The organism is Dactylosporangium sp. NPDC000244 (assembly GCF_040300725.1).
GTDB lineage: Bacteria > Actinomycetota > Actinomycetes > Mycobacteriales > Micromonosporaceae > Dactylosporangium.
The window spans coordinates 219653-275054 of sequence record NZ_JBEPEH010000004.1 but is presented as its reverse complement, the minus strand read 5'-3'; the positions used below and the strand labels follow the sequence as shown (position 1 = coordinate 275054).

General features: G+C 75.3%; 53 protein-coding genes and 1 pseudogene (1 of these 54 only partly in view). 26 read left to right on the top strand and 28 right to left on the bottom strand.

Going from position 1 to position 55402, the window contains the following annotated elements; all coding sequences use genetic code 11:
• The 4 genes from ABT369_RS07850 to ABT369_RS07835 all read right to left on the bottom strand — a co-directional run.
• Positions 1-345, bottom strand: partial view of a potassium transporter Kup gene (locus ABT369_RS07850; RefSeq protein WP_350610938.1) — the 5' portion only. Its footprint begins 1557 nt before the window's first position; 345 of the gene's 1902 nt are visible here — the first part of the coding sequence; it begins with the start codon at positions 343-345; the stop codon falls past the left edge of the window.
• A gap of 54 nt (positions 346-399) precedes the next feature.
• Positions 400-1068, bottom strand: a complete 669-nt coding sequence (locus tag ABT369_RS07845) for an esterase/lipase family protein (protein ID WP_350610937.1) — start codon at positions 1066-1068, stop codon at positions 400-402.
• Positions 1069-1157: 89 nt separating this feature from the next.
• On the bottom strand, positions 1158-4157 hold the full coding sequence (locus tag ABT369_RS07840) for a helix-turn-helix transcriptional regulator (RefSeq protein ID WP_350610936.1): 3000 nt from the start codon (positions 4155-4157) through the stop codon (positions 1158-1160).
• A gap of 60 nt (positions 4158-4217) precedes the next feature.
• Positions 4218-4523 (bottom strand): STAS domain-containing protein, encoded by a 306-nt coding sequence (locus tag ABT369_RS07835; protein WP_350610935.1) that lies wholly within the window; start codon positions 4521-4523, stop codon positions 4218-4220.
• A 161-nt stretch (positions 4524-4684) separates the two neighbouring features.
• Here ABT369_RS07835 and ABT369_RS07830 point away from each other — a divergent pair, with 161 nt between their 5' ends.
• The 3 genes from ABT369_RS07830 to ABT369_RS07820 are packed head-to-tail and all read left to right on the top strand — an operon-like array spanning position 4685 to position 7274.
• The gene (locus tag ABT369_RS07830; protein ID WP_350610934.1) at positions 4685-5356 is read left to right on the top strand and encodes a response regulator transcription factor; all 672 of its coding nucleotides are present in this window, start codon (positions 4685-4687) and stop codon (positions 5354-5356) included.
• The gene (locus tag ABT369_RS07825; RefSeq protein ID WP_350610933.1) at positions 5353-6717 is read left to right on the top strand and encodes a sensor histidine kinase; all 1365 of its coding nucleotides are present in this window, start codon (positions 5353-5355) and stop codon (positions 6715-6717) included. The genes ABT369_RS07830 and ABT369_RS07825 overlap by 4 nt, the downstream gene beginning before the upstream one ends.
• Positions 6714-7274 carry a GerMN domain-containing protein gene (locus ABT369_RS07820; protein ID WP_350610932.1) on the top strand — a complete coding sequence of 187 codons (561 nt, stop codon included), beginning with the start codon at positions 6714-6716 and terminating at the stop codon, positions 7272-7274. Before ABT369_RS07825 ends, ABT369_RS07820 begins: the two co-directional genes overlap by 4 nt.
• Here the strand turns inward: ABT369_RS07820 and ABT369_RS07815 are convergent.
• Complete coding sequence (locus ABT369_RS07815) at positions 7258-7689, bottom strand: response regulator (protein ID WP_350610931.1); 432 nt, start codon at positions 7687-7689, stop codon at positions 7258-7260. The genes ABT369_RS07820 and ABT369_RS07815 overlap by 17 nt on opposite strands.
• Positions 7690-7806: 117 nt before the next feature.
• Here ABT369_RS07815 and ABT369_RS07810 point away from each other — a divergent pair, with 117 nt between their 5' ends.
• Entirely contained in the window at positions 7807-8334 is a 528-nt protein-coding gene (locus ABT369_RS07810) for a MarR family winged helix-turn-helix transcriptional regulator (RefSeq protein WP_350610930.1), read from the top strand.
• Here ABT369_RS07810 and ABT369_RS07805 read toward each other — a convergent pair.
• The gene (locus ABT369_RS07805; protein ID WP_350610929.1) at positions 8331-8672 is read right to left on the bottom strand and encodes a S24/S26 family peptidase; all 342 of its coding nucleotides are present in this window, start codon (positions 8670-8672) and stop codon (positions 8331-8333) included. The genes ABT369_RS07810 and ABT369_RS07805 overlap by 4 nt on opposite strands.
• 160 nt (positions 8673-8832) lie before the next feature.
• Positions 8833-10317, bottom strand: a complete 1485-nt coding sequence (locus ABT369_RS07800) for a benzoate/H(+) symporter BenE family transporter (protein ID WP_350610928.1) — start codon at positions 10315-10317, stop codon at positions 8833-8835.
• Between the two features lie 51 nt (positions 10318-10368).
• Here ABT369_RS07800 and ABT369_RS07795 point away from each other — a divergent pair, with 51 nt between their 5' ends.
• Positions 10369-10926 carry a helix-turn-helix domain-containing protein gene (locus tag ABT369_RS07795; protein ID WP_350610927.1) on the top strand — a complete coding sequence of 186 codons (558 nt, stop codon included), beginning with the start codon at positions 10369-10371 and terminating at the stop codon, positions 10924-10926.
• 237 nt (positions 10927-11163) lie between these two features.
• On the opposite strand, the gene ABT369_RS07790 is transcribed toward ABT369_RS07795, so the two are convergent.
• Positions 11164-11652, bottom strand: coding sequence for an NUDIX hydrolase (locus tag ABT369_RS07790; RefSeq protein WP_350610926.1), 489 nt, complete (start codon positions 11650-11652; stop codon positions 11164-11166).
• A gap of 49 nt (positions 11653-11701) precedes the next feature.
• Here ABT369_RS07790 and ABT369_RS07785 point away from each other — a divergent pair, with 49 nt between their 5' ends.
• From ABT369_RS07785 to ABT369_RS07750, 8 genes are read left to right on the top strand one after another with little or no spacing between them, the layout of a single operon-like run.
• Complete coding sequence (locus tag ABT369_RS07785) at positions 11702-11965, top strand: hypothetical protein (RefSeq protein ID WP_350610925.1); 264 nt, start codon at positions 11702-11704, stop codon at positions 11963-11965.
• Positions 11966-11982: 17 nt separating this feature from the next.
• Positions 11983-12573, top strand: coding sequence for a chemotaxis protein CheW (locus ABT369_RS07780; RefSeq protein WP_350610924.1), 591 nt, complete (start codon positions 11983-11985; stop codon positions 12571-12573).
• Positions 12560-13909, top strand: coding sequence for a CheR family methyltransferase (locus ABT369_RS07775; RefSeq protein ID WP_350610923.1), 1350 nt, complete (start codon positions 12560-12562; stop codon positions 13907-13909). The genes ABT369_RS07780 and ABT369_RS07775 overlap by 14 nt, the downstream gene beginning before the upstream one ends.
• The gene (locus ABT369_RS07770) at positions 13906-14538 is read left to right on the top strand and encodes a chemotaxis protein CheW (RefSeq protein ID WP_350610922.1); all 633 of its coding nucleotides are present in this window, start codon (positions 13906-13908) and stop codon (positions 14536-14538) included. Before ABT369_RS07775 ends, ABT369_RS07770 begins: the two co-directional genes overlap by 4 nt.
• 8 nt (positions 14539-14546) lie before the next feature.
• On the top strand, positions 14547-16022 hold the full coding sequence (locus ABT369_RS07765; protein WP_350610921.1) for a HAMP domain-containing methyl-accepting chemotaxis protein: 1476 nt from the start codon (positions 14547-14549) through the stop codon (positions 16020-16022).
• Positions 16019-18040 (top strand): hybrid sensor histidine kinase/response regulator, encoded by a 2022-nt coding sequence (locus ABT369_RS07760; RefSeq protein WP_350610920.1) that lies wholly within the window; start codon positions 16019-16021, stop codon positions 18038-18040. Before ABT369_RS07765 ends, ABT369_RS07760 begins: the two co-directional genes overlap by 4 nt.
• The gene (gene cheB, locus ABT369_RS07755; protein ID WP_350610919.1) at positions 18037-19101 is read left to right on the top strand and encodes a chemotaxis-specific protein-glutamate methyltransferase CheB; all 1065 of its coding nucleotides are present in this window, start codon (positions 18037-18039) and stop codon (positions 19099-19101) included. The genes ABT369_RS07760 and cheB overlap by 4 nt, the downstream gene beginning before the upstream one ends.
• On the top strand, positions 19083-21002 hold the full coding sequence (locus ABT369_RS07750) for a response regulator (RefSeq protein WP_350610918.1): 1920 nt from the start codon (positions 19083-19085) through the stop codon (positions 21000-21002). Before cheB ends, ABT369_RS07750 begins: the two co-directional genes overlap by 19 nt.
• A gap of 14 nt (positions 21003-21016) precedes the next feature.
• On the opposite strand, the gene ABT369_RS07745 is transcribed toward ABT369_RS07750, so the two are convergent.
• Complete coding sequence (locus ABT369_RS07745; RefSeq protein ID WP_350610917.1) at positions 21017-22501, bottom strand: hypothetical protein; 1485 nt, start codon at positions 22499-22501, stop codon at positions 21017-21019.
• A 22-nt stretch (positions 22502-22523) separates the two neighbouring features.
• Positions 22524-23249, bottom strand: coding sequence for a TetR/AcrR family transcriptional regulator (locus ABT369_RS07740; protein ID WP_350610916.1), 726 nt, complete (start codon positions 23247-23249; stop codon positions 22524-22526).
• Positions 23250-23273: 24 nt separating this feature from the next.
• On the opposite strand from ABT369_RS07740, the gene ABT369_RS07735 reads away from it, so the two are divergent.
• Entirely contained in the window at positions 23274-24401 is a 1128-nt protein-coding gene (locus ABT369_RS07735; RefSeq protein WP_350610915.1) for an FAD-dependent oxidoreductase, read from the top strand.
• 6 nt (positions 24402-24407) lie between these two features.
• Here the strand turns inward: ABT369_RS07735 and ABT369_RS07730 are convergent, their stop codons facing one another.
• Entirely contained in the window at positions 24408-26942 is a 2535-nt protein-coding gene (locus ABT369_RS07730; protein WP_350610914.1) for a helix-turn-helix transcriptional regulator, read from the bottom strand.
• Between the two features lie 79 nt (positions 26943-27021).
• On the opposite strand from ABT369_RS07730, the gene ABT369_RS07725 reads away from it, so the two are divergent.
• The gene (locus tag ABT369_RS07725; protein ID WP_350610913.1) at positions 27022-28383 is read left to right on the top strand and encodes an MFS transporter; all 1362 of its coding nucleotides are present in this window, start codon (positions 27022-27024) and stop codon (positions 28381-28383) included.
• A gap of 55 nt (positions 28384-28438) precedes the next feature.
• Here ABT369_RS07725 and ABT369_RS07720 read toward each other — a convergent pair whose 3' ends face one another.
• The 3 genes from ABT369_RS07720 to ABT369_RS07710 are packed head-to-tail and all read right to left on the bottom strand — an operon-like array spanning position 28439 to position 29887.
• Positions 28439-28627, bottom strand: coding sequence for an antitoxin (locus ABT369_RS07720; RefSeq protein ID WP_350610912.1), 189 nt, complete (start codon positions 28625-28627; stop codon positions 28439-28441).
• The gene (locus ABT369_RS07715) at positions 28624-29253 is read right to left on the bottom strand and encodes a pyridoxamine 5'-phosphate oxidase family protein (protein WP_350610911.1); all 630 of its coding nucleotides are present in this window, start codon (positions 29251-29253) and stop codon (positions 28624-28626) included. The genes ABT369_RS07720 and ABT369_RS07715 overlap by 4 nt, the downstream gene beginning before the upstream one ends.
• A 10-nt stretch (positions 29254-29263) precedes the next feature.
• Positions 29264-29887 carry a TetR/AcrR family transcriptional regulator gene (locus tag ABT369_RS07710; RefSeq protein ID WP_350610910.1) on the bottom strand — a complete coding sequence of 208 codons (624 nt, stop codon included), beginning with the start codon at positions 29885-29887 and terminating at the stop codon, positions 29264-29266.
• Between the two features lie 76 nt (positions 29888-29963).
• On the opposite strand from ABT369_RS07710, the gene ABT369_RS07705 reads away from it, so the two are divergent.
• Together ABT369_RS07705 and ABT369_RS07700 are read left to right on the top strand one after the other, a co-directional pair.
• Complete coding sequence (locus tag ABT369_RS07705; protein WP_350610909.1) at positions 29964-31088, top strand: FAD-dependent oxidoreductase; 1125 nt, start codon at positions 29964-29966, stop codon at positions 31086-31088.
• A 65-nt stretch (positions 31089-31153) separates the two neighbouring features.
• Positions 31154-31906 (top strand): hypothetical protein, encoded by a 753-nt coding sequence (locus ABT369_RS07700; RefSeq protein WP_350610908.1) that lies wholly within the window; start codon positions 31154-31156, stop codon positions 31904-31906.
• Between the two features lie 16 nt (positions 31907-31922).
• Here ABT369_RS07700 and ABT369_RS07695 read toward each other — a convergent pair whose 3' ends face one another.
• From ABT369_RS07695 to ABT369_RS07675, 5 genes are all read right to left on the bottom strand, one after another.
• Positions 31923-33125 (bottom strand): FAD-dependent monooxygenase, encoded by a 1203-nt coding sequence (locus ABT369_RS07695; protein WP_350610907.1) that lies wholly within the window; start codon positions 33123-33125, stop codon positions 31923-31925.
• A gap of 56 nt (positions 33126-33181) precedes the next feature.
• Positions 33182-34627 (bottom strand): MATE family efflux transporter, encoded by a 1446-nt coding sequence (locus tag ABT369_RS07690; RefSeq protein ID WP_350610906.1) that lies wholly within the window; start codon positions 34625-34627, stop codon positions 33182-33184.
• Positions 34628-34699: 72 nt separating this feature from the next.
• Positions 34700-35140, bottom strand: a complete 441-nt coding sequence (locus tag ABT369_RS07685) for a MarR family winged helix-turn-helix transcriptional regulator (RefSeq protein WP_350610905.1) — start codon at positions 35138-35140, stop codon at positions 34700-34702.
• Between the two features lie 73 nt (positions 35141-35213).
• Positions 35214-37043, bottom strand: coding sequence for a hypothetical protein (locus tag ABT369_RS07680; protein WP_350610904.1), 1830 nt, complete (start codon positions 37041-37043; stop codon positions 35214-35216).
• A gap of 217 nt (positions 37044-37260) precedes the next feature.
• Positions 37261-38175 carry an aminoglycoside phosphotransferase family protein gene (locus ABT369_RS07675; protein ID WP_350610903.1) on the bottom strand — a complete coding sequence of 305 codons (915 nt, stop codon included), beginning with the start codon at positions 38173-38175 and terminating at the stop codon, positions 37261-37263.
• 117 nt (positions 38176-38292) lie between these two features.
• On the opposite strand from ABT369_RS07675, the gene ABT369_RS07670 reads away from it, so the two are divergent.
• The 4 genes from ABT369_RS07670 to ABT369_RS07655 all read left to right on the top strand — a co-directional run bounded on the left by ABT369_RS07670 (position 38293) and on the right by ABT369_RS07655 (position 41791).
• On the top strand, positions 38293-38961 hold the full coding sequence (locus tag ABT369_RS07670) for a DUF1775 domain-containing protein (protein ID WP_350610902.1): 669 nt from the start codon (positions 38293-38295) through the stop codon (positions 38959-38961).
• Between the two features lie 69 nt (positions 38962-39030).
• Positions 39031-39924 (top strand): ABC transporter ATP-binding protein, encoded by an 894-nt coding sequence (locus ABT369_RS07665; protein ID WP_350610901.1) that lies wholly within the window; start codon positions 39031-39033, stop codon positions 39922-39924.
• On the top strand, positions 39921-40643 hold the full coding sequence (locus tag ABT369_RS07660) for an ABC transporter permease (RefSeq protein WP_350610900.1): 723 nt from the start codon (positions 39921-39923) through the stop codon (positions 40641-40643). The genes ABT369_RS07665 and ABT369_RS07660 overlap by 4 nt, the downstream gene beginning before the upstream one ends.
• Before the next feature lie 20 nt (positions 40644-40663).
• Positions 40664-41791, top strand: a complete 1128-nt coding sequence (locus ABT369_RS07655) for a sensor histidine kinase (protein WP_350610899.1) — start codon at positions 40664-40666, stop codon at positions 41789-41791.
• Between the two features lie 125 nt (positions 41792-41916).
• On the opposite strand, the gene ABT369_RS07650 is transcribed toward ABT369_RS07655, so the two are convergent.
• Positions 41917-43278: an MFS transporter gene (locus ABT369_RS07650; RefSeq protein WP_350610898.1), complete on the bottom strand. Its 1362-nt coding sequence runs from the start codon at positions 43276-43278 to the stop codon at positions 41917-41919.
• Between the two features lie 24 nt (positions 43279-43302).
• On the opposite strand from ABT369_RS07650, the gene ABT369_RS07645 reads away from it, so the two are divergent.
• Positions 43303-43800: an ArsR/SmtB family transcription factor gene (locus ABT369_RS07645; protein WP_350610897.1), complete on the top strand. Its 498-nt coding sequence runs from the start codon at positions 43303-43305 to the stop codon at positions 43798-43800.
• Positions 43801-43923: 123 nt separating this feature from the next.
• Here ABT369_RS07645 and ABT369_RS07640 read toward each other — a convergent pair whose 3' ends face one another.
• The 4 genes from ABT369_RS07640 to ABT369_RS07625 are packed head-to-tail and all read right to left on the bottom strand — an operon-like array spanning position 43924 to position 45858.
• On the bottom strand, positions 43924-44568 hold the full coding sequence (locus tag ABT369_RS07640) for a DUF998 domain-containing protein (RefSeq protein WP_350610896.1): 645 nt from the start codon (positions 44566-44568) through the stop codon (positions 43924-43926).
• Between the two features lie 40 nt (positions 44569-44608).
• On the bottom strand, positions 44609-45130 hold the full coding sequence (locus tag ABT369_RS07635) for a GNAT family N-acetyltransferase (protein WP_350610895.1): 522 nt from the start codon (positions 45128-45130) through the stop codon (positions 44609-44611).
• Positions 45131-45170: 40 nt separating this feature from the next.
• Positions 45171-45581 carry a VOC family protein gene (locus ABT369_RS07630; protein WP_350610894.1) on the bottom strand — a complete coding sequence of 137 codons (411 nt, stop codon included), beginning with the start codon at positions 45579-45581 and terminating at the stop codon, positions 45171-45173.
• Between the two features lie 10 nt (positions 45582-45591).
• On the bottom strand, positions 45592-45858 hold the full coding sequence (locus ABT369_RS07625; protein WP_350610893.1) for a helix-turn-helix transcriptional regulator: 267 nt from the start codon (positions 45856-45858) through the stop codon (positions 45592-45594).
• Between the two features lie 213 nt (positions 45859-46071).
• On the opposite strand from ABT369_RS07625, the gene ABT369_RS07620 reads away from it, so the two are divergent.
• Positions 46072-46971 (top strand): polysaccharide deacetylase family protein, encoded by a 900-nt coding sequence (locus tag ABT369_RS07620; protein WP_350610892.1) that lies wholly within the window; start codon positions 46072-46074, stop codon positions 46969-46971.
• Positions 46972-47331: 360 nt separating this feature from the next.
• Here the strand turns inward: ABT369_RS07620 and ABT369_RS07615 are convergent, their stop codons facing one another.
• Both ABT369_RS07615 and ABT369_RS07610 read right to left on the bottom strand, forming a co-directional pair.
• Positions 47332-47691, bottom strand: a complete 360-nt coding sequence (locus tag ABT369_RS07615) for a DUF4180 domain-containing protein (protein WP_350610891.1) — start codon at positions 47689-47691, stop codon at positions 47332-47334.
• Positions 47692-47702: 11 nt separating this feature from the next.
• Positions 47703-48200, bottom strand: coding sequence for a metallophosphoesterase family protein (locus ABT369_RS07610; protein ID WP_350610890.1), 498 nt, complete (start codon positions 48198-48200; stop codon positions 47703-47705).
• Positions 48201-48422: 222 nt separating this feature from the next.
• Here ABT369_RS07610 and fdh point away from each other — a divergent pair.
• From fdh to nrfD, 3 genes and pseudogenes are all read left to right on the top strand, one after another.
• Positions 48423-51605, top strand: a pseudogene (fdh, locus tag ABT369_RS07605) (formate dehydrogenase); the annotation flags it as partial.
• 26 nt (positions 51606-51631) lie between these two features.
• Entirely contained in the window at positions 51632-52396 is a 765-nt protein-coding gene (locus tag ABT369_RS07600) for a 4Fe-4S dicluster domain-containing protein (RefSeq protein ID WP_350611063.1), read from the top strand.
• A 452-nt stretch (positions 52397-52848) separates the two neighbouring features.
• The gene (gene nrfD / locus ABT369_RS07595; protein WP_350610888.1) at positions 52849-53751 is read left to right on the top strand and encodes an NrfD/PsrC family molybdoenzyme membrane anchor subunit; all 903 of its coding nucleotides are present in this window, start codon (positions 52849-52851) and stop codon (positions 53749-53751) included.
• A gap of 375 nt (positions 53752-54126) precedes the next feature.
• Here the strand turns inward: nrfD and ABT369_RS07590 are convergent, their stop codons facing one another.
• Positions 54127-54531 (bottom strand): RDD family protein, encoded by a 405-nt coding sequence (locus ABT369_RS07590; RefSeq protein WP_350610887.1) that lies wholly within the window; start codon positions 54529-54531, stop codon positions 54127-54129.
• A gap of 13 nt (positions 54532-54544) precedes the next feature.
• Complete coding sequence (locus ABT369_RS07585) at positions 54545-54952, bottom strand: DUF2752 domain-containing protein (RefSeq protein WP_350610886.1); 408 nt, start codon at positions 54950-54952, stop codon at positions 54545-54547.
• Positions 54953-55402 lie beyond the last annotated feature (450 nt).

Genomic DNA, 55402 nt, shown 5'->3' with positions numbered 1-55402 from the left:
GGCGCCGAAGATGCCCAGGCCGGCCAGCGTCATCGCGGCCCTGCGGCTCTGGCCGGTGACCCGGCGGCGCAGGAGGGTGATGAGGGCCATGATGCCGCCCTCGCCGTCGTTGTCGATGCGCATGGCCAGCAGCACGTAGGTGACCGTGACGATGATCATGACCGACCAGAAGAGCGTCGAGACCACGCCGTACACGTTGGTGTCGCTGACCGGGACCGGGTGCGGGTCGCCCGGGTTGAACACCGTCTGCAGGGTGTAGATCGGGCTCGTGCCGATGTCGCCGAAGACGACGCCGAGAGCGCCGATGACGAGGGCGACACTGAACTTCTGCGGCTGTGCGCTCACGCCGTGATACCCCCTCGGGACCAGTATCGGCCCCGAGGAGGCGGTTCGCGGCGGTTAGCTGGATACGAAGGCGCGGACCTGGGTGAGCACGACGGTGTCGGTGAGGTACGTGAGGTGGTTCTCGCAGGGGACGTACGTGTTCGTCGCCCCGCTGAGCGCGGTGCTCGTGTACGGGACGATGACGCCGTCGCAGGGCGAGTACCAGGTCCGGTAGACGGTGCTGCCGGGCGTCTCGTCGCCGGCGCTGAGCGTCAGGATGAACGCCGAGCCCGGGTACATCTGCTGGCAGGTCACGAACACCAGGCACGCGCCCGCGGACGTGGTGCCGTGGTTCGCGCCGGCCAGCGACGCCAGGTGTGCCACGCTGGACGCGCCGCCGAGCTGCTTGAGGTACCAGAGGCTGACGAGGCCGCCCATCGAGTGGTTGACGATGTCGACCTTCGACCAGCCGGTGCGCGACTTGACCTGGTCGACGAAGGCCGCCAGGCCCTGCGCGTTGGTGATGTTGCTGCCGTAGGAGTTGTACTCGTAGGCGAACAGCTCGCCGCTGCTGTAGCCGGCGCCGCGGAACAGGGCCTCGGCGGTGACCCAGTTCGAGGCGCTGCCCGTGTAGCCGTGCACGAAGACGACCGGCCGGTGCGCGGTGGCGGCGTGCGCCCCGGTCGCGGGCAGGGCGAGCAGCGCCGTGGCGCACGCCAGCAGGAGCGCGAGGATTCGGCGCATCGATGACCTCCTGGGGTTCGGGGGTGTGACGTGCATCGAAGCCTGCCGATCACCGGCCGGGTCGCGCATCGGTGAAATCGCCGGTGTCCTCAGGGCAGGACGCGGGCGAGCTCGGTGCGCGAGCGCACCCCCAGGCGGACGAAGATGTTGCGCAGGTGGTGCTCGACGGTCCGGGGGCTCACGAACAGCGCCGCGGCGATCTCGCGGTTGGTCGCGCCGCCGGCCACGAGCCGGGCGATGCGGGCCTGCTGGGCGGTGAGCGCCGGTGCTTCGGCGGGGGCGGGTTCGACGTGGTCGCCGGCGGCGCGCAGCTCGGCGGCGGCCCGGCGGGTCCAGGGCCCGGCCTCGTACCGCTCGAACGTGGCCAGGGCGCTGCGCAGGTGCTCCCGGGCCGCGGCAGGCCTGCGGCGGCGGCGCAGCTCCTCGCCGTAGAGCAGCTCCGTGCGCGCGCCCGGGAACGCCGAGTCGCCCGCCAGGTGCAGCCGCAGCGCCTCGCGGAAGCGCTCGTCGGCCTCGTCGTCGCCGGCCGCGAGCAGGCCGTGGCAGCGCGCCGACAGCGCCAGCCAGGTCGGGTTCGCGGTCGCCGCGGCCCACACGTCGTAGGCGGCGAGGACCTCCCGGGCCGGGCCGGGGTCGCCGCCCCGCACGACCGCCTCCACCAGCGTCGGGATGGCCGGCACCTGGACGCCCAGGTGCCCCCGTCCCACCGCGGTCCGCATGACGCCCCAGAGCCGCCCGGCCGCGTCGGCGTGGCGGCCCTCGGCGACGTCGACGAGGCTCGCGGCCCACACGCACATGGCCCGGGCCTGGCTGTCGATGTCGCCGCCGGCTCGGGCCCGGCAGCGGCGCACCCAGCGCCGGCAGCCGTCCGCGTCGCCGAGCATCCCCGCGATCACCGCCAGCAGGCCGCAGCAGTTGTCGGCGACCGCGTCCTGCCCGGTGGCCGCGGCCAGGCGCAGCCCCTCGGCGGCCGTGGCGGCGGCGAGGTCGAGGTCGCCGAGGGCGAGCGCGGCGGTCGCGGCGGCCTCCTGGGCCAGCGGCTCGGTGGCCCGGTCGCCGACGCCCCGGGCCAGGCGCGCGGCCCGCACGGCCAGCCGGTGCGCGTCCTCGTCCCGCCCGGCGACGATCCCGGCCCAGGCGGCCCGCACGAGGACCGGCGGGTCGGCGCAGGCGGCGGCGAGCGCGACGGCCCGCCGCAGCGGGGCGGCGGCGCGGGCGGGGTCTCCGGCGTATCCGGCGGCCATGCCCGCGACGTGCTCGAACAGCACCGCTTCGTCCGGAGTCTCGTCCGGGGCTTCGTCCGGGGCGGGGCCCGGACCGGGGCGCAGGGCGAGGGCGCGCCGCGCCACCGCGGCGAACTCGTCGTGGCGGCCGGACGCGCCGAGCGCCTCCCCAGCGAGGGCGAGGGCGCGCAGGGCCCGCCTTCCGGGCAGCCGGGCGGCCGCGGCGAGCAGGGTGTGCCGGGCGTCCCCGTGCGCGCCGGTGCGCAGCTCGACCTCGCCGAGCAGCAGTTCCCGTTCCGCGTGCAGCGCCTGCGGTACCACGGGCGGGAACACGGCCCGCAGCAGCAGCCGCGCCCGGTGCGGCTCGCCGCCGCGCCACGCCAGCCGGGCCGCGCCGAGGGTCCAGGCCGCCGCCCGGGCCGGGTCCGCGGTGAGCTCGGCCGCCCGCTGCAGCGCGGCGACGGCGGCGGTGTCGGCCCCGTCGGCCGCCAGGGTGCCATCGGCCCCGTCCGAGGCCCGGGTGCCATCGGCCCCGCCCGCCGTCAGGGCGGCACCGGCTCCGTCCGCCGTCAGGGCGGTGTCGGCTCCGTCCGCCGTCAGGGCGGTGTCGGCTCCGTCCGCGGCCAGGGCGGCCGCGGCGAGCTCGGCGGCCAGGGCGTCGTCGGGGCCGGTGGCGGTCGCGGCGCGGTGCAGCGCGGCCTCGCGGCGGTCGGCGACCAGGCTCGCCAGGCGGCGGTGGGCGGTGAGGCGGTCGGCCAGGCCGGCCTCGGCGTACACGACCTCGGCGAGCAGCGGCGGCACGAACCGGGCGCGGCCGTCCTCGACGTGGACGAGCTCGGCGTGCTCGGCCGGGGCCAGGTCGGCCGCCGGGAGCAGGGCCGCGGGGCAGCTCGTGCCGGCGGCGCTCGTCCGGGCCGCGGCGGCCGCGAGCACCAGGACGCGGCGGGTGTCCGGGGGCAGGGTGCGCAGGACGGCGCGGTACTCCCGGCTGAGCGGCCCGTCCCGCGGCGGCGTCGTGGGCGGGGCGGCCTCGCCGCGGCGCTGCTCGGCGGAGAGAGCCGCGGCCAGCTCGGTCAGGGCGCGCGGGTTGCCCGCGGCCCGCCCGGCGAGGACCCCGGCCACGTCGCCGGCGAGGCCCGGCACGGCCCCGGCGAGCAGCGACCGGCTGTCGCGGGGGTCGAGGAGGCCGAGCCGGCGGCGGGGCAGCCCGGCGAGCGCGGCCTCGACGGCGGCCGCCCCGGGCGTGTCCCGCAGCGCGAACACGAGCGCGATCCGCTCGCCCCCGGCGCGCCGCGCGGCGACGGCGAGCGCGTCGAGCGAGGCCCGGTCGAGCGCGTGGGCGTCGTCGACGAGCACGAGGACCGGGCCGGCCCGTGCGGCGTCCCGCAGCGCGGCGAGCACCGCCAGCCCCGCCGCGAGCCGGTCGAGCGGCGGCTCGCCGTGTGCCGGACCGTGCGCCCCGGCCGGGTAGGGCAGGCCCGCGAGGAGGCGGTGCAGGCCGGCGAGCGGGAGCGCGGACTCGGCGTGGCACCCGGTCACGGACAGCACCGTCACGGAGCCGCCGGTTGCGGTGCCGGCTGGGCCGCTCGCGGACGCCGTCACGGTCTGGGTGGCGGCTGGGCCGCTCGCGGACGCCGTCACGGTCTGGGTGCCGGCTGGGCCGCTCGCGGACACCGTCGAGAGGGGGTTGACGGCGGTGTCCGCGAGGGCGTTCAGGAGGGCCGTCCGGCCGATGCCGGGCGGGCCGGTCAGGACCAGGGCGCCGCCCCGGCCGTCGGTGGCGGCGCCGAGCAGGGCCGTGGCGGCGGCCAGGTCGTCGTCGCGGCCCCGGAGCCGAACTTTCTGCACGGTCGATGCAACAACCATGCCGATCAGTGTTACGCGCGGGTAACGCGCAGGGGAAGTGCGCGCGGGTTATTGCACTGGCTACTGCACGTGCAGGACGTTGCTCACGCGGGCCAGGCGCAGGGTGCGGGTGACCCGCGGGCCGGGCGAGCGCAGGGTGAGCCGCCCGCCCGCGACGAACATGCGGCGGTGCACGTCCAGGAGCATGCCGATCGCGGCCGCGTCGACGAACGGGCACTCCGTGAGGTCCACGACCAGGTGGTCCGGCCCGAGATCCGCCGCCTCGTGGAGGAGGGCGGCGAAGCGCGGTACCGATGCCGCGTCCAGTTCCTCGCGGATCACGATCTCGATCGTGGGGGTGGCCGCGTCGGCCGTGCCGCTGTGCATGTGCGTCTCCCGTCGTCGCCGGTGCCCACCTCTTCAGCGTTCGGCTCCGATGTGGCGAACCCTGCCCGGAACCGTGACGGTTGTGTGACTTCGGCGGCGCAAGCCCCGGTCAGGGCCGGGGGAAGTGGTCGCCGGGCGGTCGCGCCCGGCATGATGCCCCTATGGCAGGCGTGCTGGTGATCGAGGACGACGACCGGATCCGGCTCTCGCTGGCGCTCGCGCTGGAGGACGAGGGCTACGCGGTCCGCGGCGCGGCGAGCGCGGAGGAGGGCCTGGTCGCGCAGCGCGAGGAGCCCGCCGACACCGTGCTCGTCGACCTGATGCTGCCCGGCGTCGACGGGTTCGAGTGCATCCGGCAGCTGCGCCGCGGCGACGACGTGCCGATCGTGGTCATCAGCGCGCGCGACGACACCCACGACATCGTCGCCGCGCTCGAGGCCGGGGCCGACGACTACCTGGTCAAGCCGGTCGCGGTGAAGGAGCTCTCGGCCCGGCTGCGGGCGCTGCGCCGGCGCGGGCGCACCGTGCAGGCGATGGCCAGCATGGCCTTCGGCGAGATGGAGATCCTCCCGGATGCGGGCGAGGTGCGCATCGGCGGCGAGCCGGTCGCCGTGACGCGCACCGAGTTCCGGCTGCTGTGCGAGCTGGCCGAGCACCCGGGGCAGGTGCTGAGCCGCCAGCAGCTGCTGCAGCGGGTGTGGGAGTACGAGATCGGCGACGAGCGGCTCGTGGACGTGCACGTCGGGCGGCTGCGGCAGAAGATCGAGCGGGACTCCAAGTCGCCGCGGTACCTCGTGACCGTGCGCGGCATGGGGTACAAGCTGCAGCGATGACCCGCCTGCGGCTGGGGCTGCGGACCCGGGTCGTCGCCGGGTTCGCGGCCGGCGCGCTGACCCTCTCCGCCTGCATGGCGCTGGTCTCGTACGGGCTCACCCGCAACGAGCTCATCGGCGGCCGGGAGCGTTCGGCGGTCCGCTCGGCGACCTTCGACGCGCGGGTCGTGGCCGCCGGGCTGAACGCCGACAAGCCCGACATCGGCGGAATGCTGCGCACCCTGGACACCGGGGGCAACCGCCGGGTGCTCGTGTTCCACCTGGGCAAGTGGTACTCGCGCCACGCCGAGACCGCGTCCACCTCCGCCGTGCCGCAGAGCCTGCAGCGACTCGTCGGCGAGTCGGGCCAGGGCATCCAGCGGGCGAGGCTGGACGGCTCGCCGGTGGTGATCGTGGGCATCCTGCTGTCGCCGGCCACGGCGCTGTACGAGATCGACTCCATGCGCGAGCTGGACCAGAACCTGCGCACCATCGGCTGGGTGCTCGCGCTGGTCGCCTCGGCCGTCGCGCTGGCCGGGGCGGGGCTGGGCTGGTACGCCACCCGCTACGTCCTGCGCCCCCTGCGCTCGGTCGCCACCGCGGCCCAGGGCATCAGCGCCGGCGACCTCGGTGCGCGGCTCGACCCCGCCACCGACCCCGATCTGGAGCCGCTGTCGACCTCGTTCAACGAGATGGTCGACCAGCTGGCCCGGCGCATCGAGCGGGACCGCCGCTTCGCCGCCGACGTCTCCCACGAGCTGCGCTCCCCGCTGCAGACCCTGGCCGCCTCGGCGAGCGTGCTGGAGCGCCGCCGCGACCGGCTCGACGAGCGCACCGCGACCGCGGCCGGCCTGGTCGTCGACGAGGTGGCCCGGTTCCAGCAGCTCGTCGACGACCTGCTGGAGCTGGCCCGCGGCGACCTGCCGGCCCAGCTGGAGCCGGCCGACGTCGCCGAGCTGGCCCGGCGCGCCGCGCAGCGCCGCGGCCTCGACCCGGCGATCGTGGACGCCGCCCAGCCGGGGGCGGGCGGCCTGCGGTGGAACGTCGACCGGCGCCGGCTCGAGCAGGTGCTCGTGAACCTGCTCGACAACGCGGTGACCCACGGCGGGGGACCGGTCGCGGTGCGGATCGAGACCGACGGCCCCGACGGGGCGATCGAGGTCGACGACGACGGCCCCGGCGTCAACCCCGCCGACCGCGAGGTGATCTTCGACCGGTTCGAGCGGGGCCGCTCGGCCGGGGCCCGCGGCAGCTACACGGGCACCGGGCTTGGCCTGTCGCTGGTGGCGCAGCACGTGGCCGCCCACGGGGGCCGGGTGCTCGTGCTGGACCGGCCCGGGGGCGGCGCGCGGTTCCGGATCGAGCTGCCGGGGGTGCGGTGAAGCGCTGCGGACTCGCGCTGTTCGCCCTGCTCGCGCTGGTCGCGCTGGGCGGGTGCGGGGTGCCGACCGAGGACTCCCCGCGGCCGATCGAGCCCTCGGTGGTCATCGGCTCCTACGAGGGCCCGATGGCGGTGACGTCGCCCGGCGCGGTCGTGGAGCGGCTCTTCTTCACGCGCGACAGCCAGCTCGTGCCCGTCGACCGGCGGGTGGCGACGGTCCCGGCGCCCGAGCGGCACCTCGACGACCTCGCCGCCGGCCCGACGGCGCAGGAGCGCGACGCGGGCGTCGACAGCGCGCTCGGTGGCACCTCGTACATCACGGGCGTCGAGCTGCACAACGGCACCGCCGTCGTCGGGCTCTCGGTCGACAACCCGATCCGCAACGACGAGACGCTCGCCTACGGGCAGATCGTGTGCACGCTCACCGCCCGCGCCGACATCGTGGCCGTGCAGTTCACGCAGGACGGGCGGACGCTGGAGGTACCGCGGGGCGACGGCGCCCTCACCAGCGCGCCGCTCACCGAGGACGACTACGTGAGCCTCATCGCCGAGCGGTAGCCGCGGTCACCACGATGCTGAACCGGTCGATGCCGCGGATCAGCCGGGCCAGCTGCGCGAAGTCGACGGGCTTGCGGAAGTAGTGCTCGGCCGGCACCCCGAAGTCGCGCAGCATCCGCTCCTCCAGCGGCGAGCTGGTGAGCACGACGACGATCAGCCCGGCCAGCTCCGGCCGGCCCTGTATCCGGTCGAGCACGACGCGGCCGTCGACGCCGGGCAGGTTGAGGTCGAGCAGCAGGATGTCCGGGCGCGGGGCGTCCGCGTAGCGGCCGCGGCGCTCCAGGTAGTCGAGCGCCTCGAGGCCGTCGCCGAGCACGGTGAGCGGGTTGCGCAGGCGATGCTCGCGGAACTCGTCGATCGTGTACGCCACGTCACCGGCGTCGTCCTCGACCAGCAGAATGTGCGCGAGGTCCATGGGCTCCCCCGGATGTTGCAGCAGTGCAAAATTTCCGCCCTACCGTAAGGTATTCGGCCCTGGTAAATCCACCCGCCGCGCCCCCCGCTGTGCCGTCACCCGTGCAACGATGGCGCGGTGACGACCGAGCCGCTCGTCGAGGCGCTGCTGGCGGTGAACCGCAGCATGGTCGCGCTCGCCGCGCGCAACCTCACGGCGCTCGGGGCGGACGTGACGCTGCCGCAGTACCGCACGCTGGTTCTGCTGGCCGGCGGCGGCCCGCAGCGCAGCGCGGTGCTGGCCCGCGAGCTCGGCGTGGCCCCGTCGACGCTGACCCGCATGTGCGACCGGCTCGTGCGCAAGTCGCTGATCCACCGCTTCCACCGGCACAACGACCGGCGGTCGATCTGGCTGGGCCTGACCCCGGCGGGCCGCGACCTCGTGGGCCACGTGATGCGGGCCCGGCGCCATGAGCTGGAGGCGATCGTACGGTCGGCGGGCCTGACGGCGGCCCCGCGCGACCTGACGCTGCTGCACGCGTTCGTGCGGGCCGCGGGCGAGCTGCCCGACGACGAGTGGTGGGGCCGCTGGGAGGCCTCGGCCGACCCGGTGGAGGGCGCGCAGGCGATGCGCACGAGCCGGCTCGCCCCGAAGCCGCTCGGCTAGCGGGTCTTGCCCTCCGTCCGCGGCCGCCGGACGCCGTCGACCTCGGTGCAGAGGCCGTAGACGCGCGCGTGGCTCGTCCAGCCGTTGACGTGGCCGTGGTTGTTGCTGATCTGCACGCGGCCTCCGGCGTGGTCGACGGCGGAGACCAGGTGCACGTACACCGTGCCCGACACCTTCGCCAGGACGACGTCGCCGCGCTCGACGGCCGCCGGGTCGACCGGGGCGACGGTGACCAGCGCGCGGCTGCGGATCAGCGGCGTCATCGAGTTGCCGGTCGGGCGGAATCGCACCGTCGCGCCGGCGGCCACGCGGGTGGCCATGAGATCGAGCATGCCCATCGTGGTCACCACTGTCCCGGGCCGGGCGGCTCAGGGCGACGGATTTTCGTCCCGGCGGTGCGGAGCTGGCCTTCAGGCCGTCGGTTTGTTCGCTCGGCGGTGCAGGAGCAGGGCCGTCACGGCGACGGTTTCTCGGCTCGGCGGTGCAGGAGCAGGGCCGTCACGGCGACGGTTTCTCGGCCCGGCGGTGCAGGAGCAGGGCCGTCAGGCCGCCGGCGAGCAGGCCCCAGAAGGCGGAGCCGATGCCGAGGATCGTCATGCCGGACGCGGTCACCACGAACGTGACCACGGCCGCCTCGCGCCCGTCCGCCTCGGTGACCGCCGAGGCCAGGGACGAGCCCAGCGCCGGCAGCAGCGCCAGCCCCGCGACCGCCACGACCAGGATCGGCGGGGAGAGCAGGACGAGGGCCATGGCCAGCGACGCGCCTAGGCCGAGGGCGAGCTGGCCGCCGCCGAGGGCCACGGTGGCGATCCAGCGGCGGCGCGGGTCCGGGTGGGTGTCGGGGCCGGCGGTGAGGGCGGCGGTGATCGCGGCCAGGTTGACCGCGTGCCCGCCGAACGGGGCCGCGAGCGCGCTGGCCGCCCCGGTGGCGACGAGGAGCGGGCGGAGGGGCGGGGTGTAGCCGTACGTCGCGAGGACCGCCATCCCGGGCACGTTCTGGGCGGCCATGGTCACCAGGAACAGCGGGATCGCCAGGCTCACCACGACCGAGGGGTTCAGCGTGGGCGCGGTCAGGATCGGGGCGGGCCGCAGCTCGGCGCCGCCCAGCGAGCCGCCGGGGCCGTGCACGGCGATCGCGGCGACGGCCGCGAGCAGGGCGCCCGGCACGGCCCACTGCCGCGCGAAGCGGAACAGCACCGCCCAGGTGAGCACGACCGGGGTGGCCAGCAGCGGCAGGTCGACCATCGCCCGCACCGGGGCCAGGCACAGGCTGAGGATCACCCCGGCGAGCATCGCGCCGGCGATCGGGCGCGGGATGGCGGCGATCGCCCGGGTCAGCCACGGGACCAGGCCCGCGAGGACCATGAGCGCGCCGCTGAGCAGGAACGCGCCCACGGCCGCCGGGAAGCCGCCCGGGACCGGGCCGGTCGCGGCGAGCAGGGCCGCGCCCGGGGTCGACCAGGCGATGGCGATCGGCATCCGGTACCGCCATCCGAGCCCGATCGCCGTGACCCCGATCGCCACGCAGACGGCGAGCAGCCCGGAGGCGGCCTGGGCCGGGGTGGCACCGACCGCGCGGAGCCCGGCGAGCACGACGGTGAACGAGCTCGCGTACCCGACGAGCGCGCTCACCAGCCCCGCGAGCACGGCCGGCAGCTCCCGCCGCAGCCGGTTGCCCGGCGCCGCCTGTTCCGCGCCCGCCGACTGCTGCACGCCCGCCGCCTGTTCCGCGCCCGCCGACGGCTTCACGCCCGCCGCCTGTTCCGCGACCGACGGCTGTCGGCCCGCCGACTGTTCCGTGCCCGCCAGGCGTTCCGCGCCCGGCGGCTGTTCCCTGTCCGCCGGTTGCTCCCTGTCCGCCGGTTGTTCCGTGCCCGGCCGCGGCTCCGCGGCGTCCGGCGGCTGCTCGCCGGTGGTCTCCGGCGACCGTGGCTGGGTGGCCGGATGCCCTTCGCCGGTCGAGTCCGGGGGTGCCTGCCGCATGCGTGGGACCCTTCGCCGATCGTTCCGTAAACGGAACGCAACAATAGCCACATGAGCGCGAGCGGAACAAGCCGCCCCGGCGCCGAGTCCGCCGTGGGTGAGCGGCTGCGGCGGATGCGGGAGGCGCGCGGGCTCTCCCTGTCGGCCCTCGCGCGGGCGGCCGGCATCGGCAAGGCCACGCTGTCCGGCCTGGAGCACGGCACGCGCAACCCGACCCTGGAGACGTTGTACGCGGTGGCGGGAGCGCTGGGGGTACCGCTGACGGCTCTTGTCCTGAAGCCCGGTGATCCCCCGGCCGCCGCCGCCGACGTGCGAGGCGCGGCGGTCACCGCGACGCTGCTCGAGGTGTTCGAGGAGCCCGGGGCGACGTTCGAGCTGTTCTGGATGCGCGTGCGGCCCGGGGTGGCGCAGCGCTCTCCGGCGCACGCGCGCGGCGTGACCGAGCACATCACGGTCTACGGCGGGACGCTGCGGGCGGGACCCGAGGACGCGCCCCGCACCGCCGGGGCGGGCGAGCACGTGACCTTCCGCGCCGACGTACCGCACGTCTACGAGGCGACGGGCCCCGACGAGGTGGTGGCGAACCTGCTGATCCGCTCGCCCCGCTGACGGCGCGCGGACGTGCCGAACGTCTACGAGGTGGTGGCGCATTTGCTGGTCCGCTCGCCCCGCTGACGCAGGCGGGACGGGCGAGCGCGCGCCATGAGGTGGTGGCGCGTTTGCTGACGCAGGCGGGACGGGCGAGCGCGCGCCATGAGGTGGTGGCGCGTTTGCTGACGCAGGCGGGACGGGTTCCGCGCGTTTATGAGGTGGTGGCGGACCTGCTGATCCGCTTGCCCCGCTGGCTCAGGCGGGACGCGCCCAGGGGCCGGGGCCGTCGGGCTCGGTCAGCGCGGCGATCACCGTGAGCAGCTCCGGCGGCTCGAGGCGTCCGTCCAGCCCGGCGAGCTCGGCCGGCTCGAGCCAGGCGTGCCCGCGCAGGCTCAGCACCTCGTCCGGCAGCAGCCCGGTGCGCACCAGCGGCGGCGCCTCGGCGTCGAAGCGGGCGAGGAAGAACTGCTCGGGCCCGACGGTGCGGCGCCCGTTCCACCACATGTCGCGCTCGACGTCCACGAACCGGTCCAGCACCGCCGCGGCGTCGAGCCCGGTCTCCTCGCCGAGCTCCCGGCGCGCCGTGTCGAACGGCGACTCGCCCGGATCGATGCCTCCGCCGGGCGGCTCCCACAGCAGCGAGCCGTCCGCGGGGTCCTGCCAATGCAGCAGCAACACTCGCTGGGCCGCGTCCAGACACACCACGCGCGCGGCCGGCCGGCGGCGAGGCTCCCCGTTGTCCACGCGAAAACCCTATCGGCCCGGCGCGCGCCCCGCTGCCCCGCCGAAGCCAGTGACGGAGCGCACCGCGGCCGGGCTGTTCGCGTCGTTCCCGATGGCGACCAGCGCGCGACGCGACGGCGGCGAGTTGGGCATGTTGCGCGGCGTGGGCCTCGTCGGCTTCACCGTGTTTCGGGACGTCCGCGCTCGCCTCGTCGCGGCGCTCGCGGTGCGGGTGAGGACCCTGTTCGCGATGGCGCGGCGGCGGCCGGCAGTCGTTGCCGCAAAGCGAACATTTGCCGCGTTTGCCGTCATATCCTGTGCCCAGCGCGGGTGATCAAGGGCGGTGACCGGATGCAGGATCAGCTCATCTTCGGCGTGGGCCGGCTGCTGTGTGCGCTGCCGCTGGCCGCCGTCGTCGAAACCGTCCGGCCGCTGCCGGTGCAGCCTGTCGGCGGTGCGGGCGGGGCGCTGCTCGGGGTGGCCGTGATCCGGGGCGCGGCGGTGCCCGTCGTCGACACCGCGGCGCTGCTCGGCGATCCGGGGGTGCCGCCCAGCCGGTTCGTCACCGTGGACACCCCGGGCGGGACCGTCGCGTTCGCGACCGGGCCGGTCGCCGGGGTGCGGTCCGTGGCCCGCTCGGCCGCGCAGCCCTCGCCGGTGGCCGGTGAGCTGGTGGAGGCGGTCGGGGTGCTCGACGGACGGCCGCTGTTGTTCCTGAATCCCGAGTCGGCGCCGGTGCGCGGGGCTCGGGCCGAGGCGCGTGGGAACGGCAGTCCCGAGTCGGTGCCGGTGCGGGGAGCCCGGGCCGAGGCGCGTGGGAACGGCAGTCCCGAGTCGGTGCCGGTGCGGGGAGCCCGGGGCGAAGCGCGTGGGGACGGCTGTCCCGAGCCGGGGCGCGGGGCCAAGGCTGAGGCGTGCGGGGGCGACCGTGCCGCCGCGTGAGCAGGACGGCGTCGCGCGGCTGCGGCGGCTGCTCGCCGAGCGGCTCGGGATGGCGTTCGACGACAAGAAGGACGGGCTGCTCGCCGAGATCCTCCAGCAGCGGGCCACCCAGCACGGGCTGACCGATCGCGGCTACCTGGACCGGCTCACCACCGCGTGGACCGCCGAGCTCTCCGCGCTCGCCGAGGCGCTCACGGTCAACGAGACGTACTTCTTCCGCAACGTCGAGCAGTTCCGGGCGCTCGCCGACGTCGCCCTCCCGGCGCGGATGCGCGCCGACGACGGGCGGCGGCGGCTCGATCTGCTGTCCGTGGGGTGCTCGACCGGCGAGGAGGCGTACAGCCTCGCGATGGTCGCCGCCGGCCGCGTGCCGCAGGCGTGGGAGACCTCGATCATCGGGCTGGACGTGAACCGGGGGGCGCTGCGCAAGGCGATGGCCGGGCGCTACTCGCTGTGGTCCCTGCGCGAGACGCCCGAGAGCGTGCGGCAGCAGTGGTTCCGCCCGGCCGGCGACGGGGTCGAGATCGACGCGCGGCTGCGCAACCGGGTCCGGTTCGTCGAGCACAACGTCGCGCGGGAGGAACCGGTGCTGTTCGCGCCGGGGATGTACGACATCGTGTTCTGCCGCAATCTGCTCATGTATCTCACGCCGGACACGGCGCGCACGGTGGTGGAGCGCATCACGCGGAGCCTGCTGCCCGGCGGCTTCCTGTTCCTGGGGCACACCGACACGCTCGGGCTGCGCCCCGAGGGGCTGGAAGTGCACCACTCGCACGGGACGTTCTACTACGAGCGCGTGGCGGTGGCGCCCAGGGCCCCCGAGCCGGTGCGGGCCGCCGGGCCGCCGCCGCGGGAGCGGGCCCTCGCACTGCTACGGCAGGAGCGGTTCGCCGACGCGCTCGACCTGCTCGACGCCGTCGCGGGGGCCGAGGCCGACCGGCCCGAGACGTGGCTCGTGCGCGGGTGTGCGCTGGCCGGGCTCGGGGACACCGGGCGGGCCGCGGACCTGTGCCGGCGGCTGCTGGACCGCGACGCGCTCTTCGCCGACGCGCACCAGCTGCTCGGCGACTGTCACGAGGGCGACGAGCAGCACGACGCGGCCCAGCGCCACCATCGCATCGCCGCGCAGCTCGATCCCGGGTTCGCGATCCCGCGGCTGCGCCTGGGGCTGCTGGCCCGGCGCGTCGGGGACCGGCGTACGGCGGAGGAGGAGCTCGATCAGGCGGTACACCTGCTGCGGGCGGAGTCCGAGGAGCGCATCGCGCTGTTCGGGGGCGGATTCGGCCGCGGCGCCCTGATCGCGCTGTGCCGGGCCGAGCTGGCGGCGGTCTCGTGAGCGCCGTCGCGCCGCCGCGCACGGACGACCCGGCCGGGGCGCAGCCGGTGCCGGTGCAGGACCGGGGCACGCTCGAGCACCGGCTCGCCGAGCTGCGGGAGGAGTTCGACCGCTCGTTCGCCGACCCGCCCCGCTCGTCCGTCGCCGGGCACGACGACCTGCTGGCGATCCGGGCGGGCGGCGTGCGGTACGCGCTGCGCCTGACCCAGGCCGCCGGGCTGTTCCCCGACCGTCCCGTGACGCGGCTGCCGGGCCCGCTCGGCGCGCTGCTCGGGGTGGCGGGCTTCCGCGGCGCGATCGTGCCCGTGTACGACCTGGCGGCCGTGCTGGGCACGGGCGGTACCGCGGCCGGATCGGCGGACGGCGGCACCGGCCCGCGCTGGCTCGTGCTCGCGGCCGGGCAGCCCGCCGTCGCGCTCGCCTTCGCCGAGCTCGACGGCCACCTGCGCATTCCCAGCGACCGGCTGGTCGAGGAGGCGGACGGCCACGGGCCGCACGGATGCCTGCGCGGGATCGTGCCGCTGCCCGACGGGGCCCGCCCCATCGTCGACGTGCCGGCGGTGCGCGCCGCGGTCCGGGCCGCCGTCGACGCCGTCACCGGGCCGGTGCGGCACACCGAGGAGCGATAGGGCGGGACATGGCACGACAATGGACGTACGGGCAGCGGCTCGGCCTGGGCTTCGTCGTCAATGCGGGGCTGACGCTGATCACCGGCCTGGTGACCGTCTGGGCGCTGAGCACCGTGGTGGCGGGCAAGGACGAGGTCATCAACGTCGGCGTGAAGGGCCTCGCCGCGGCGCAGGAGCTGCGGACCGCCGTCGAGGCCAAGAGCAGCGCCGGGCGGGCGTACCTGCTCACCGGCGACCAGCGCTACGCCCAGCAGGTCAGCACCGCGCGGGCCCGGTTCTCCGCCGCGGCCGGGCGGGTCCGCGACGTGCTGGCCGGCGCCGAGGAGCGGAACCTGCTCGACCAGGCGGTGGAGGGCGAGCAGCGCCACCAGGACGCGCTGCAGGGCGTGATCACCCGCCGGGACCAGCCCGGCGCCAACCTGGAGGAGATCAGCGCCGCGTTCGAGAACAGCGTCGTGCCGCAGCGCGACACCCTCGACCGCGAGATCACCTCGCTCGTCACGCTGCTCAACCAGGACCTGCGCACCCGCCAGGACGCGGCCTCGACCCGCGCCGCCGTCGCCATGGGGGTCGTGATCGCCCTCGCCGCGCTCTCCGTCGGCTTCGGCCTCGTCAGCGGGCTGCTGCTCGCCCGCGCGCTCAAGCGCCAGGTGGCCGGGACCGTCGGGCACATCCGCAGCTCCTCGGCCCAGCTGGAGGCGTCGGCCGGGGCCCAGGCGACCGGCGCCCGCGAGCAGGCGACCGCGATGAGCGAGATCACCACGACGATCGAGGAGCTGCTCATCACCTCCCGGCAGATCGCCGAGGGCGCGCAGCGGGTGGCGAAGATCGCCGAGGAGACCGCGACCGCGGCCGGCTCCGGCGACTCCACGATCGAGGACGCCCGGGCCTCGATCGCCGCGATCCGCCGCCAGGTCGACCTCATCGTGCAGCACATGCTCGAGCTCGGGCAGCGCTCGCAGCAGATCGGCGGCGTGGTCGACCTCGTCTCCGAGCTCGCCGAGCAGACCAACATCCTGGCCATCAACGCGACCATCGAGGCGTCCGGGGCGGGGGAGTGGGGGCGGCGGTTCGCGGTCGTGGCCGACGAGATCCGCAAGCTGGCCGACCGTACGGCCGGCTCCGCCAAGGAGATCCGCGCGCTCATCGACGACGTCCGGGGCGCGGTCAACACCACCGTGATGGCGACCGAGACCGGGGCCAAGGCGGTCGACGCCGGCGCCCGGCAGTTCGACGCCGTCACCGCGTCGTTCCAGCAGATCGCCGACCTGGTGGCCTCGACCACGGAGTCGGCGCGCGAGATCGAGCTGTCCACCAAGCAGCAGGCGACCGCGGTCGAGCAGGTCAACGTGGCGGTCAACGACACCGCCCGGGTGACGCAGGAGAGCGAGACGAGCGCGGTGCAGACCCGCCAGACCGCGTCGCACCTGACCGGCCTGTCCACGACCCTGCTGCGGCTCGTGACGGCGGACAACCGCACATGACGGACAAGGATCCGCTGCGGTACTTCCGGATCGAGGCCCGCGAGCTCGTCGATCAGCTCGCGCAGGGCGTGCTCGACCTGCAGGGCGGCGCCGGGGACCCGGAACCGGTGGCCGTGCTGCTGCGCCACGCGCACACGCTCAAGGGCGCGGCCCGGGTGGTGCGCCAGACCGTGCTGGCCGATCTCGCGCACGCGTTCGAAGAGCTGCTCATGCCCTTCCGCGAGGGCGGCTCGCCGGACGTTCCCGCCCTGCTGCGGCTGACCGATGCGATGACGTCGGCCGTGGCGGACCTCGAGCAGCCCGACGCTCCGGAAGTATCCGAGATATCCGAACCTTCCCCTGAGCCCGATCGCGATGCCACCGCGGACGTGGACGACCTGCTCGAGGCGGTCGACGAGGCCCACGCCCGCTTCGCCCCGCTGCGCACCCACACCGCCGCCCTCGAACGCGTCCGGCGGACCGCCGAGGGCCTCGCCGAGCAGCTGCGCGGCGAGCGGGGCGGCCCCGCCGCCGGCTCGATCGCCGCCGGGCTCACGACGCTCGGCCGCCGCCTCACCGCGACCGTCGAGCAGGTCGCCCGCGAGCTCGACGACATCCGCGGCCGGGCCGAGCGCCTGCGCCTGGTCCCCGCCGCGACCGTCCTGACGACCCTGCACCGGGCCGTGTACGACGTCGCGAACACCGAGGGCAAGACGGTGCTGTTCGACAGCCACGGCGGCGACCTGCGCCTCGACCCGCACGTGCTCTCCCAGGCCGGCAACGCCCTGCTGCACGTGGTCCGCAACGCGGTCAGCCACGGCGTGGAGCCCGAGGCCGAGCGCGTCGCGGCCGGCAAGGCGCCCCAGGGCCGGGTCAGCGTCGAGGTCCGCCGCCGCGGCCGGTTCGCCGCGTTCCGGTGCCGCGACGACGGCCGCGGCTTCGACCTCGAGGCGGTGCGCCGCCAGGCCGAGCGCCGCGGGCTGGTCCGGGCCGGCGCCGACGTGCGCGAGCTCATGCGCCTGCTCATGCAGGGCGGCATCTCCACCTCCGAGCGGGTCACCGGCGTCTCCGGGCGCGGCATCGGGCTCGACGCGGTCCGCGACGTCGCCGAGCGCCTCGGCGGCGAGGTGTCGGTGAGCACCGAGCCCGGCCAGGGCACGACCGTCGAGCTCACGGTGCCGCTCGCGCTCGTCTCGCTCTCCGGGCTCGTGCTGCGGGCCGGCGGGGTCTTCGCCGCGCTGCCGCTGGACGCGGTGCGCACCTGCGTGCTGCTGCCCGAGGTGGAGGCGTCCGCGGCCGCCGCGGCCGGGGCCCTCGCCCACGACGGGCGCGTGCTGCCGTTCCTGCCGCTGGCCCGGGTGCTCGCGCCCGGGGCGCCGCCCGCGGCCGGGAGCGGGGCCGTCGCGGTCGTGCTCGCCGCCGCCGAGGACGTCTTCGCGGTCGGCGCGGACCGGCTGCTGGGCACCTCGACGCTGGTCGTGCGGCCGCTGCCGGAGCTGGCCCCGGCGGCCGCGGTCGTCGGCGGGGTGTCGATCGACGCCGAGGGCAACCCGCGCATCGTGCTCGACCCGGCCGGCCTGGCCGCCTCGGCCGGGGCCGCCGGCAGCGTCGCGCCCCCGCCCGCCGCGAACGGCGCCGAGGGGGCCGGCGAGGCGCCGCGGGAGCTCGCGCCGATCCTCGTCGTCGACGACTCGCTCACCACCCGGATGCTCGAGCGCAGCATCCTGGAGTCCGCGGGGTACCGCGTGGAGCTGGCCGCGTCCGCCGAGGAGGCCCTGGAACGGGCCCGGCAGCGGCGGTACGCGCTGTTCCTCGTCGACATCGACATGCCCGGCCTCGACGGCTTCGCGTTCGTCGAGCTCACCCGGGCCGACCCGGAGCTGCGCGAGGTGCCCGCGATCCTGGTCAGCTCGCGATCCTCGGCCGAGGACCGCCGGCGGGGGCTGGCCGCCGGGGCCGCCGCCTACGTGGTCAAGAGCGAGTTCGACCAGGAGGAGCTCCTCGGCCACATCCGCGATCTCGCGGGGGCGCCGGCATGATCAGGGTGCTCGTCGTCGAGGATTCCGCCACGGTACGGCACTGCCTGCGCGAGGCCCTCACGCGCGCCGCCGGCTTCGAGATCGTGGGCGAGGCCACCGACGGCGCCCAGGCGGTCGAGCTCTGCCGTCGGCTGCGGCCGGACGTGATCACCATGGACGTGATGCTGCCGGTGATGACCGGGCTGGCCGCCACCGAGCAGATCATGGCGCTCGCCCCGACGCCGATCCTCGTGGTGTGCTCCGCCGACCGCCGCGAGCTGTTCACCACCTACGACGCGCTCGCCGCCGGGGCCGTCGACGTGCTGGAGAAGCCGCGCGGCGACGCCACCGACGACACCTGGCCGCAGCGGCTGCGCACCGCGGTCAAGGTCGTCTCCCGCATCCGCGTGGTCACCAAGCGGCTGGGCGGGGCCACGCCCGACCCGCCGGTGGCCGTCCGGCCCGAGCCGGCCGCGGTGCGCGCGGTGCTCATCGGCGCGTCGACCGGCGGCCCCGGGGCGATCGTGCGGCTGCTGCGGGCGTTGCCGGCCGGGTTCGCGGTGCCGGTGCTGTACGTCCAGCACCTGTCGGCCAACGAGTCCTTCGCGCAGGCGTTCACCGGCTGGCTGGCCGAGCAGACCGGGCACGTCGTCGGCTACGCCCGCGGCGGCGAGGCGCTCGGCTCGCTGGGCGGGCGGGTCACGATGGCCCCGCCCGACCTGCACCTGCTCGTGCGCGGCGGGCACCTGCACCTCAGCGCGGCGCCGCCCCGGCACTCCTGCCGCCCCTGCGTCGACACGCTCTTCGAGTCCGCGGCCGCGGACCTCGGGCGCGCCGCGGCCGGGTGCCTGCTCACCGGGATGGGCCGCGACGGCGCCGGCGGCCTGCTCGCGCTGCGCCGGGCCGGGGCGATGACGTTCGCGCAGGACGCGGCGAGCTGTGTGGTGTACGGGATGCCGCGCGAGGCCGCCGCGCTTGGCGCCGCCGCGGAGAGCCTGCCGCCGGAGCAGATCGGGGCCCGCCTCGCCGCGCTGGGCGAGCGGTCGACGGACAGGAGGCTCGCGTGGCGAACACGGTCCTGATCGTCGACGACAGCCTCACCGTGCGCATGGACCTGCACGAGGCCTTCGAGGACGACGGCTTCCACACCGTGCTGTGCGCCCGGCTCGGCGAGGCCGTCGACGCCCTGGAGTCCGAGCAGTTCGACGTCGCCGTGCTCGACGTGCGCCTGCCCGACGGCGACGGCGTCGACCTGCTGCGCCGGCTGCGCGCCCACCCCCGCCACGGCGACGCGGTCGTGCTGCTGCTGTCCACCGAGGCCGAGGTGCACGAGCGCCTGCGCGGCCTGCGCACCGGCGCCGACGACTACGTCGGCAAGCCCTACGACGCGGCCGTGGTCGTCGCCCGCGCCCGCGACCTGCTGCGCCACGGGCCTGTGTCCGGCAACCGCCGGCTCGTGCTCGTCATCGACGACAGCCGCACCTTCCGCGAGCTGCTGCGCCGGCATCTCGCCGACAGCGGCTACGAGGTGGCGACGGCGGCCAGCGGCGAGGAGGGGCTGCGCGTGGCCGGGGTCCGCCGGCCCGACGCGATCATCGTCGACGGGGTGCTGCCCGGCATCGACGGCGCCACCGTCATCCGCCGCGTGCGCCTCGACGCGACCCTGCGCAACGTGCCGTGCCTGCTGCTGACCGCCTCCGACGACTACACCACCGAGCTGCAGATCCTCGAGGCCGGCGCCGACGCGTTCGTGCGCAAGCAGGAGGACCTCGCGGTCGTGCTGGCCAAGCTCGCCGCGGTGCTGCGCAAGAGTGCCGCCCCCGTGCCGCTGCCCGACGCCGGCGCCGTGCGCCCGGCCCGGGTCCTGCTCGTCGACGCCGACAGCCACTACCTGGAGATGATGACGACCCTGCTGCACGAGGACGGCTTCGAGGCCGTGCTGGCCCGCTGCGCCGACGACGCCCTCGCGATGCTGGCCGTGCAGCCGGCCGACTGTACCGTCATCGACCTGCACCTGCCCGAGATCGACGGCCGCGAGCTGTGCGACCGCATCCGGGCCGTGCCGGGCCTGCGCGACATGCCGGTCATCATCGTCGGCCACGACGACGTGCTCCTGGAGTGCCTCGCGGCGGGGGCCGACGACTACGTGCGCCGGGCCGACGGCACCGGCAGCCTGCGCGCCCACGTCCGGGCCCACCTGCGCCGCCAGCACCTGCACGAGCAGAACCGCCGCATCCGCGACGAGCTCGTGCGCCGCGAGATGGAGGCGGCCGAGGAGCGCGCGGCCCGCCGCTTCGCCGAGGCCCGCGCGGAGCTGGTCGAGGAGCTCGAGTGGCGCAACCGCGAGCTGGAGGCGTTCAGCGGCTCGGTCTCGCACGACCTGCGCTCGCCCCTGCAGACGATCCTGAGCTACAGCGAGCTGCTGGCCGAGGAGGCCGACGAGCAGACGGCGTCGCTGCTGATGCGCATCCACGGCGCCGCCACCCGGATGAACGCGCTGATCGAGTCGCTGCTGCAGCTCGCGCGCGCGAACCGGGGCCAGATCCAGCACGGCACCGTCGACCTGGCGGCCCTCGCCCTGGACGTGGTCGACGAGCTGCGCCAGCGCGACCCCGCCCGCACCGTGCGCGTCACGGTGGCCTCGCCGATGACGGCCGCCTGCGACGGCGACCTCGTGCGCGCGGTCTACGCGAACCTGGTGGGCAACGCCTGGAAGTTCACCTCGCGCACCCTGGAAGCGGCGATCTCGATCGGCTGCGACGGCGGGGTCTTCTACGTGCGCGACAACGGGGCGGGGTTTCCGGCGGACCGCGCGGAGGAGCTGTTCCGGCCCTTCGGCCGCCTGCACGACGCCGCGGAGTTCCCGGGCACGGGCATCGGCCTGACGACGGTGCAGCGCATCATCGACCGCCACGGCGGACGGATCTGGGCCGAGAGCGAGCCCGGCCGCGGCGCGACCTTCTCCTTCACCCTCGCCGCCTGACGGGCGGTATCGGGTCAGTTGCCCGCTTGCAGGATGCGCCACACCGCGTCCGGCGGCAGGCTCGGATTGCCGCACAGCTCCAGCACCACCGCAGGGTCGGGGTGGGTGGCCAGCCCGGCCAGGACGTCCGGCGGCGTCGCCGGGTTCGACGCCAGCGCCACGGCGCTCGCCGGGATCCGGGAGCAGATCCGCAGCGCCGCGGCCGGGGCCGCCTCGTGCCAGCCGACCTCCGCCACGGCCTCCGGCGAGCTGCGCGGGTCCTCGGCGATGGCGAGCAGGACGTCGGGCGGGCAGCACGGGTGAGCGGCCACCGCCGTGTTCACCCGTGGCCCGTGCCCGGCGGCGAAGGCCCGCACCTGCTCGGCCGTGACGCTGCTGCTCGCCAGTGCGAGCAGCGCGACCTCGAGGTCCGGGTCGCTCAGCAGCGTGGCCCGGATGTCCAGCGGCAGCTGGTGGCACCCGGCGGCGGCCCGCCGCAGCGCCGGGTCCGGGTCGGCGGCCAGGGTCAGCAGCTCGTCGCGGTCCCGCCGGTAGATGATCCGCTGCGTCGTCCCGGTGGCGCGGTTGTGCTCCAGCACCAGGTCCATCGGGACCACCGGGTTGTGCAGCACGTTCTGCCGCCAGCGGCCGGCGTCCTGGTCGTGGAGCCGGCGGAGCAGTTCGGCCGGCGTCGCCGGGTTGACCGAGACCGCGCCGGTGATCCGGGGATCGTCCAGCGCCACGAGGGCGGCGTAGGTGGCCGCGGGCAGATCACGCCGGGCCGCCAGCACCCGGCCCATCGCCGGGCCGGGCTCGGCGATGAGCGGCAGGATCGCCTCGACGGGGGTCGCGTGGTTGCCCGCGGCGGCCAGGCGCAGGTCGCGCAGGGCTTCGGCCGGGTCGGGGCGGTGCGGGCAGGGCTCCAGGGCGGGCCGCCCGCCGGTGGACATCAGCTCGGCGAGGAGCCCGGCGGGCACGCGGGGCCGGGCGGCGAGGGCGATGCGGACGCAGGCCTCGGCCCGCCGGTACAGGCGCCGGGCCAGCGCCTCCGGAAGGTCGTACAGCCCGGCCGCTCGGGCCGCGACCGAGCAGTCGTCGTCGCCGGCCAGCGTATCCGCGATGTCGGCCCGGTCCCGCCGCATGATGGACGCCGCGAGGGCATGGCGGACGTGCGGGTCGGGCCACGACGCGAGCAGCGGCAGCCAGCCGGCGGGCGCGTCGGCCCGGTCGATCCCGGCGACCATCGCCCAGGGGTCGTCGCGGGGGACCCGCTCGGCCGGAAGGTTGCCCGACCTGATCAGCGCCAGGTGTACCGCCCGGTGCCCGCACGCTTCGAGCGCCGCGACGTGTGCGGGTGCCAGGCGCTGCTCGAGGGCGAGGGCTTCGAGTACCCCCGGATCCGCCGTCGCGATGAGGACGTCGACGTGCTCGGGGCGCAGCGCGGGGTTGGCCGCGAGCGCGAGCAGGGCATGCCGCCGCTGCGCTGGGTCGTCGCACGCTCCGGCCGCCGGGGTCTGCACATCAACGAGTATGCGGGTCCGGTCACGTGCGGGGATGGCCGGTGATGCCGTCCAGCACGGTGGTCAGGTTGTGGTGGAAGGTCTCCTCGGCGTTGAGGTGGGCGCCGTCGACGACGAGCCGGGCGACGGTCGGGTAGCGGCCGGTCTCGAGCATGCGGGTCAGGTAGGGACCGAGGGCGGCCTGCCAGGCGGCCACGTCGGTGCCGGTCGCGCGGGCGGTGCGCCGCTCGGTGATCTCCCGGCGGAGCGCTCCGACGATGAACGCGTTGAGGGCGCCCAGGGCCCGCTGGAGATCGTCGATGTCGTGCACGGCGGGGGCCTGGGCGAGCGCCGCCGCGGTCGACTCGCCCACGGCGAGCGCGTGCGGTCCCAGGTGCGGCCGGGCGCCGAGCAGGTCGGCGAACCACTCGTGCTCGAGCGCGGCGTCGCGCGTGCGGTGCACGACGGCCAGCACCGCGGCGCGCCACCCGGGCGGCGGGCCGGCCTCGGCGATCTGGGCGTACACGGCGTCGACCATCAGGTCGAGCAGCTCGGACCGGTTGGTCACGTAGTCGTACAGCCGCATCGGGCCGACGCCGAGTTCCTTGGCGAGCTTGCGCACCGACAGCCCGTCGAGGCCGTGCTCGTCGGCGAGCCGGATCGCCGCGGCGGCGATCTTCGCGCGGCTCAGCGGCACCGGCGCCGCCCGCGGCTGGGGCTCGGGGCGTTCCCAGACGGGCAGCGATGCGCTACCGTACGGTGTATCCATACGGTACATCGTACGGCAAGGGGGATGACGATGCGAATCGCGATCGCCGGCGGGGGCCTCGGCGGCCTGACGCTGGCCCGAATCCTGCACCGGCACGGCATCGGCGCGGTGGTGTACGAACGCGAGGAAAGCCGATCCGCGCGACCCCAGGGCGGCCTGCTCGACCTGCACCCGGAGTCCGGGCAGCGGGCCCTGGACGAGGCGGGCCTCACCGGCGAGTTCCGGTCCGAGGCGCGCCCGGAGGGCGAGGAGCATCGCATCCTCGACCCGGCCGGGCGCACCCTCGTGCACCACAGGCCCGAACCCGGCTCGTTCGCCGGGCGCCCCGAGATCGACCGCCGCGTGCTGCGCGACCTGCTGCTCGATGCCCTCCCCGCCGGCACGGTCCGGTGGGGGCACCGGCTGGTCGCGGCGACCCCCCGAGCCGGCGGCGGCTTCGGGCTGACGTTCGAGGACGGCGACGGTGCCGGTCGAGATGCCGGCTGCGATGTCCTCGTCGGCGCGGACGGCGCGCGCTCGGTCGTCCGGTCGCTGCTGACCGACGCGCCGCTGTCCCACGTGGCCACCCTGGCCGAGCTCAGCATCGCCGACGCCGACCGCCGCCACCCGGACCTCGCCGACCTGGTCGGCCCCGGAAACCTCTGGTGCATCGGGGTGAGCCGGATCCTGGCCGCGCAGCGCCTCGGCGACGGCGGCATCCGCGTCGGGATCTCCCTGCCGGCCGGCGACCGCCCCATCGACGCCTACCGCGACAAGCGCGCCCTGCTGGAGCTGTTCGACGGCTGGAACCCCCGCCTCACCGCGCTCATCGAGGCCGGCGACGGCCCGCCGACCCTGCGCGGGATCGAGGTGATGCCGACCGGGACCCGCTGGGCCCACCGGCCGGGCCTCACCCTCATCGGCGACGCCGCGCACCTCATGCCGCCGGTCGGCGAGGGCGCCAACCAGGCCATGCTCGACGCCGCCGAGCTCGGCGCCGCCCTGGCCGCGGACCCCGCCGACCCCGGCGCGGCGATCCGGGCGTTCGAGGCGGCGATGTTCGACCGCATCGAGCCGATCGCCGAGATGTCCGCCCGGGTCCAGGCCATGATGCTGTCCCCGACCGCGGCCGAGGACATCGTCCGCTTCTTCACGCCGGAGCCGTCGCAGTGAGGAGTGCTACAGGGACAGGGCCGCCAGGTCGGTGCGGGCCGTCACGCCGAGCTTCGGGTACGCCTTGTAGAGGTGGTAGGCGACGGTCTTCGGGCTCAGGAAGAGCTGCGCGGCGATGTCCCGGTTCGACAGGCCCCGCGCGGCCAGCCGGGCGATCTGCAGCTCCTGCGGCGTGAGCCGCGCCGCCGCCGGCTCCGGGCGCTCGGGCGAGGCCGGCAGGCCCGTGGCCGTGAGCTCGCCGCGGGCCCGCGCGGACCAGGGGCGGGCGCCGAGCCGGTCGAAGGTCTCCAGCGCCTGGTGCAGCACCCGGCGGGCGTCGGCCTTGCGGCGGGCCCGGCGCAGCCACTCGCCGTAGGCCAGCGCGGTGCGCGCGCGGTCGAAGCCGGGCAGCGGGAACTTCAGCGCCAGCCGGTACTCGTGCTCGTCCCCGGACACCAGCGCCCGGCAGCGCGCCAGGGCCGCCTGCCCCCACACGGAACCGGTGCGGTCGGCGAACGCGGCCAGGCGCGGCAGGAACGGCTCCACTGTGGACGGTGTCCCGGCCCGCACCGCGGCCTCCGCGAGATCCGGGATCGAGCGGACCGCGACCACGTGGTGCGGCGGCAGCGACAGCAGGCGCGCGGCCGCCTCCTCGGCCCGGCCCTCGCCCAGGTCCAGCAGCGCGAGCGCCCACCGGGCCCACCCGTGCCCGGCCGCCTCCGAGCCCGGCGCGGCCGCGGCCAGGGCGTCGGCGGCCGCGGCCCGGCACCCCGGGGCGTCGCCGGACAGGGCCGCGAGCACGGCGCGCACCGCAGACAGCTGACTGACCCACACCGTCTCGCGGGCCAGGTCCAGGCCCTCGGCCACGCTGACCGCGGCGTCGCGGTGCCGCCCCGCGAACAGCTCGCCCTCGGCCTGGAAGAACAGCAGCGCCGGCAGCAGCCCCGCCAGGCCCTCGGCGCGGCACCGGCCGGCCAGGGCCGCGGCGAGCTCGCAGGCGTCGGCGTCCTGGCCGGCGACGTACCCGAACCCGCACAGCTCGACGAGGTCCCGGACCGCCACGGCGGGGTCGAGCGCGGTCCGGCGGCCGGCGACCTCGGCCAGGGGGCGGGGCCGCCCGCGTGCGGCGGCGACGAGGTACCGGGCGGCCGGGTCGCCGTCGAGGCGGGCGAGGTGGTCGAGGCACTCGCCGAGCGCGGGTTCGCCGAGGTACCAGGCCGCGTGCAGCGCGTGGCGGTAGGCGCCCCCGTAGGAGATCAGGTCGTACGCGGCCCGGAAGTCGCCCTGCCCGAACCACGCGTGGCCCTCGACCCAGCCGACGCGGGCCAGGAACTCGGGGCGCTGGTCGAGGCCGCCGGCCCGCTCGGCGAGCCGGACCGCGGTGGCGGGGGCGCCCGCCCGCAGGCCGTTCTCGGCGGCGAGCAGCAGCCTCCGGGCCTGCTCCGGCGGGGCGGTGCTGAGCTCGGCGGCGCGCTCGTACGCGGCCGTGGCCGCCCCGTAGCCGCCGCGCTCGCGGGCCTTGTCCGCGCTGTCCTCGAGGGCCGCGGCGACCTCGTCGTCGGGGCCGGTGGCGGCCGCGGCGCGGTGCCAGGCGCGGCGGTCGGCGTGCTCGGGGCCGGTGAGCGCCGCGGCCAGGGCCCGGTGCGCGGCGACCCGCTCGGCCAGCGCCGCGCCGTGGTAGACGGCGGCGCGCACGAGCGGGTGCCGGAACCGCACGCGGCCGCCGGCGATCTCGACCAGCCGCGCCTCCTCGGCCGGGCGCAGGTCCTCGGCGGCGACGGCGCGCAGCACGAGCGCGAGGTCGCCGGAGTCCTCCGCCGCGGCCGCGAGCAGGGCCACCCGGGTGGCCGGGGGCAGGGCGGCGACCTGGCCGTGGAACGCCTCGCGCAGCCGCTCGGGCAGCGGGCCGGCGTGCGGGGCCGCGGTGCGGGGCAGCTCGAGCAGGGCCAGGGGGTTGCCTTCGGCCTCGGTCAGGAGCCGATGTCGTACGGCCGGATCGAGCCCCGCTTCGAGCAGCCGCTCGGCGTCGGGCGGCGCGAGCCCCTCGACGTCGAGCACGGCGACGCCCACGGCGTCCAGGGCGCGGGCGGCGAAGAGGATCACGACGCCCTCGGTGCCGAGGCGGCGGGCGGCGAACCGCAGCGCGTCCGCCGACACCGAGTCGAGCCACTGGGCGTCGTCGACCAGGCAGAGGACCGGGCCGTCGGCCGCCGACAGCAGGGACAGCACCGCGAAGCCGACGAGCAGCCGGTCGGCCTCGCGGGCCGGGCCGAGGCCGAAGGCGCCCGCGAGCGCGTCGCGCTGCGGGCCGGGCAGCCGGTCCAGGCGGTCCAGCACCGGGCGCAGGAGCTGGCTCAGGCCGGCGAAGGGCAGGTCGGCCTCGAACTCGGCGCCGGCGGCGCGCAGTACCGTCGCGAACGGCAGCCCGGCGGCCCACTCCAGCAGGGCGGTCTTGCCGATGCCCGGGCCGCCGCGCAGCACCAGGGCGCCGCCGGCTCCGTCGCGGGCCGCCTCGGCAAGGGCACGCAGCCGCGCCTGCTCCTGGGACCGGCCGATCAGCACGGGTCCGACCCTACCGCCGGTACCGGATACCTAAGCGATGCCGATTCCGCGGGGCGCGCGAATCCCTAGCGTCGGCGGCATGACCACGACCGTGACCGCGCCGGCGATCGGCCACCGGCCGCCCGCAGTGCTCCCCGCCCTGCTCACCGTGACGTTCCTGACCGCGCTGGACTTCTTCATCGTCAACGTGGCGATGCCGGCGATCCAGCACGACCTGCGGGCCGGTCCCGCCGCCCTGCAGTGGGTGGTGGCCGGGTTCGGGCTGGCCCTCGCGGCCGGGCTGATCACCGGCGGCCGGCTCGGCGACCTCTTCGGCCGGCGCCGGATGCTGGCGGCGGGCCTGATCGTGTTCACCGCCGCGTCGGTGTTGTGCGGGCTGGCGCCGGTGGCCGGGGCGCTGGTCGCCGGGCGGGTGCTGCAGGGCGCGGGCGCGGCGCTGCTCATGCCGCAGACCCTGGCGATCCTGCGCACCGCGGTCCCGGCGCCGGCCCAGCCGCGGGCCTTCGCGCGCTACGCCCTCACCCTCGGCCTGGGGGCCGTGTTCGGCCAGGTCGTCGGCGGCCTGCTGATCCGGGCGGACCTGTTCGGCCTGGGCTGGCGGGCGTGCTTCCTGATCAACCTGCCGGTCGGGCTCGCCGCGCTGGTGCTGCTGCGCTCGGTGCCGGAGTCGCGGGGCCGCGGCACCCGGCTCGACCTGGCCGGGGCCGCGCTGGTGACGGCGGCGCTGGTGGCGCTGGTCCTGCCGCTCATCCAGGGGCCGCCGCGGGGCTGGCCGGCGTGGACGTGGGCGAGCCTGGCCCTCGCGGCCGTGCTGTTCGCGGTCTTCGTGCGCTCGCAGCGGTACCGTGCGCAGCCCCTCGTCGACCCGCGGCTCCTGCGCGGCCGCTCGTTCGGCGCCGGGCTCGTCGCGGTGCAGGCGTTCTGGATGGGGCAGGCCTCGTTCTTTCTGGTGCTGGCCCTGTACCTGCAGTCGGGGCGCGGCCTGTCGGCGCTCGCGTCCGGGACGGTGTTCATGGCCGTCGGCGCCGGATACCTGCTCACGTCCCTCAACGCGCACCGGGTCGCGGCGCGGCTGGGCCGGGCGACGGTGGCGGTGGGCGCGCTGGTGATGGCGGCCGGGCTGGGCGCGATGGCGCTCGCGGCCGGGGCCGGGCTCGGGTGGCTGCTGCCGGGGCTGGCGCTGGAGGGGCTCGGGATGGGGCTCGCCCTCGCGCCGCTGACGACGCTCGCGCTGTCGGCCGTGCCGGCGGAGCACACCGGCTCGGCGGCGGGCGTGCTCAGCACCGTCAACCAGACCGGCAACGCGGTCGGCGTTGCGCTGATCGGGATCGTGTTCTACCGCGCCGCCACGATCACCGAGGGCTTCCGCGCGAGCATGGTCGCGCTGGTGGTCCTCGAGCTGGCGCTGGTGGCCCTGGTGCGGCTGCTGCCCCGCCGCTGAGGCCCCGCGCTCTCGGGCCTCGGCGCGGCGCCGAGGCCCTCGCGGCGGGGGAAGGTCAGTGCTGCTCGGTGGTGTTGCCCTGGCCCGTGTGCTCCTGGGCGAAGTCGACGCCCTTGTCGATGTGGTCGCTGTACTTGTTGCCGGTCTTGTCGTCGACGACGTCACCGATCTTGTCCAGCGCCTGGTCGACCTTCTCGTCGTGCTGGTCGGCGAGGTCCTTGACCTTGTCGAAGAAGCTGCTCATCGCCCCACCGTACCCAACATCGCGGCCGCCGCGCCGAAGAAGTCCCCGCCCTTGCGCCGCATGTCGTCGGTCCCCCACGCGCGGTCCTCGGCGGTGAGCTTGCGCAGCCGGGGGATGTGCTTGGCGCAGTGGATGTACGCCTCCTCGACGAACACGTTCACCCAGCGCTCGGGCCGCCGCCCCGGCACCTGGTCGACGGGCAGCTGGGGGTGGTCGCGGCGCATCTCGCCGTCGGGGACCACGGTCGCGTGCCCGTTGACGTGCAGGCCGATCACGTCCTGGAAGAAGTCCACGAAGAGCAGCCCGACGTTCGGGTTCTCGACGAGGTTGCCGACGCTGGCCATGACGCCGTTGCCGCGGTACTCCGGCCAGGCCAGCCGCCCCGGCGCGAGCACGCTCACGAAGCCGGCCGGCCCGGCCCGGAACGTGCAGTCGCAGTGCCCGAGCGCGTCGGCGGTGGAGACGAACATCATCTCCTGCCGCCCGACGAACTCCACCATCTGCTCGTTGAGCACGGGCAGCACCTGCTGGCGGTAGAAGCGTTCGGCCCGCTCCACCGTGCCTGCCCGCTCCTGCATCAGCCGTTCGCCGGCCGAGCCGGCCCTGAGTCCGTGATCGCCACCCATCAGCGCAGGGTTACACGCCGGGGGCCCCTCCTGGTCGCACATCGTGTCCGACCCAGGGACGCAGTGCGACCGCGGTGGCGCGCTCGACCGCCTCCTGGACGCTCCCCGGGTCCCGCGGCCGGTCGCGCAGCAGGACCTGCAGCGCGCCGGTGACGGCCCCGACGAAGGCGCCGACGAGGGCCGCGGAGGTGACCGCGTCCAACTCGTCAGGGAACGCCTCGGCGAGCCGCCGCGCGATCTCCTGCTGCACGTCGGACTGGGTCTGCAGGGCCCGGCCGCGCACCGAGGGGACCTCGGCGATGAACCGCAGCCGCAGGGCCGCCAGGCGCCCGGAGAGGTCGTCGCTGTCGTCGCCGACGATCGACAGGGCGCGCAGCAGCACCTGCGCGGGCGTGTCGTGCGGCCCGCGCCCGGCGATCGCGTCGATCGCGGCCCGCAGCCGGCCGTCGGTCTCGGGGAAGAGCAGGTCCTCCTTGGTCGCGAAGTACCCGAAGAAGGTCCGCGTCCCGACCTCGGCCGCGGCCGCGATGTCGGCGATCGTCGTCTGCTCGTAGCCGTCGCGCTCGAACAGGTCCGCGGCGGCGGTCACGAGCGCCTGCCGGGTCCGGGCACGCTTCAGCTCCCGCAACGACATGCGGGCGAGCATATCGCACCGAATGTTAGTTGGCACTCATTGCAAACTTGCACTGAGTGCGGATATCGTCGTTTGCATGACGCCTTCGGTTCTCGTCTCCGGCGCCGGCGTGGCCGGCACCACCGCCGCCTACTGGCTCGCCCGGCACGGCCTGCGGGTCACCGTCGTGGAACGTGCGAGCGGCCAGCGCTCCAGCGGCAACCCCGTCGACGTGCGCGGCCCGGCCCTCCCCGTCGCCCGCGAGATGGGCGTGCTGGCGGCCCTGCGCGAGCGCGCCACCCACGCCGACGGCATGCGCGCCGTCGACGCCGCCGGCCGCACCATCGCCCGCCTGCCCATGCAGACCGAGGACGGCGCCCTGGAGATCCCGCGCGCCGACCTGGCCGCGACCCTCTTCGAGGCGGCGCGGGACCGCGCGGACTTCCGCTTCGACGACGCGGTCACGGCCCTGGAGCCGGACGGGCCGGGCGTGCACGTGACCTTCGAGCGCGGCGCCCCCGAACGCTTCGACTTGGTGGTCGGCGCCGACGGCCTGCACTCGGCCGTGCGGCGCCTGGCGTTCGGCCCCGAGCCGGAGCTGGTCCGCCACCTCGGCGTGTGGGTCGCGACCCTGCCCCTGGGCGAGCCCGCCGACGACCCGAGGCACGTGCTGCTCTACAACGAGCCGGGCCGCGTCGTGTCGATCCACCCGTCCCGCGGCGAGGCCCTGGTCGCCTTCATCTTCCGCGGCCCGGCCCGCCCCGGCCTCGACCACCGCGACGCCGGCGCACACCGCCGGATCGTGGCCGAGGCCTACGCGGGCGCCGGCTGGCGGGTGCCGGAGCTGCTCGCGAAGCTTCCGGGTGCCGATGTGTACTTCGACAGCGTCAGCCGGGTACACCTGCCGGAATGGACGCGGGGGCGCATCACGCTGACCGGGGACGCCGCGTCCTGCGTCTCGCTCTTCGGCGACGGCTCGAGCCTGGCCATGGCCGGCGCCCACACCCTGGCCTCGGCGCTCGCCGCCGCCGGCGACGACCTCGCTGCGGGCCTGCGCCGCTACGAGGCCGAGCACCGGGCGCGCACGGACGCGAAGGTGCGCGGCGCGGGGCGGGCGGCGGCGCTGGTGGTCCCGAAGACGCGCCTCGGCCTGGCCGCGCGCAACGCCGGCGCCCGGGTCCTGTCGTTCGTCCAGGACCGCCGCGCCCCCGCCGCGGCGTGACCCGGGCGGCCCGAACCCGAGCCGGCAACACCCAGTGACGTGCCTCGAACGTATGCTGCCGGTTCGTGGCCGGTGACGAGTGTGACCTGGACGATGTGCTGGTCCTGATCAGCACCAACTGGGGCGACTACGAGGCGGCGCTGACGGAGTGGATGGCCCGCGGCCCCGGTCCTCGGGACGCGACCCGGCCGGAGTCCGCGCGATCCCGCTCGACGGGCGAGGCGCTGCCGCTGACGGTGATTCCGCTCGCCTACCGCAACGATCGCGAGTCGCGTGCCCTGATCGCGGCCGGCAGGATCGCGTCGCCGTGGCGGAACGTTCCCTGGAACGCCGGCGAATGGGGGAAGCCGTCCTGTGAGGTGTACGGCCCGCGGCCCTTCGACCGATCGGTGCCGGAGTTTGCTGATGCGGCGCACTCCATGGTTCGCAGGCTCGCGGGCGAGGCACGGTGGGAGGAGCTCGACGCGGTCGTCCAGCTGGCTGCCGCCGAGCTCGCCGACGTCGCTGCCGTGCTGTGCGAGGTGCTCGAGTCGGATGCCAGGCCGCCCCGCCCCGGACACCTCATCGATGCGCTGGGACAGCTCAGGTACGACGGCGCCGCGGAGCTCCTGGAAAGCCTGGTCGGACAGTTCGCATACGCGGACGGGGGTCTGCCCGACGCCCGGCGATGCATCCGCGCGCTGGCGGCGATCGACAAGCAGAACTCGCGGGGGAGGCTGATGCTCATCTCCTGGCGGGACTGGCCGGGACCAATACAACAGTGGGCGGCAGAGGAACTGCAGGCCAAAGGGCAATACATTCCTCCACCAGGCGGCTGAGCCGGACTGAGCCGGGTCAGCCCTCGATGAGCGTCGCGATCCGGCGGGCGGTGGCGCGGCTGCGCAGCAGCTCGCCGAGCACGTCGCGCAGTGCCTCGCCGGTCTCGTCGCCGGCTTCGAGCGCGACCTGCACGCGCGTGAGCGCGAGGGTCCGTTGCGCGGCGGCGTGCCGCTCCGACTCGTAGGCATCGAGCCCGGACTGCGGCGCCGCGCCGCGCAGCGCCGCGGCGAGGGTCCGGCCGAGGGCGACGGCGTCGAGCAGGCCGGCGTTGATGGCCGAGCCGCCGGCGCTGAAGATGTGCGCGGCGTCGCCGGCGAGGAAGACCCGGCCCTCGCGGTACCGCTCCGCATGCCGGCTGTTCGCCACGACGCTCCTCGCGGCATACGCCGCCGTGTACGGCAGCTCGGCGCCCAGGACGCGGCGAAGGCTCGCCCGCAGCTCGTCGTCGCCGAGCTCGTCGGTCGGCTCGCTGTCGCCGCGCGGTTCGTGCGTGCTGACGATGTACACGTCGTGCGGGGCGGAGCGGTCGAGCGCGTCGGCGGGGGCGATGGTGATCGACCCGTGCGCGGTCCGGTTGGGCCGGAAGGGCTCGAGCCGGCCGATGCCGCGCAGCTCGAGGTGATCGCCGGCCCGGGTCACCGCGCCCGCGGGGATGGTGACCCGGGCCAGCCGGGAGATGCCGGCGCTCGTGACGCCGGGGAAGCCGATGCCGAGGCGCTTGCGCACGAAGCTGCGGGCGCCGTCGCACCCCACGAGGTACCGCGCGCGCAGCTCGGCCGGCGAGCCTTCGGCGGACACCTGGACGGTCACGCCGTTGCCGTCCTGCTCGAACCCGGTGACCTCGCGCCCGCGCAGGACCGTGGCGCCGAGGCGCACGGCGCGCTCCTCCAGCAGGCCTTCCAGCCGGTGCTGGGGCACCGGGAGCACGTGCAGCGGGCCGCGCAGCAGGCCGAGCTGGAGGGTGAACGGGCCGAAGCGGAACCGCGGCGGCCGCACCACCCGCAGCCCGGTGCCCCGCAGGAGCTTGCGCCGCCGCAACTCCAGCACGGCCCGGCCGACGACGCCGTTGCCCTTCGGGATCCGGACCGGCCGGGCATTGCGGTCGAGCACGACCGCGCGGACGCCCGCGGCGGCGAGGTCTCCGGCGAGCATCAGGCCCGTCGGCCCGGCGCCGACGACGACCACGTCAGGGACGGATGCGTCAGACTGAGGCGACATGGTTGTCAACCTAACTTGACGCCCCAGCCTCCGTCAACCTACGTTGACGAGGGATGTCAGGCCTCGGCCTGCTCCAGGGCCGCCTCGGCCCGCTCCGGGCTGCCCTGCGCCAGGCCCCGGTCGATCGCGCGGCGCGACGTCAGCCAGAGCACCCCGCCGGTCAGGAAGACGATGATCTCGGTGACGGTGAGGGCCCAGATGATGCCCGGCAGCCCGAACCACAGGTTGCCCAGCAGCACGATCGGGATGAACAGCACGCCCTGTGCGGTGGACATGACGATCGCGGGGAAGGGGCGGCCCGTTGCCTGGAACAGCGACGTGATGAGGCCGCGGAAGCCGTTGACGACCATCGCGACGAGCTGGGCCATGAGGATCGTGACGCCGATGCGCAGGACCGAGCGGTCGGCCACGAAGGCGGTGAAGAGCTGCTCGCGGAAGGCGAACGCGGCGGTGGAGAAGACCAGCACCACGACGCCGACGGTGATCGCGGAGCCGTGCAGGGCGGCGTTGAGGCGGTCCCGGTCGCCCTTGCCGTAGGCGTAGGCCAGCAGCGGCAGGACGCCGATCGTGACGCCCATGACGAGGAACTCCGGCACCTGGGCGATGCGCACCGCGACGCCCATGGCCGCGAGGGGGCCGTCGCCGTAGGCGACCGCGAGGCGGTTGAGCACGAGGCTGGTGACGATCAGGAAGGCGGACTGCAGCAGCTCGCCGACGCCGACGCCGAAGACGGGCTTGAGGACCGCCGGGGAGAGGGTGAACCAGCGCGGGGCGAGGCTCACGTGCTCGCTGTGGCGGTGCAGCCAGACGGCGAAGTACACCACCGTGACGAGGTTCGCCAGGCCCGTGGCCAGGGCGGCGCCGGCCACGCCCCAGTGCAGCACGAGGATGAACAGCACGTCGAAGGCCAGGTTGCCGATCGTCGAGGCGATCAGGCCGATCATGGCGGTGCGGGCGGCGCCCTCGGCGCGGACGAGCTGCTCGAGGCAGAACGCGGCGGCGAGGACGGGCACGAAGACGAGCAGGACGGCGACGAAGTCCCTGGTCGCCGGGGCCGCGGCCGGATCGGCGCCGAGCAGCGCCACGAGCGGGTGCAGCAGGAGCAGCCCGAGGCCGCCGAAGACGGCGCCGGCGATCGCGGAGCCCCACACGGCGAACGACGAGACGTGCCGGATGCCGGCGGCCTCCGCGGGGTCGTGCTCGGCCGCGCCGAGCAGCCGCGACATGAGCGCGCCGCCGCCGACGCCGAAGACGCCGCCGACCGCCATGACCAGGCCGAGCAGCGGGGAGCCGAGGGTGACCGCGGCGAGCAGGGCGGTGTCGTGCAGGGAGCCGATGAAGCCGGCGTTGATGACGTTGTAGACGGCGCTGACGATCATCGCGGCGGCCATCGGCACGCAGAGGTGGACGAGGGCGCGGGCGATGGGGGCGGCGGAGAGGTACCAGCGGTTGGTTCCTACGGCGTCGGCCGCCACGGGAGTGTCGAGGGTCGTGGTGGTCATGACGGCTCCTTTCCAGGGCAGGCGTGATCGCGCGGCGGCCCCTCGGGCCGGCGCGTGGTGGATGGGTGGGGTCTAGTCGCGCGTGGGCTGCGGCAGGACCGATGTGATCTTGGTCAGCAGGGCGTGCAGGGCGTCGCGCTCGGCCTGGTCCAGCGGGGCGAGGATGGTCTCCTCGGTGGCCGCCATCGCGGTGTCGAAGCCGGCGATGAGCTCGGCGCCGGCCGGCGTGGCGTAGACGCGCTTGCTGCGCTCGTCGCCGCCCTCCGTCCGGCGTTCGACGAGCTCGCGGCGCTCCAGCCCCTGCAGGAGGCTCGTCACGCTCGCCGCGCTCGTGCGCGTCATCTTCTGCAGGTCGCGCTGGATCGCCCCGGGGTTCTGCACGAGGTACCCGAGCGCGAAGGCCTGGGCGAAGCTGAGCTCGCGCTCGCGGATCCACTCCTCGCCGGCCTTCTGCTGCGCCCAGCCGATCCAGCGCAGCAGGTCGAGCGTGGTGGTGAGCCTCGGTGCGTCCATGGTTAGAACTCTAAAGATTAGAGTTCTAACTGTCAACGCTCTAACTGTGGGCGGCGGGTGACGCCGGGCACGGTCAGTTCTGCCGTTCGCGCTGCTCGGCGCGGTGCAGGGCCTGCTGCTCCGGCACCGTGGGCGCGGCCGTGTCCGCCAGCAGTGCCCGGCGCGCGGCGAGGGCGCGCAGCAGGTGCGCGATCTCCACCTCCGGCACGCCGGCCCGGATGCAGGCGCGGCGCAGCGGGTCGTGCAGGGTGTACGCCCCCGGCAGCAGCGGGCCCAGCCGGCGCCCGGCCAGGTTCAGCACGCCGGCCAGGACGTGCTCGCGGCGCACCGGGGCCGGCGCCTCGCCCGCGCCCGGCAGCGTCGTGTGCCACCGGCGCAGGCGGCGCCCCAGCAGCAGGCCCGCCGCCGCGAGGCCGGCCAGGATCGCGGCCGTCGCGGTCAGGGGGCCCACGTGCTCCCCGGCGAGGCGGCCGGCGGTGAGCACCACCAGGGCCGCGGCGACCGCGCCCGCGGCGGCGCCGGGCAGCGCGGCCAGCACGATCGGGGCGGTCGTGGCCGGCGGGCGGACCTGGGCCAGGGTCATGAGCAGCGGGGCGGTGTGCGGCGGCCAGGTCCACGGGCGGCTCAGCACGTCGTCGAGGAGGCGGCCGTACGCGGTGCCGCTCGTCATCCGGAACGCGAGCCACCGCCCCGCCAGGGTGCTGCGGTCGTGGTCGCGCCCGGCGAGCAGGGCGGTGGCCACGCCGCGGTCGAGCTGGGCCCGGTGGACCAGCGCCGTCGGCCACGACGGGTGATGCTCGCAGCGGCCGAGGACCGTGTGCAGGACCGGCGGATCGTCCGCGGCCCGGGCCACCGCGTCGAAGTCGAGCGGGTCGCCGGACTCCTCGGCCGCCGCGACCGCCGCGGCGGGGTCGCGGCGGGCCAGCAGGGTGAGCGCGGCCGAGCCCGGGCCGCCGGTCGCGGCCAGCCGGCGCAGCACGTCGCCCACCGGCGGCGCCTCGTGGCCGGGGTCGTCGCACTGGCCGCCCGCGTCCAGCAGCGGCAGGAGGGTGAGCAGCCGCGACAGCCAGCGCGCGTCGCGCGCGGCGGGCGGGGCGCCGGCCAGGGACTCGATCTCGATGCGGGCCGCGCGGCGCACGCCGTCGTCGTCGCACGCGCTCGCCGACAGGGCCGCCCGGAACAGCAGCCGGCGGTCGGTCAGCGCGGACAGGTCGTCGATGATCCGCCAGCGCAGCGTCTCCGGGGCGGCCTTCGCGGCGCCGACGGCCTCGCTCATCAGGGCCGCGGGCCAGGGGCGCTGGCTGCGGAGGCGGTCGGCCAGGGTGTCCCAGCCGCCTCGTCCGGCGGGGGCGGGCTCGCCGGCGACGGGCAGTACGACCGCCGGAATGTGAAAACCGGGGACCGGCTCGGCGTGGGAGAGCGTGACCACCGTCGAGGCCGGGGCCTCGCGCGTCAGGGGACCGATCAGCCCGGCGACCGCGGCCCGGACCGCGCCGCCCGCCTCGTCGAGGCCGTCGAGCAGGACCAGGTAGCCGTGCCCGGTCGCCTCCGCCGCGGTGATCGCGGCCAGCACGACGTCGGCCGTCACCGGCCCGTCGGCGGCGACCTTCGCGAGGTCCACGTACACGGGGCGCTGGGCGGCGGCCGGGTCGGCGGCGGCCCGGCGCCAGGCCGCGCGCAGCAGCCACGGCAGGGGCCGCGGGCCGGCCGGGCCCGGGGTGGTGAGCAGCCAGAGGCGCTCGCCGCGGCGGTCGAGCAGGGCGGCCGGGTCGACCCGCTCGCCGCGCGGGCCGAGCAGTGCGGGCGCCTCGGCGCGATCGCCGGGGCCGGCTTCCAGGTGATGGGCGGCGTGCCGGCGCAGGGTGCGCTGCGCAGGGTGCCGCGGCATCCGGTTCGCGGGCATCGGCGTCGAGGCTCCGAACGAGTGGGGAATGCTGACCCCGCCATCGTGCGCTCGGCGATCACTGCGGGTAGCGGGAAATGCCGCGCATCCATCGAACGGGGTAGCCCTCCCGCCCGGCCCCGCACACGGTGTGCGACAGCCCGGGCGCTGCGGGGTGTACCGAACGAGGACGGCCCCGGCCTGCGGCGGACCGGTTGTGCGTATCGAACCAGCTCAATCAGGTGAATTCTGCGGCGATGCGGTTCGCGGCGGCCAGCATGTGCGTCGCGACCGGCTCCAGGCCGATCTCCGTCAGCAGCAGGCCGGTCGAGACGCGCTCGGCGTTGCCCCACTCCCAGATCGCGACCTCCTCGCGGCCGGTGCGGCGGGCGAGCCGGCGCGCCCGGGCCCGGGGATCGGCGGCGGTCAGGAGCTCCTCGGGGTCCTCGCGCATGAGGATGCCGAGGTCGTACTCCGCGTCGGCCAGCAGCCCGTCCGGGTCGACGAGCCGGAAGCCGCCGCCGGGCGCCCGCAGCGCGTTCCACTGGTGCACGTCGCCGTGCACGAGCACGGCGCGCTCGTCGTCGTGGGCCGCGCCGCGCCGCTCGCAGCAGGCCAGGGCGTGCGCGACGGTCCGCTCCGGGCACGGCCGGCCGGTGCGCTCCCAGGCGGCGGCGATGCACGTGGCCAGCCACCCCGCCTTCCACCGTCCCGTGGGCAGGTCCGCGCCGGGCGCCGGGCGCCACACCCGCGCGGCGGCCTCGGTCAGGATGTCGAGGCGCTGCGGCAGCGGTACCGCCAGATCGGACAACGCCGGACCGAGCCGCTCGATCAGCAGCGCCCCGCGGCCCTCGTCCGCGCGCAGCAGCCGCGCGCACCCGTCGCCGCCGGCCAGGCGCAGCACCGTGGCCTCGTGCCGCGCATGGTCCCCGGGCCGCGGGACGAGCAGCTTGAGCACCGCCCCGGTGCCGTCCGCCAGGTCGGCCGCCACCACGAACGCCTCGGTCCCGCCGTCGTACACCGGCCCGAGCCGCAGCCCCCACTCCCGCTCCAGCGCGGCGAGCAGCCCCGCCAGCCCCGCGAGCCAGTCCCGCGCCCCGGCCGCGACCGCCTTGCGCCGCACGACCTCGGGGACATCGACGGCCCTGCTCATGCCGGAACGATAAAGCACCGCACATCGCGGGAACTTTTCCGGGCCGGGCGGCGACTACCCGGGCCAATGTCGTCTGGGAGGATCGGTCGCGTGCTGATACGTCGAGTTCTGGGGTCCGTGTCCGTTGTGCTGGCGGCGAGCGCGGCCGTGCTCGCGCTCACCGCCGCGCCGGCGTCCGCCCACGTGGAAGTCAAGGCCGACAAGGCGCAGGCCGGCGCGGCGGACGTGACCGTCACGTTCACCGCCGAGGCCGAGAGCTCCAAGGCCGGCATCGCCTCGGTCAAGGTCGCGCTCCCGGCCGGGATCGCGCCCGCCGACGTCACCTGGGTCTCCGGCCCGTCCGGCTGGGCGCTGACCGCCGACACCGACGGGTACACCGTCACCGGGCCGGCGCTGGCCGTCAAGAAGGACGCCGGCTACGCGGTGAAGGTCGCCAAGCTCCCCGCCGACGCCACCGAACTGACCTTCAAGACCCTCGTCACCTACACCGACGGCAAGGTCGACCGCTGGATCGACGCGCCCGGCACCGACAGCCCGGCGCCGGTGCTCAAGCTCGCCGCGGCCGCCCCGGGCACCGCGACCACCTCGGCCGCCCCGTCGCCCGCGGCCACCTCGGCGGCACCGGCCGCCACCACGAACACCGCCCCCGTCACGACCCCGGGCGACGCCGCCAACGACGAGGCCGACAGCTCCGCCACGCCGTGGGTGGTGCTGGCCGTCGTCGTCGTGGTGGGCCTCGCCGCGGTGCTGTTCTTCCGCTCGCGGCGCCGCGGCGACTCGGCATGACAGATGTCATGGGGTCGCGGGTGACGCGATGCAGCCTCACCGGGATCGATCCGCCGCCATGCTGAGGGCATGACGAACGAAGCAGTCCAGCTGGCCGGCCTGACCAGACGGTTCGGGCCGGTCACCGCCGTCGACGGCCTGGATCTCACGATCCGCCGCGGCGAGGTCGTCGCGCTGCTCGGCCCGAACGGGGCCGGCAAGTCGACGACCATCGACATGCTGCTCGGGCTGCTGCGCCCGGACTCCGGCGAGGTCCGCCTCTACGGCGAGTCCCCGGCCAAGGCCATCGCCCGCGGCGCCGTCGGGGCGCTCATGCAGACCGGCGGCCTGCTGCCGGACCTGACCGCCGAGGAGACCGTACGCCTCGCCGCCGCCCTGCAGCGCAACCCCCGCGACGTCGGCGAGGTCATCGCGCGGGCCGGCGTCGCCGAGTTCGCCCGGCAGCGCGTCGGCGGGCTCTCCGGCGGCCAGCAGCAGCGCATCCGCTTCGCGATGGCGCTGGTCAGCAACCCCGACCTGCTGGTGCTCGACGAGCCGACGACCGGCATGGACGTCGAGACCCGCCGCGCCTTCTGGGCCTCGATGCGCGAGGAGACCGCGCAGGGCCGCACGGTGCTCTTCGCCACCCACTACCTCGAGGAGGCCGACGACTACGCCGACCGGATCGTGCTGCTGCGCGCCGGCCGCATCGTCGCCGACGGCACCTCGGCCCAGATCAAGGCGGCCGTGTCCGGGCGCACCATCCGCGCCACGGTCCCCGGCGCCGACCTCGCGGGCCTGGCCGGCCTGCCCGGCGTCGAGCGGGTCGAGACCCGCGGCGAGCAGGTCCTGCTGCACTGCGACGACTCCGACGCGGCCCTGCGCGCGCTGCTCGACGCCACCACCGCCCACGACATCGAGGTCACCAGCCGCAACCTCGAAGACGCCTTCATCGCCCTGACCGTCGCCGGGAGCGCATCGTGAACCTCACCTACCTCCGCCTCGAAGCGGTCCGCCTGTTCCGCAACAAGCGCGTCGTGATCTTCTCCACCCTGATGCCGGCCCTGCTCGTGCTCATCATCGGCGGCGTGTCCGTCGGCGGCGATCCCGACGCCAAGCAGTACGTCATGGTCAGCATGGCCCTGTTCGGCGCCATGACCGCGGCCATCTCCAGCGGCGGCACCATCGCCGTCGAGCGCGGCCTCGGCTGGAACCGCACCCTGCGGCTGACCCCGCTGTCGCCCGGCGCCTACGTGCTCAACAAGGTGCTGCTGGCGCTGCTCGTCGCCGTCCCGCCCGTCATCGTGACGTTCGCGATCGGCGCCGCCGGCCTGCACGTGCGGCTCACCGCGGCCGAGTGGGTGCTGTGCTTCGCGGGCGCCTGGCTCTCGTCGCTGCCGTTCGCGGCGCTGGGGGTCGTCATCGGGTACCTCGCCAAGCCCGACAGCGTCCAGCAGGTCTCCGCGCTCATCAACCTGACCCTCGCCGCCTTCGGTGGCCTGTGGGTGCCGGTGAGCCTGATGCCGGACTTCCTGCGGTACATCGCGAAGCTGACCCCGTCGTACTGGACCGGCCAGGTCGCCCGCAGCCCGCTGGACGGCGGCCACATCGACACCCAGGCCGTCATCGTGCTCCTCGGCTGGACCCTGGTGCTGGCGGTCATCGCCCTGCGCCGGTTCCGCGTGGACACCGCCCGCGCCTAGGCTTCGCTACCGTGCTCGCCATGCCCAACGCTCAGCCCGCCCGCGGTCCCGGTGCCGGAAGGTTCTTCTGGCTCTGGGCCGCGGTCTGGCTGTTCTACATGATCGGCCCGATCCTCGACGGCTGGCACCGCCCCGAGGTCTGGCAGCGCGTCGTCAGCCTCGTCGCCGCCCTGGGCTTCTGCGCCGTGTACCTCAGCGGCTTCATCGCCGTGCGCCGGCGCTACCGGATCACCGGCCAGCCCCCGTCGCCGGCCGAGGGAGCCGTGCGCCTCGGCGCCATGACCGTGCTCGCCGCGATCCTGACCGTGGTCGTCGGCGAGTCCGGGCTGACGTCGCTCGTGTACATCGCCGTGACGGGCGTCTTCGCGTTCCCGCCCCGCGGCGCGTGGAGCGTGGTGTTCGGCTCGGCCCTGACCGCCGGCGTCCTCCCGCGGGTCGTGCCCGGCTGGGACGGCACCATCGACCTGGTCTTCGCGGTCATGGTCGCGGCCCTGGCCGTGTGGGGCGTGACCCGCGTCGTGCAGCGCAACGCCCAGCTCGCCGAGGCCCGCGAGGAGATCACCCGCCTGGCGATCGCGGCCGAGCGCAACCGCTTCGCCCGCGACATGCACGACCTGCTCGGCCACTCGCTCACCGTCGTGTCCGTCAAGAGCGAGCTGGCGGCCCGCCTGGTGCAGCTCGCACCCGAGCGCGCCGAGGCCGAGCTGACCGACATCCAGCGGCTCGTGCGGGAGGCCCTCGCGGACGTGCGGGCGGCCGTCGCCGGATATCGCGAGATGTCCCTGGCCACCGAGCTCGCCTCGGCCCGCAGCGCCCTGGACGCGGCCGGCATCGAGGCCGACGTGCCGGTGACGGGGGAGTCGGTCGACCCGCAGCGGCAGGAGCTGTTCGCGTGGGTGGTCCGCGAGGGCGTCACCAACGTCGTGCGGCACAGCGACGCCAAGCACTGCTGGATCCGCCTCGACCGCACCGCCGTCGAGATCAGCGATGACGGCCGCGGCCCGCAGGGCCCGTTGCCCTCGCCGGAGGAGCGCCGCGGCGGGCACGGCCTCGGCGGGCTGCGGGAGCGGCTCGACGCCGCGGGGTGCACGCTGAGCATCGGTAGACGCGACGGCGGCGGGTTCCTGCTGCGCGCCTCGGTGGCGTGACCGTCGCTGTCGGTCATCGCTGCGGCGGGCGGTGGCGGGCTCGGCCCAGCCCGGCTTTCGCCGCCGTCCGCGCCGCGTGAGGCTGTCTTCGCTGCGAAGCCGTCCTCGCCGGGCGGCGGCCTTCGTCACGGCGCCGGGCGGGCGCGCCAGGCCGTGAACGCCGCCGCCGCGGCCAGGACCGCCGCGGCCACCGTCTGCACGCGGTAGTCCAGGGTCGCGACCGCCGCGCCGCCGAGCAGCACCGCCGGGCCCGTCGGCACGAACATGGCCGAGTTCGCGGTCGCCGCGGCCCGGCCCAGCACGTGCGCCGGAACCAGCCGCTGGACGGCGGTGATCGCGGCGATCAGCGGGGCGGGCAGGCCGAGGCCGATCAGCACGCAGCCGGCGAGCACCGCCCCCGTCCACGGTGTCGCGCGCAGCAGGGCGCCCGCGGCGAACAGGGCCAGGCCCAGCGCCGAGTAGCCGCGCTCGCCGACGCGGCGCATCAGGGTGCCCGCGAGCAGGCCGCCCGCGACCGAGCCCAGGCCCTGCGCCGGGGTCAGCACGCCCGCGAAGGCCGGGGGCCGGTGGAGGGCGGCGAGCAGCGCGTACGTGGCGGTGCTCGACAGGCTCGACGCCACCATCGCGGCCGCGCCCGCCAGGATCAGGCCGCGCAGCTCCCGGTCGCCCAGCACCCGCACCCGCTCCCGCACCCGACCGACCGGAGCGGGCGGCGTGGCGGGACCGGACTGCGTGGCGGGGGCGGGCTGCGTGGCGGGGGCGGGCTGCGTGGCGGGGGCGGGCTGCGTGGCGGGGGCGGGAGCCGAGGGTGTGGTGGGTGCGGGTGCGGGGGCTGGGGGTGCGGTGGGAGCGGTCACGGGAGCCGGGGGTGCGGTGGGGGCGGGTGCGGGAGCCGTGGGTGCGGGAGGCGGGTCTGCGGCGGGTGTGGGCGCGGGCGTGGGGGACAGGCGCAGGCGGGTGAAGGCCAGGGCCGCGGCGACGAAGGTCGCGGCGTTGAGCAGGGCCACCGCCGGGCCGCCGAGCCAGGCGAACAGGGCCGCCCCGGCCGCCGGGGCGAACAGCTTCATGCCCTCCGTCACCGTGCGGGTCAGGCCGTTGAAGTCGCCGCGCAGGCCGGCCGGGACCACCGACGGCAGCAGCGCGGCCTCGGCCGCCTCGATCAGGACCGCGCCCGCCCCGACCAGCGTCAGGGCGGCGAACACCAGCCAGACGTACCCGATCGCGACCACGGCCATCACCGCGCCCAGCGCCAGGTTGACCACGACGAGCAGCCGCCGCCGGTCCACGCGGTCCGCCACCCCGCCCAGCACCGGGCCGAGCAGCAGCGCCAGCCACAGGCCCGCGTTCACGACGCCGGCCAGGGCGTCCGAGCCCGTCGTCGTCTTCACCCACACGCCCGCGGCCAGGGACATCGCCGAGTCGCCGAAGCCGGAGACGAGGACGCCGCCGAGGTACAGCCGTGCGTTGCGGTCGCTGAGGACCCCCATACCCCCAAGCATATAATTGGGGGTATGGCCGACGATGTCCTGCGCGCGCTCGCGCACCCGCTTCGGCTGCGGATGCTCAACCTCATGTGGCCGGGACCGCTCTCGGCCGCCGAGCTGGCCCGGGAGCTGGCGATCTCGCACGCCCTGGCCAGCCAGCACCTGCGCCGGCTCGCGAACGCCGGGCTGGTGGAGCTGGCCGAGGAGCGCACCCGGCGGGGCGGGTACGAGCGGCGCTACCGCACCGTGCACGGGTCGCCGCTGTCCGACCAGCGCGAGGGGACCGCGTTCCTGGCCGAGACCCTCGCCCATGGGCTGCGCGAACGGGCGGGCCGCCGCGACCCGCAGCACCCGGGGGTGACCACCGACGGCGAGCTGTGGGTGGCGCCGGAGGACTGGGAACGGTACCGGATCGGCATCCAGCAGCTCGGGGACGCCCTCCACGCGGCCGCCCGGCCGGCGCGCAGCCCCGGAACCGTGCCCGTCGCCGTGACCGTGCACGCGTTCCGGACGACCGGGCCGTGAACGCGACCGGGCCGTGCGCAGGGCGGCCGGGCCGTGCACGCGGCGGCCGTGCCGTGCACGCGGCGGCCGTGCCGTGCACGCGGCGGCCGTGCCGTGCACGCGGCGGCCGGGCCGTGCACGCGGTTATTCGCCGGGCAGCATGCGGTACAGCCGGATCGACACGACCGCCAGCCAGGCGAAGATGATCGCGACCCCGGCGACGAAGCCGAGCGTGAAGCCCGGCGCGCTGTTGCCCGAGGCGATGCCGGCGAACGCGAGCAGGAACGCGGTCCCGGACACGCGGGAGCAGAGCGCCAGGCCCCGCGACTGGTGCCGGGCCAGCACCCAGGCGGCCGCGACGACGGCCAGGAAACCGATCGCGCCCGCCACGAGGTGCCCGGCGCCGTGCCAGCTGACGGTGCCCGGCCCCTCGGGGGTACCGGCGGGGAAGCCCATTGCCGGGTCCGCCCGCAGGCACCCGGCGGCGACCAGGCTCGCGCCGAACACGCCGACGAGCCGGCCCGCCCAGCGGCTGTGCGGCACGGCCCCCGCGATGCCGGCCGCCGCCGCCAGCACCATGAGGCCGGTGACGGCGAAGTTCGCGATCTGCAGCCAGCCGAGGGAGCCGTTGCTGAGCAGGCTCCACGCGTGCCGGGTGAGGTCGAAGCCGTCGCGGGTCAGGGCCTGGGCGAGGCTCACCCCGATGTAGAGCGGCCCGGCGAGCACGCCGTAGCCGAGCAGGGAGCGGGTGATGCGGTTGGCACGGATCTCGGCCGTAACAGTCGTCATACCCTCTTCTCGAACGGGCCCGGGCCGATCCGACATCCGCTCACCAGAAATCTCCGGACCGCCAGTCGCAGGCCAGCACGCCGCCGCCCGGGAGGCCGCCGACGGGCAGGACATACGTGCTGTCGTCGTCGTCCGGCGTCGCCACCAGTCCCTTGGGCGTCAGCACCGCGGTCGTACCGCTCCAGCGCTGCCAGCCGCGCCGCACGTACAGGCCGGCCGCGCGCTCGGAGGCGGACAGGGCGCCGAGATCGTACGCGGCGCGCACGATGCGCTCGGCCTCGTCCAGCACCGCCGCGGCGAACCCGAGCCGCTGGTGGTCCGGGTGCACCGCGACGGCCTCGACGTACCCGCACCGCAGCGGCACCCCGTCCACCAGCAGCGAGCGCTGCACGACCGCGGCGTGGGCGACGATCCGGCCGCCGGCCTCGCCCAGCACGTGCAGGCCGCCGAGCGCGTGCGCCCAGTCGGTGTCGGCGAACCGGTCACCGAAGGCGGCGTCGAGCAGCGTGCGCAGCTGGGCGCGCTCGCCCGCGGTCAGGTCGGCGGTGTGCACGGTCCTCATCCCGTCCGACCCTAGCCGTCCGTCTCTCAGCCGTACATCTTCAGCCGTACATCTTCGGCTCCACCATCACCAGCCAGTTCCCGCTGTCGTCGCGGAAGACGGCCTCGACACCGTAGGGGCGGTCCTCCGGCTCCTGGACGAACTCGACGCCCTTGGCCTTGAGCTCGGCGGCGGTCTTGCGGCAGTCGTCGACCCGCAGGCCGAGCCCGCCCATGCCGCCCTTCTCCAGCTGGCGGCGCACGAACGCGGCCGCCTCGTCGTCCAGCGGCGGGCCGGGCACCATGAGGGTGACCTCGGGCTCGGGGTGATCCGGGTGCTTCACGGTGCACCAGCGGAACTCACCCATGGTGACGTCCATGCTGGCCTCGAAGCCGAGCACGTTCACGTAGAAGTCGCGGGCGCGGTCCTGGTCGAGGCAGTACACGGTGACGAGGGAGATGTTCGTAATCATGTCCGGGACGTTACCGGCCGTGACCGGCTTCGCCTTCTCGAAAATTGCGGACCACGCCGGCCATGAACAGCCAGCACCCCGGCACGTGGGGGGCGCCGGCCTTGACCCAGCGCGCGCGGTACACCGTCGGGCTCTCGCCGACCAGGCGCGTGAACTTCGCCGAGAACGATCCCAGGCTGGTGAACCCGACCGCCATGCACACCTCGGTCACGGTCAGGTTCGCGGCGCGCAGCAGGTCCTGGGCGCGCTCGATGCGCCGGCGGGTGAGATAGCGCATCGGCGTCTCGCCATAGGTGCTCTCGAAGCAGCGGATGAAGTGGTACGACGCCGGCGACCGCCGCGACCCCGCCCAGGTCCAGCGGCTCGCGGTAGTTCCGGTCGAGGTGATCGCGCGCGCGGCGCAGGTGAGGCAGGAGTCCGACCGGCACGGTCACGACCTCACGGTACGCGGGGGATGCGGGATCTGTCCGCCGTCCGCTAGCGTGGCCAGGTGCTCGGCAACCAGAAGTCTCGATACGTTCTCCCGGCCGCGATCGTGGCGGTGCTGCTCGGAGTGCTGGTCGGGGCCGTCGCGTGCGGCCGGCACGAGCCGTCGCGCACCGCGCAGCCGGGCTCGCCCGCCAGCGTGTCGCCGACGCTGTCGCTCGCCCCGGAGCCGCCGGTCGTGCCGACCTCGGCCGCGCCGTCGCCGGTGCCGACGACCGCCAGGCCGGCGCCGAGCCGGACGGCGAGGACCGCCGAGGGCGGGTTCGTCGTCCGCCCGCCCGGCACCGGCCACGGCCCGGCCTCGTCCGCGTCGCGGACCGGCGACACCGAGGTCGCGCTGACCTTCGACGACGGCCCCGATCCGGTCAACACCCCCGCGATCCTGAAAGTGCTGCGCGACAACGGCGTGAAGGCGACGTTCTGCATGGTCGGCTTCCGGGTGCGGGACCACCCCGAGCTGGTGCGCCAGATCTACGCCGACGGGCACACGCTGTGCAACCACTCCTGGCAGCACCTCACGGACCTCGCCAAGCGCGACTCGTCGTACATCGACTGGGACCTGCGCAAGACGAACGACGCGATCCACGCCGCGGTGGGGGCGGACGCGCCGATCAAGTACTTCCGCGCGCCCGGGGGCAACTTCACGCCCGGCCTGGTGGCGAAGGCGAAGTCGCTGGGGATGTTCTCGATCTACTGGGACGTGGACCCGCAGGACTGGAACCACAAGCCGGACAAGAACGACCAGGCCCACATCGACCGCGTGGTGTCGCAGATCAAGGGGCATGTGCGGCAGGGCTCGATCATCTTGTCGCACGACAATGCGCAGCCGGACACGATCGTGGCGTACCGTGAGTTGATCCCCTGGATGAAGCGCTACTTCACCCTGACGCGCCTGCCGGTCTGACCCCCACCGCGGCGCTCACGGGCGTTTCGCATCGGGCGGCGCCGCGCTTCCTACGAGGCCGACCGACGCCGGCGGCGAGCAGGACGCGGGCGGCGTCGTGACCATTTCGGTGGCTTTACCAGTAAATTTCCGTCAATAGGTGGATTTGTGCCGTATGGGCGATTTTGCGTGCTCGCGGCGCTCGATGTCGCGCGGTCGCGGCGCTTTCGTGGGCGGCCGCGAGTCCGTCGGGCGGTAACGTGGGCGCGGCGTTCGCCTGGCCGCTGCGCTGAAACGGCGTCCGCCCGGTCGCTGCGCGGGACCGGCCTTCGCCGGACGGCCAAGCGCCCGGGCGTGCGGCCAAGCAGGCCTGGCGTGCGGCTACGCGAGCCTGGCGTCGAGCGCGGCCCGGTCGGCCAGGAACCAGGCGTCACGCCCCCGGTTGCACTCCCGGATCAGATCCCGCAGCGCCGCACTCGCCTCGACGCGCGCGGACACGTCCCCGATCACAGCCAGCCGAAGCCGGTAGTTGACCAGCTTCTGCAGGATCTCGCCGGCCACCCCCGTGCGCAGCGCGAAGAAGTCGTCGGCGAGCCGCCCCGCGGGCATCACGACCAGCTCGACCCCGTGGCTGAGGGCGTCACCGACGAGGTCACCCGCGCCGAGCTCCGCGCCGTAGCGCGGCCCCTCCGGGGCCAGGACGAGCGCGCTGACGCCGTTGATCTCCTCCACGTGGTCCACGGTCGCTCACGCTACCGGGGGAGCCGGTGCAGCAGCACGTCGTTAATTGAGCCCCGGGCCAGGGTCGCCGTCATGTACGTGCAGTGGGGCTGCCGCCGCCGGTCGGTCGGCGAGCCGGGGTTGAGCAGCCGCAGGCCACCGGGCGCGACGGTGTCCCACGGGATGTGGGAGTGGCCGAAGACGAGGAGGTCGCGGCCCGAGTACCGCGCGGCGCACCGCTGCTCCCGCCCCGCCGCGGGGCCGGTCTCGTGCACGACCGCCACGCGCACGCCGTCCAGCTCGGCCTCGGCCACCTCCGGCAGGCGGGCGCGCAGGGGCGGGCCGTCGTTGTTGCCGTAGACGCCGATGAGCCGCGCCGCGCGGGACTCCAGGGCGTCGAGGAGGGTGGCGTCGACCCAGTCGCCGGCGTGGATCACGGTGTCGGCGGCCTCGACGGCGGACCAGACCTCGGCGGGCAGGTCGCGGGCGCGGTTCGGGACGTGGGTGTCGGCTAGCAGCAGCACTTGCATGGCTCGCGTCGTGCCTGGGCTTTCTGGAGATGGAGATGCGGCAGGGGACCTCGGCGGTGGCGTTCCGGCTTTCTCACCGTACACGACGCATTCAAATCGATCATGCCGTCGGAGACTCTGTGTAGTGTGCTCGGTTACTCGCCGGCTATCCCGAATCCAGGCACCACATTACTCCGGCCGCCCGCGCGCGAGCCGCCCGTGGTTGGCATAGAGTCGGGGGCTATGGAGTGGCTGCGGAGGTGGCCGGTTTACCGGCAGCTCACCGGCCCCGATCCGACGGGCCGTGGCGAGGCCGTGCGCTCGCGCCGGACCGAGGCCATCACCGCCCGCACCACCCAGGCCGACTCCGTCGCCAAGTCCGTCTGCCCCTACTGCGCCGTCGGCTGCGGCCAGCGGGTGTTCGTCAAGGACGGCAAGGTCACCCAGATCGAGGGCGACCCCGACAGCCCGATCTCGCGCGGCCGGCTGTGCCCGAAGGGCTCGGCCAGCAAGAGCCTCGTCACCAGCCCCTTGCGGGCGACGAAGGTGAAATACCGCCGGCCGTACGGCACCGCCTGGGAGGAGCTCGACCTCGCCGACGCGCTCGAGATGATCGCGGACCGGGTCGTCGCCGCGCGCGCGGAGACCTGGCAGGACCGCGACGAGCACGGGCATCCGCTCAACCGGACGCTCGGCATCGCCAGCCTCGGCGGCGCGACCCTGGACAACGAAGAGAACTACCTGATCAAGAAGCTGTTCACCGCGATCGGCGCGCTGCAGATCGAGAACCAGGCCCGCATTTGACACTCCGCCACCGTCCCCGGTCTGGGGACCAGCTTCGGTCGCGGCGGCGCCACGGGATTCCAGCAGGACCTGGCCAACGCTGACTGCATCGTGATCCAGGGCTCGAACATGGCCGAGGCCCACCCGGTCGGTTTCCAGTGGGTGATGGAGGCCAAGGCCCGCGGGGCGAAGGTCATCCACATCGACCCCCGGTTCACGCGCACCAGCGCCGTCGCCGACACGTTCGTGCCGATCCGGGCCGGGTCGGACATCGCGTTCCTCGGTGGTGTCGTCAACTACATCCTGAGCAACGAGCTGGATTTCCGGGAGTACGTCGTCGCGTACACCAACGCGGCCACGATCGTGCGCGAGGAGTTCCGCGACACCGAGGACCTCGACGGGCTGTTCTCCGGCTTCGACGAGGCCACGCAGGCGTACGACCCGTCGTCGTGGCAGTACGAAGGCCACCAGGACCACGATCCGGAGCACGGCCACGCGATCCGGGAGACCGCGGGCGGACTCCGGCACGAGTCCCACGGCCCCCCGGTGCCGGCCGAGACGCAGCGGGACGAGACGCTGCAGCACCCCCGGTGCGTGTACCAGATCCTGAAGCGGCACTTCGCGCGGTACACCCCGGAGGTCGTCGAGCAGGTGTGCGGCGTCGCGCCCGAGGACTTCGCGGCGGTCTGCGAGGCGTGGACGCGCAACTCCGGACGCGAGCGCACGACCGCGCTGGTGTACTCGGTCGGCTGGACGCAGCACTCGGTCGGCGTGCAGTACATCCGCACCGGCGCGATCATCCAGCTCCTGCTCGGCAACATGGGCCGGCCCGGCGGCGGCATCATGGCGCTGCGCGGGCACGCCAGCATCCAGGGCTCCACCGACATCCCGACGCTGTTCAACCTGCTGCCGGGCTACCTGCCGATGCCGACGGCGGGCAAGCACGACACGTTCGACGAGTGGGCCGACGCGATCCGCCACCCGGGGCAGAAGGGCTTCTGGGGCAACGCGCGCGCGTTCGGGGTGAGCCTGCTCAAGGCGTACTTCGGCGACGCCGCCACCCCGGCCAACGACTACGGCTTCGGGTACCTGCCGCGGATGACCGGCGACCACGGCACCTACCAGCAGGTGCTCTCGATGCTCGACGGGAAGATCAAGGGGTACTTCCTCCTCGGCCAGAACCCGGCGGTCGGCTCGGCCCACGGGCGCGCCCAGCGGCTCGGCATGGCGCAGCTGGACTGGCTGGTGGTGCGCGACCTGTACGAGATCGAGAGCGCCACGTTCTGGCGCGACGCGCCCGAGATCGAGACCGGCGAGATCGTCACCGAGGAGTGCAAGACCGAGGTGTTCCTGCTCCCCGCGGCCTCCCACGTGGAGAAGGAGGGCACGTTCACCCAGACCCAGCGGCTGCTGCAGTGGCGGCAGAAGGCGGTCGACCCGCCGGGCGACTGCCGCTCCGAGCTGTGGTTCTTCTACCACCTCGGCCGCCTGGTCAAGGACCGCCTGCGACTGTCCACACTGGAGCGTGACCGGGCGGTGCGCGACCTCGCGTGGGACTACCCGACGCACGGCGTGCACGACGAGCCCTCGGCGGAGGCGGTACTGCGGGAGATCAACGGCTACCGCGTCGCCGACGGCGCGGTGGTGTCGGGCTTCGCCGAGCTCAAGGACGACGGCTCGACGGCCTGCGGCTGCTGGATCTACTCCGGCGTCTACGCGGGCGGGGTCAACGCCGCGGCCCGGCGCACGCCCGCCTCCAGCGACGACCCGCTCGGCCTCGAATGGGGCTGGGCCTGGCCGATGAACCGCCGCATGCTCTACAACCGCGCGTCCGCCGATCCGCAGGGCCGGCCGTGGAGCGAGCGGAAGGCCTACGTCTTCTGGGACGAGGCCAAGGGCGAGTGGACCGGCCCGGACGTGCCCGACTTCGAGAAGACGAAGCCGCCGTCGTACCGCCCGGAGCCGGGCGCGGCCGGCCCCGCCGCGATCGCCGGGGACGACCCGTTCGTCATGCAGGGCGACGGGAAGGGCTGGCTGTTCGTGCCCAGCGGCCTCGTCGACGGTCCGCTGCCCACGCACTACGAGCCGGCCGAGTCGCCGGTCGCCAACCCGCTGTACGGGCAGCAGGCGAACCCGACCCGCAAGCGGTACCAGCGCTCCGAGAACCCGATGAACCCGGTCCGCAGCGAGGTCTTCCCGTTCGTGTTCACCACCAGCCGGCTCACCGAGCACCACACCGCCGGCGGGATGAGCCGCACCCTCGACTACCTCGCCGAGCTGCAGCCGGCGATGTTCGTCGAGGTGTCGCCCGCGCTCGCGGCCGAGCGCGGGCTGGAGCACCTCGGCTGGGCGCACGTGGTCACCAGCCGCTCGGCGATCGAGGCGCGGGTCATGGTGACCCAGCGGATGCGTCCGCTGCGCATCGACGGCAGGCCGGTGCATCAGATCTGGCTGCCGTACCACTGGGGAACCTCCGGCCTCACGACCGGCGACTCCGCGAACGATCTCGTCGGCATCGTGCTCGACCCGAACGTGCTCATCCAGGAGACCAAGGTCGGCACCTGCGACGTGCGGCCCGGGCGCCGTCCGCGCGGCGCCGCGCTGCGGGCCCTCGTCGACGACTACAACCGGAGGGCGGGCCTGTGAGCATCGGCCAGACGCCGCAGCGGATGGGCTTCTTCACCGACACCAGCGTCTGCATCGGCTGCAAGGCGTGCGAGGTCGCGTGCAAGGAGTGGAACGACGTCCCGGCCGACGGCCTGGACCTGCTCGGCATGTCGTTCGACAACACCGGCCGGCTGGACGCGAACTCCTGGCGGCACGTGGCCTTCATCGAGCAGCCTGTACCGCCGAAACCGGGCTCCGACGACTCCGGCGACATGCGCTGGCTCATGATGTCCGACGTGTGCAAGCACTGCACGCACGCGGCCTGCCTCGACGTGTGCCCGACCGGGGCGCTCATGCACACCGAGTTCGAGACCGTCATCGTGCAGTCCGACATCTGCAACGGCTGCGGATACTGTGTGACTGCTTGCCCGTACGGCGTCATCGACCGCCGCGAGGGCGACGGGCGCGCCTGGAAGTGCACGCTGTGCTACGACCGCATCGGCGACGGCCTGATGCCGGCCTGCGCGACGGCGTGCCCGACGCAGTCGATCCAGTACGGTCCGCTCGACGAGCTCCGCGAGCGCGCCGAGGCCCGGCTCGAGCAGCTGGACCGCCCGGAGGCAAGGCTCTACGGGCACGACCCCGGCGACGGGGTGGGCGGGCAGGGGGCGTTCTTCCTGCTGCTGGACGAGCCGGAGGTGTACGGGTTGCCGCCCGCGCCGGTCGCCACGACGCGTAACCTGCCGGGCATGTGGAAGCGGGCGGGCTGGGCCGCACTGACCATGGCCGCGGCGGTGGCCGTGTCCTTCCTGGGCCGGCGCCCATGACCGGGAACGCTTCCGGCTCCGGCTCCGGCTCCGGCTCCGGCCCCGACAACGGCTCCGCGCGCTCGTCCGGCTCCGACCCGGGCAACGGCTCGGCACGTTCGTCCTCTTCCCGCCCCGGCAACGGCCCCGCGCGCTCGTCCGGCCCGAGCGGCGGCCCGCGTGGCGACGGCGCGCACGATCGTGGTTCGCGTGACGGCGGCTCGCGCGAGCGCGGCGCGCGTGACGGTGACCGGCGTGACGGCGGCTCGCGGGGCGACGGCGCAAGCGAGCGCGGTTCGGGTGACGGCGGCCCGCGGCGCGACGGTGCACGCGAGCGCGATGCGCGTGACGGTGACCCGCGTGACGGCGGCTCGCGGGGGGACGGCGCACGCGAGCGCGGTTCACGGGGCGAGCCCGGGACGCGCCCCGGCGAGCGGCGGCCGCGGCGCGAGCACGGCGGCGAGGACGTGCAGGTGCCCCGGGCCGATTTCCGCTCCTACTACGGCCGCCCCATCGTCAAGACCCCGGTCTGGCGGCACGACGTGCCCGCGTACCTGTTCACCGGCGGGCTCGCGGCCGGCAGCGCACTGCTCGCAGCAGGCGCCGACCTGACCGGGCGGCCGAAGACCCGGCGCGCGGCCCGGCTCGCGGCGCTCGGGGCGCTCGGGGCGAGCACCTACTTCCTCATCAACGACCTCGGCCGCCCCGAGCGCTTCCACCACATGCTGCGCGTGGCCAAGCCGACCTCACCGATGTCGATGGGCACGTGGATCCTCAGCGCGTTCGGCGGCGCCGCCGGGCTCGCGGCCACGACCGAGGCCCGCCCGCGCGGACTGGTCGGCGGCGCCGGACGGGCCGCCGGGATCGGCGCGGCCGCGCTGGCGCCGGCGCTGGCCACGTACACGGCCGTGCTCATCGCCGACACCGCCGCCCCGTCGTGGCACGCCGCCCGCGACGACCTGCCGTTCGCGTTCGCCGGCAGCGCCCTGGCCAGCGGGGCCGCCGTCGGGCTCATCGCCGCCCCGCCGCACGAGGGCGGCCCGGCCCGCGCGCTCGCCGTCGCCGGGGTCGCCCTCGAGCTCGCCGCGACGCACCGCATCGAGCACGGGCTGGGCCTGCTCAGCGAGCCGTACCGGCAGGGCCGGGCCGGCCGCCTCCTGACCGCCGCACGCCGGCTCAACCTGGCGGGCGCGGCGGGCGCGCTGCTCGGCCGCCGCAGCCGGATCGTGTCGGCGCTGTCGGGCGCGGCGCTGCTGGCCGGCTCCCTCGCGACGCGCTTCGGCATCTTCGAGGCGGGTGTGGAGTCGACGAAGGACCCCAAGTACGTCGTCGAGCCCCAGCGCGCCGGCCTCGCCCCCCGCGACGCGAATCCCTGACCCCGGCTCCCGTCGAACGCGCGGCGGGTTTGGTTGTGCGCACGCGCGACGGCGTGCGTTGTGCGTCGGACGCGCGACGAGTTAGATCGTGCGCCGGACGCGGGGCGGGTTGATTGTGCGCACATGCGACGGCGCCGGTTGCGCGTTGTGTGCTGGGCGCGCGACGGCTTTGGTTGTGCGCGCGACGGCTTTGGTTGTGCGCGCGATGGTGCCGGTTGTGCGTTTGTGCGCTGTGTGCTGGGCGCGCGGCGGGTTTGGTTGTGCGCGCGCGACGGCGCCGGTTGTGCGTTTGCGCGCTGGACGCGCGACGGCGCCGGGAGTCGCGTGACTCCCGGCGCCGTGGTGCTCGGTGCGGTGCTGTCGGTGCCGGAGCCGTCAGGCCTTGACGACCAGGCTGCCCGTGATCTTGTCGGCGAGGGTCTGGCGCTTGGCGTCCCACAGCGGGAACAGGTAGCCGATGTAGCAGATGATGGTGTCGACGATGTGGCAGATGTCCCGGACGAAGGCGCCGCCGAAGCCGAGCGGCTGGCCGGTCTGCTCCTTGAGCAGGCGCACGCCCAGGGCCTTCTTGCCCAGGCTCGCGCCCTGGCCGCCGAGGTACCAGCGGTTGTACACGGTGTAGACCAGCGACAGCAGCGCGAAGACGTAGTAGAGCGGGCCGATGGTGGGGTCGTCGGCGGACGGGCCGGCGATCAGGTAGCCGAGGCCGGAGAGGATCACCGCGGGGATGGCGTCGACGAGGGCGGCACCGACGCGTACGGGCCAGCTTGCATAGTTCATCGGGAGGGATCTCCTAAGACGGTATGAGGCCGAATCGGTGGAGCTGGAACACCCAGCTCGCCGCCGCGGCGACGAGCGCCGTCACTTCGGCCCGCCGGCGGGCCTGCGGCGACCACGGGCGTGGCGGCCGCACCAGGCCGAGGTGCCGCAGCGCGAGCAGCGGCACCGTCACGGCCGTGAGCAGCGCCAGGCCCGCGAGCACCGGGTTGGCGCCGAGGGAGGCGAGCACCCGGCCGTGCACCAGCTCCACGGCCGCGGTGGTCAGGCCGCAGGCGGGGCAGGGCACTCCGGTCGCCCACCGCAGCGGGCACGGCAGGCCGAGGCCCGCGCCGGCGCTGAGCGCCGGCCAGACCGCGGCCGCGGCGCCGACCGCGAGGCCGAATGCGCCGAGGCGCTCCGGAACCGAGTACTGCCTGCCCACCCTGCAACCCGTCCTCGAAGTGACGAACCGTGAGCTTAGGTCGTGATCGACATCGCTCGCTGTCGTCCGATCGTCCGATGCCAAACACCGTGAGCAGGCACGATTCGGGTTCGATGGGAAAAATCGCCGCAGCACACACCGCAGAAGTGGATGTATGAGCCACCCAGGCACACGACGCGAAAGCCGGGCGTGGCGATCCGGCGGCGGACGGCGCCAAATCGGATGCGGCTCCGGTCGCCCGGCGAGGGCTGTGCGGGGGCGCCGTGCTGCGGGCGCAACGGCAGCGCCCGCGGCCGTGCGGGGGGCCGTGCGTGGCCGTGCGTGGCCGTGCGTGGCTGTGCGGCGGCCGTGCTCCGTGTCCGTGCGGTGGCCGTGCTGCACGTGTTCGGCGGCAGCGTCCGTGCTCGTGTCCGTGCGGTGGGGGTGCCCGCGCCCGTGCAACACAGCGCT

Excerpts from the sequence above, each read along its gene's own strand:
- ABT369_RS07655 (WP_350610899.1), top strand. The coding sequence starts at position 40,664 with ATGCCCAACGCTCAGCCCGCCCGCGGTCCCGGTGCCGGAAGGTTCTTC.
- ABT369_RS07650 (WP_350610898.1), bottom strand. The coding sequence starts at position 43,278 with ATGGGGGTCCTCAGCGACCGCAACGCACGGCTGTACCTCGGCGGCGTC.
- cheB (WP_350610919.1), top strand. The coding sequence starts at position 18,037 with ATGATCAGGGTGCTCGTCGTCGAGGATTCCGCCACGGTACGGCACTGC.
- ABT369_RS07640 (WP_350610896.1), bottom strand. The coding sequence starts at position 44,568 with ATGACGACTGTTACGGCCGAGATCCGTGCCAACCGCATCACCCGCTCC.
- ABT369_RS07710 (WP_350610910.1), bottom strand. The coding sequence starts at position 29,887 with ATGTCGTTGCGGGAGCTGAAGCGTGCCCGGACCCGGCAGGCGCTCGTG.
- ABT369_RS07815 (WP_350610931.1), bottom strand. The coding sequence starts at position 7,689 with ATGGACCTCGCGCACATTCTGCTGGTCGAGGACGACGCCGGTGACGTG.
- ABT369_RS07665 (WP_350610901.1), top strand. The coding sequence starts at position 39,031 with ATGACGAACGAAGCAGTCCAGCTGGCCGGCCTGACCAGACGGTTCGGG.
- ABT369_RS07695 (WP_350610907.1), bottom strand. The coding sequence starts at position 33,125 with ATGTCGCCTCAGTCTGACGCATCCGTCCCTGACGTGGTCGTCGTCGGC.
- ABT369_RS07690 (WP_350610906.1), bottom strand. The coding sequence starts at position 34,627 with ATGACCACCACGACCCTCGACACTCCCGTGGCGGCCGACGCCGTAGGA.
- ABT369_RS07845 (WP_350610937.1), bottom strand. The coding sequence starts at position 1,068 with ATGCGCCGAATCCTCGCGCTCCTGCTGGCGTGCGCCACGGCGCTGCTC.
- ABT369_RS07715 (WP_350610911.1), bottom strand. The coding sequence starts at position 29,253 with ATGGGTGGCGATCACGGACTCAGGGCCGGCTCGGCCGGCGAACGGCTG.
- ABT369_RS07830 (WP_350610934.1), top strand. The coding sequence starts at position 4,685 with ATGGCAGGCGTGCTGGTGATCGAGGACGACGACCGGATCCGGCTCTCG.
- ABT369_RS07805 (WP_350610929.1), bottom strand. The coding sequence starts at position 8,672 with ATGGGCATGCTCGATCTCATGGCCACCCGCGTGGCCGCCGGCGCGACG.
- ABT369_RS07835 (WP_350610935.1), bottom strand. The coding sequence starts at position 4,523 with ATGCACAGCGGCACGGCCGACGCGGCCACCCCCACGATCGAGATCGTG.
- ABT369_RS07635 (WP_350610895.1), bottom strand. The coding sequence starts at position 45,130 with ATGAGGACCGTGCACACCGCCGACCTGACCGCGGGCGAGCGCGCCCAG.
- ABT369_RS07795 (WP_350610927.1), top strand. The coding sequence starts at position 10,369 with ATGAGCGCGAGCGGAACAAGCCGCCCCGGCGCCGAGTCCGCCGTGGGT.
- ABT369_RS07685 (WP_350610905.1), bottom strand. The coding sequence starts at position 35,140 with ATGGACGCACCGAGGCTCACCACCACGCTCGACCTGCTGCGCTGGATC.
- ABT369_RS07720 (WP_350610912.1), bottom strand. The coding sequence starts at position 28,627 with ATGAGCAGCTTCTTCGACAAGGTCAAGGACCTCGCCGACCAGCACGAC.
- ABT369_RS07680 (WP_350610904.1), bottom strand. The coding sequence starts at position 37,043 with ATGCCCGCGAACCGGATGCCGCGGCACCCTGCGCAGCGCACCCTGCGC.
- ABT369_RS07645 (WP_350610897.1), top strand. The coding sequence starts at position 43,303 with ATGGCCGACGATGTCCTGCGCGCGCTCGCGCACCCGCTTCGGCTGCGG.
- ABT369_RS07740 (WP_350610916.1), bottom strand. The coding sequence starts at position 23,249 with ATGGATACACCGTACGGTAGCGCATCGCTGCCCGTCTGGGAACGCCCC.
- ABT369_RS07800 (WP_350610928.1), bottom strand. The coding sequence starts at position 10,317 with ATGCGGCAGGCACCCCCGGACTCGACCGGCGAAGGGCATCCGGCCACC.
- ABT369_RS07725 (WP_350610913.1), top strand. The coding sequence starts at position 27,022 with ATGACCACGACCGTGACCGCGCCGGCGATCGGCCACCGGCCGCCCGCA.
- ABT369_RS07625 (WP_350610893.1), bottom strand. The coding sequence starts at position 45,858 with ATGCGCTATCTCACCCGCCGGCGCATCGAGCGCGCCCAGGACCTGCTG.
- ABT369_RS07735 (WP_350610915.1), top strand. The coding sequence starts at position 23,274 with ATGACGATGCGAATCGCGATCGCCGGCGGGGGCCTCGGCGGCCTGACG.
- ABT369_RS07630 (WP_350610894.1), bottom strand. The coding sequence starts at position 45,581 with ATGATTACGAACATCTCCCTCGTCACCGTGTACTGCCTCGACCAGGAC.
- ABT369_RS07600 (WP_350611063.1), top strand. The coding sequence starts at position 51,632 with ATGGGCTTCTTCACCGACACCAGCGTCTGCATCGGCTGCAAGGCGTGC.
- ABT369_RS07705 (WP_350610909.1), top strand. The coding sequence starts at position 29,964 with ATGACGCCTTCGGTTCTCGTCTCCGGCGCCGGCGTGGCCGGCACCACC.
- ABT369_RS07765 (WP_350610921.1), top strand. The coding sequence starts at position 14,547 with ATGGCACGACAATGGACGTACGGGCAGCGGCTCGGCCTGGGCTTCGTC.
- ABT369_RS07590 (WP_350610887.1), bottom strand. The coding sequence starts at position 54,531 with ATGAACTATGCAAGCTGGCCCGTACGCGTCGGTGCCGCCCTCGTCGAC.
- ABT369_RS07675 (WP_350610903.1), bottom strand. The coding sequence starts at position 38,175 with ATGAGCAGGGCCGTCGATGTCCCCGAGGTCGTGCGGCGCAAGGCGGTC.
- ABT369_RS07825 (WP_350610933.1), top strand. The coding sequence starts at position 5,353 with ATGACCCGCCTGCGGCTGGGGCTGCGGACCCGGGTCGTCGCCGGGTTC.
- ABT369_RS07780 (WP_350610924.1), top strand. The coding sequence starts at position 11,983 with ATGCAGGATCAGCTCATCTTCGGCGTGGGCCGGCTGCTGTGTGCGCTG.
- ABT369_RS07840 (WP_350610936.1), bottom strand. The coding sequence starts at position 4,157 with ATGGTTGTTGCATCGACCGTGCAGAAAGTTCGGCTCCGGGGCCGCGAC.
- ABT369_RS07610 (WP_350610890.1), bottom strand. The coding sequence starts at position 48,200 with ATGCAAGTGCTGCTGCTAGCCGACACCCACGTCCCGAACCGCGCCCGC.
- ABT369_RS07760 (WP_350610920.1), top strand. The coding sequence starts at position 16,019 with ATGACGGACAAGGATCCGCTGCGGTACTTCCGGATCGAGGCCCGCGAG.